Origin of the sequence: Arthrobacter sp. JUb115 (genome assembly GCF_004365035.1) — a bacterium.
Lineage (GTDB): Bacteria > Actinomycetota > Actinomycetes > Actinomycetales > Micrococcaceae > Glutamicibacter.
The window spans coordinates 57,424-115,094 of record NZ_SOBS01000007.1; the positions used below are offsets into that span (position 1 = coordinate 57,424).

A 57,671-nucleotide genomic window follows, 5' to 3' on the forward strand; every position below is an offset into this window, starting at 1 on the left:
CGAGTAGAAACGAGGCGGCATCCCAACGATCGATGGCGCAGCCGTTATGCCGGGAAAAGCTCGTATTCACCGTCTCGCCGTGCAGGGTTCCGCTTATTTCGGCCCGTTGCGGTCCACCGTATATTTCGGTGCAGATTTCCTGGGGATCAACTTCTCCGGCAATGGCACCGGGTTCAAGCTCGAGCTGCAAGCAAGCTTTGGATGCGTTCGGCAATGTGCTGGATTCAGCGGCTTGTTCGCCGGTGCATTCCAGGGAGTACTGCTGTGAAATTTCGCTGCCGTCATCGCGAATGGTGATTTCCAATTGGGTCTGCGGCCCCTGTCCGATGCTGGTGGCGCAGGAAGCCAGCGAGAGGCTCACGCAGCCGAGCGCGATACCGGCCGGAATCAGGCGAAGGCCCCGTGCAGTAACCATGGATCAATCTTGCCTGCGGCCGCGAATAAGTTCTAGTCTTCCGGGAAGATTGGCAGGTTGTTGGCGACTTCCAGCAATTGATTGCGCAGCGAGTCGGCACGCTGGGCAAATTCCTTTTGCAATCTCACGTACGCGGCCTTGCCCTCGGGAGTTTCAATGCGGATGGGTTCATGGCCCCAATCGCCCAGATCATAGGGGGACGCCTGCATATCCATGGTGCGAATGTCCCAGGCGAGCTCGAAGCAGTCCATGACCAAGTCGCTTGGCACCGCAGGGGAGAGCTTATAGGCCCACTTGTACAGATCCATGTTGGCGTGCAGGCAACCGGGCTGTTCCAGGTCGCGCTGGGTTTCCCTGGTCGGCTGCAGCTCGTTGAGCTCGATCGCCTGGGGAGTGTAGAAGCGGAATGCATCGAAGTGGGTGCAACGGATCTTGTGTGTTTCCACCACTTCGTCGGTTCCCTGCGCACCCAAGCGCAGCGGGAGGTATTCATGGCGGATGCCGTTGGCCTCGGATTTGTAGGCCATCGCCCATTCATGCAGGCCGAAGCAGGAGAAGTTTCCTGGCCGCTGCGCGGTGCCGGCCAGAATGATGCGGGCAAACTCGATGGCCCGGGCACGCGCCTTGCCGAATGCCTCCGCATCGAAGTGGTATCCCGTACCGTGGCCGGTTTGGACTCTGCGGTAGAACTTCCACTCGCCGCGTTCTTGGGCCGCGTCTCCGGCTAGAACCACGTTCATCCCTGGATGCCAGCGGTAGAGCTGGCCCGGCTTTTGCGTGTAATAGGTGAACAGGAAGTCCTCGATGGGATGCTTCTTGCCCTTCATCCGCCGTTCCACGAAAGGTTCGCCAAAGGCCCGAGCCCGTGCTTCATGCTCAGCGGCATGCGGCATCCACTGCGAGGGTTCCAAAATGGCGGCGGTCAGAGGCATACTTCTAATTATTCAATTCATGGGCCGATGAAACCAGTTTGGTACGCCAACTCACACTTCTCGCAAAGGGGTACGCCATGGAAATCCTGCCTCCCTGGGAACCGCCAATGAGCGGCTCCGACCAGCAGCATCTGTTCGGGATGCTTGACAGGCTGCGCGCCACTTTCAGATACAAGGCCGACGGGCTGGACATCGAACAGCTGGCAACCAAGTTGCCCAGCAGCCAGCTCAGCCTGGGCGGATTGCTCCAGCATCTTGCCCTTGTCGAAGATGAGAAATTCACCTACTTCATTGCCGGGCAACGACCTGAAGTCCTCCTTGGGTTCACTGCCAACGGGCGCGAGCACTTCGTGGTTGATCTGGAAGAGGATCCGGAGAATCTTTATCAACGCTACGACCGGGCCGTGGCCAAAAGCCGAGGAATCCAGCAGTCCGTTATCGAGGAAAGGAATCTGGACACGGGCTCGGGGTTGGCCTTCGAAGGCAAGCATGCGTCGATACGCAGAATCATCTGCGACCTGATTGAAGAGTATGGGCGGCATGCAGGGCATGCGGATCTCTTGCGTGAAGCCATCGACGGGCGGGTGGGCGAGGATCCTCCCTTCGACTATCTTCCTGCATGGTATGCCTAGCTTTCTGGTTGCATTGGCAGCCGCTTCGGGCAACAGCCGGTCCGTTAGTTGTCCGCAATCAAGCTCTGTCCAGAAGTTCTTGTTCCTGCTCCAAGTCTGCCGGGATAGCGTGCTGCAGGAAACCGAGGGATTCATTGCGGCGCCGGACCAGACATTGCGACGGAATCCAGCAATTTCCCATCCTCGGGAACCGGCCTGCCTGAAGCCTCTAGGATGGGGCCATGAACACTGAGCGCTCCAGCCAACTTCCGGCATCTGCATCCGTTGTCTTTGACTGGTTCTCGCGACCCGGGGCCATGCAGCGGCTCTTGCCACCGTGGCTTCCGCTGAAGGTCATTGAAGAAGCCGGTTCGCTGAAGGACGGGACGGCCGTGCTGGGCCTTCCCGGCGGAGTGCTGTGGAATGCCAAGCACCAGCCTGAGGGGTTCGCGGAGAACCGCAGTTTCGTCGACCAGCTTGAACCCGAAGGGGTTCGCGGCCTTCCTGCCCGGGTGGTGCAGTGGCGGCATGAGCATTACTTCGAGCCCGCGGGCGCGCAGTGCACGACCGTGGGTGACTGCATCCAGTCGAATATGCCAGGACGGCAGATCGAATCGATGCTTGCATACCGCCACCGCCAGCTGGCAGACGATTTTGCCGCACACCAGCGGGCGGCGCAGGCCGGGTTGAAGCCGCTGGTGATAGCGCTGACCGGTTCAAGCGGATTAGTCGGACAGGCTTTGTGCGCCTTCTTGTCCACCGGCGGGCACCGGGTCGTCAAGCTCGTGCGGCACGAGCCGGAATCGGCAAGCGAACGGCGCTGGAATCCGCTGGATCCTGACCCGGGCCTGCTCGATGGCTGCGACGCGGTCATCCATTTGGCCGGAGCCAGCATCTTCGGCCGGTTCAGCCAAGCGCATCGGCAGGCAATTCTCTCCAGCCGCATCGAACCGACCCGATCCCTTGCCCTGCTGGCGTCACGTTCAGGTGTCCGGACCTTCATCAGCGCTTCGGCCATCGGATTCTACGGTGCTTCAGCCGGACCGCACCCATTGGACGAGACCGATTCCCCGCGGGCCGGGACTCCGGATTTCCTGGCTGACGTGGTGGACCGCTGGGAACGTGCGGCGAATGCGGGGGACAGCGGCATGCGCCGGGTGCAGATCAGGACCGGTATCGTGCTGAGCCCCAAAGGCGGGATGCTCGCCGTTTTGCGTCCTGTATTCTCCGCAGGCCTGGGCGGTCCCCTGGCAGGGGGAAAGCAGATGCTTTCGTGGATCGGGCTTGATGACCTGCTGGACATCTACCATCGCGCGCTATGGGATTCGCAATTGGCAGGTCCGGTCAATGCGGTGGCACCGCAGCCGGTAAGCAACGCCGAATTCACCCGGGCCTTGGCGCGCGCAGTGCGGCGGCCTGCCATCATTCCGGTTCCTGCCGCGGCTCCCAAATTGCTGCTGGGAGCCGAAGGATCCCACCTTCTGGCCATGGCTGATCAGAAAATTGTCCCGCGCAAATTGCTCGATGCCGGTCATCAGTTCCGCAATGAGCGCATTGAGCTGGAACTGGCTCATAGCCTGGGCAGTCGTTAGGAATCGGCGACGCCCGCTGGTGATTCGGAGGCAAAGCAATTATTGTTAGCTTGGCTAGATAAAAGCTAATCTAGGTAATTGCTTGCGACTGCTTGCTCCGGGGGATTTTGCCCATGGCGGCAGTTGCCCGAGAAGAAAGCGTGGAGGATCCCGATGGGAAACATGCAGGTAGCGCCGTTTGATGCAGTTGTGCTGATGTCCTTTGGCGGGCCGGAAAAGCCCGAAGATGTCCTGCCTTTCCTGCAAAACGTTACCCGGGGACGAGGGATTCCGGACGAGCGCCTTGAAGAGGTGGGCGAGCACTACTACATGTTCGGCGGAAAATCTCCGATCAATGAGCAGAACCAGGCTTTGCAGCAAGCCGTTCAAGAGGAATTTGCAGCCCGCGGCATCGATACGCCGCTGCTTTGGGGGAATCGGAATTGGGAACCGTACCTCACCGAAGTGGTCGGAAACCATGCGCGCAGGCACGGCTCGAGAAGGTTCCTGGCCATCGATACGTCGGCCTACTCCTCATATTCCTCGTGCCGGCAATACCGGGAGGATTTCGCCGGAACTGTGGCGGCACTGCAAGAAGAGGGCCTCGAGGTGGTGATCGATAAAGTCCGGCAGTACTACAATCATCCGGGATTCGCTCGTGCGCAGTTGGACTGCGTGCGGAAGGGATTGAAGGAATTCAAGCAGCTCGTCGGCGGCCTGGACCGCAACCGGCACAAGATCCTATATGTCACCCATTCGATCCCTACTGCGATGCAAGAATCATCGCAGAAGTTCACCGCCGGCTACCAGCGGCAGCATGAGGAGCTCATAGCCTGGATTGGCGGGGAACTAGCTGGTGAGGAGCAGCTGGATGCCGAACTGGTGTACTGCTCCCGTTCTGGATCCATGCACACTCCCTGGCTGGAACCGGATATCAATGACCGCATGCGCGAGCTTGCGGAAACTGGAACTGAGGGCGTTCTGGTTGTACCCCTCGGATTCGTTTCGGACCACATGGAGGTCAAATTCGATCTGGATACCGAGGCGGCAGATACCGCGCGCGAGTTGGGGATGGCGTTTCTCCGTGCCGGCAGTGTTGGCACCTCACCGTCGTTTGTCAGCGGCTTGGTCGATCTGGTCCTGGAACGGGCAGCGCAAGTGCGTGGCGAGCAGCCGGAGTCATCGACCATCGCCGGAAGCAAAGCGCTGGGCCCGGGCAGTGGCGCCTGCTCCCTGAATTGCTGTGAAGGCGCTACTAGTAGAAATACTGTTCCGAATTGGCGCGCCGGCGTGCCTGCAAGCTAGGCCGGCAGCCGGCTGGTGGCTGATCCCGGGAATCCTTTTTCGGCCGGCCATCACGGTTGGCCGACGAACCAGCTAAGCTGGGCCGATTGCGGCTAGATGCCGGAATCCGTGCGATCCGGATGCGGGAACCGGATGGAGCTTTGGGGACTTCGATGAATGAGTCCTGTCCACCGGTCCGTATTCACTGCGCGCGTGGCCAGCGGACACTTGCGGCAAGGAGCAGTGGCGTCCTAAGTGCTTTCATCGTCAAAAGGGGCTGGGCCGGAGGGTGCTGGCGGTGATGATGAACTCTTGGTCTCGGGTCCCCTTGAGCGGGCAGAATCCGGGAATCCTTGGGCAGGCGGCTCTTCGAGTTGATCTCGCAGCGCTTCGCTGATGATCCTTCGAGGATCATATTGCCGCGGATCGAACTTCTTCAGATCCATGTCCGCGAAATCCTCGCCAAGCTCCTCGCGGAGTTGTTCCTGGGCACCAGAGGCGAGTCTGCGCAACTCGAGAGTCAGCGTGGCTAGTTTCCTTGCGTAGTCCGGCAATTTTTCAGGTCCGAGCAGCACGGCCGCCAAAATGGCCAGCACGATGAATTCATTGCCATTGATGCCTGCAATGCTCACTGTGAATCACCTCGCTGCAAGGGACGCGGTCAAACGGAATTGGCAGGTGCAGCCCAACCGGAATACGAAGGCCAACAGCCGCGGGCAAACGGAGATTCGCCTGGCAGCCATCGCGGCATGGCAGGATGTTCCGGTGGCGCTGCCCGCCCTTGGGGCCGGCTCAGCCGCAGAGTTTCTGGTCTGCTTTGCGGCTGTTCACCTTGACGGGCTGCTTTTCTGGCCGCTCCAGGTTTTGGTAATCCTGGCCCAGAATCAATTCGATGCTTTCGACATCGGCGACTGTTGCCTTGATATCGAGATCGACTGCCTTGGCGAATGCGTCGGCTGTTTTCCTGGCTGCATCAGTATCCGGAATCAGCAGCCGTGTCTGCGCCTGCAAGGACGCCGCGGTAGTGATTGAAGTGACGGTGAAGCCTTGCTCCGTGGCTTCGTTGGCGAATTTGCCGGCCAGTCCGCTCACTCGCGCTGCGTTGGCTATGCTGACAGGTAGCTGCCGGGCGGAGGCTTTCGCCGTGGCAGTTTCTCCTGCATCGGATTCGGAGCCGGATTCGGACTCGGAATCCGGATTCACCTGGATGTCTTGCTTGATGCGTTCAAAGATGAGGGTCGCGTCCGGAGCCGGGACCACCCGGTTGGCGTTTGATGGTGCAGGCTGGGTCGGCATGGTCATGAAGGTGATCCTGTCCGTGGGAACGTCCTTGACCCGCGCAGCCAATCCTGCAAGTTCCGGTAGCGAACTCAGTTCCGGGTCGACGGTCATCGAGGAGGTAATCGCGTCAAGGAAAGAGTAGAGCCGGTCCGGGCGTGCGAGAACTTCCTTGCTGGTGGCACGCTGGACTATTGCGGACATGACCTTCTGCTGGTTTCCGAGCCGAGCGAGGTCGCTTCCATCGCCAACGGCATGGCGGGTCCTGGCCAGGGCAAGCGCATCGGTTCCGTCCAGCTCCTGCAGCCCGGCTGGAAGATCCAGGTTTGCTTTCGGATCGGTCATTGGCTGGGCCAGGCACACGCTGACCCCGTCGAGTGCGTCGATGATTGAAATGAATCCCTCGAAATCCACCTCAATGAAGTGGTTCAGGTGAACTCCGGTGAGCGCTTCCACCGCGGCGACAGAGCACGCGGGACCGTAATTCAGCGCAGAATTGATCATGCCGTATCCTCCGGCATAAGCGCCGGACCCGGTATCCGCGCAGGCCGGGCGCTGCAAGACGGTATCGCGTGGGATCTGGACCGCCTCGATGCGCTCGTTGCCTGGCGACAAGTGGACAAGCAGCATGGAATCGCTGCGCCGGGAGCCGTTATCCGTGCCGAAGCCGGTGGAGCTGAAATCCCGGCTATCGGAACCGAGCACCAGCAGATTCAGGCCTTCGCTGGAGTCCGGGACATCCGCTTCAGAAGCCCTGAGCGCCGAGACGGAAATATTCCCCTGCAGGCGCAGGAAGGCAATGCTGGTCGGCACAACTATTGCCAGCACCAGCGCCGCTGCAATGATGGCAGCTACCCGGCGCCGCGGCCGTTTGGAACTACGCCTGGCAGAGTACGGTGTTCGTTGGGAATTCACGATCTTGCTCTCCTTGGTAGGACCATGGCCGGATTACCCATCAAGCTGACCACGTGGAACGCCGCTGGAACCAATAGCATGGTTGATTAGAGCCATGCATGCAGCGCATGAAAGGCCGATTTCGCGCGCAGGTTCAGGAGAGCGGAAACCGCCTGGAGATCTCTGTCTCAGAGGTATTCGAGGAATTCGCCCAGCGCCGGATTGCGGTATTCTTCGCGGCGGTAGATGACGCCCAGGGGCCTGCTGGCTGGCAAGCTCAGCGGGACCTGCTTGCCGCCGAAGATCACGGCGGTGCTGGCCATGATCCGTGGAACCAAGGTGATGCCGCCGGCGGCGATGCCCAGATGGACCAATGCGTCGCGTTGCGTTGTGGTGATGAGCCGCGGAGCGGTGGCCTTCAAGCTCCGGTAAACTTCGTCGGTGATCTTGCGAATCGAGGTGCCCTGGGGGAGGGTGGCCAGAGTCAGGGAATTGAGCAATTCTGTGCTTAGCCCAGTGTCCGGGTCCACCTCGGTATCCTCGGATACGACCGCCGAGAATTGCTGATCGCGCAGGGATTTGCCGATGAGGTCCGCGGGGATGCGCTCGTTCACGCCAAAAGCCACATCGGCACGATTCAGGCGAAGCGCATCGGCAAGCTGCTCATCGTCCTCCACGCTCAGGATCTCTATCCGGACACCGGGGTGCTGGCGATGGAAGGGGCCGATGTACTCGGGCATGATTCCTCCAACCAGGGAGGGCAACCCCGCGATGCGCAGGGATCCGGTGGCCAATGCACGCGTGGAGGAGGCGATGGTTCCGATCGCGGCGACTTCACGCAGTGCCCGGCGGCCGGCAGGAATGATGCTCCGGCCAACCTCGGTCAGCACCATGTCCCTTCCAGCGGCCCGGAACACGGGCATGCCAAGAGTGCGCTCCAACGCGCTAATGCGCCGGGACAAGGAGGGCTGGGAGATGCCAAGGATATCCGCGGCGGCGGTGAAGGAACCATAGTCCACAATCATGACAACCGCTTCGAGCTGGGCCAGGGAGATGCTGTTGTCCAGAGGTTCTCTTTCCATGCGCTGGAGCCTTCCTTTGCGTCGGGAGAAGACGGTCGAATTCGCGGTGTGGCCCAGTGGCGGGTCCATCCGGTCCAGGGGAAGCACGCGCTGTGCACGTCTTGCCCTGCCTCCAGTTTTTCACGGGAAACTGTGCTTGCTGAACCGGCGCCCTGTGCAGATGGTCAATGGCTGCCGGGAAGAAGCAACTGGGTGCTCGAATAGCTGCATGCGGCAGCCTCCGGCCGGCTGCCAACAGGGTCAGCCCGGGTTAAACACCGGACTCCGTGCCACCCGCTTGGAAATGTCCGGGTGGCACGGAGCCTGGCTGACGACGGACCTTTGGTCCTGGGGCGTTAGCCCATGTGGATGACACCAAGGAGCATGCCCGAAGCGAGCATGACCAAGGAGACCACCAACGCACGCCACAGCACCTTCTTGTGGTGATCGCCCAAGTCCACACGAGAGAGCGACACCAGCAGCAAGATGGCTGGAACGAGCGGAGACTGCATGTGCACTGGCTGTCCGGTGATGGAGGCGCGAGCCATATCCACCGCTGGTACACCGAAATGCGCGCCGGCTTCGGCGAGAACTGGCAAGACGCCGAAGTAGAAGGCGTCATTGCTCATCAGGAAGGTAGCTGGAATCGAAATCAGCCCGGTCAGTACTGCCATGTATGGACCCATGGAGGTAGGAATGACATCCACCAGCCACTGGCTCATGGCATCAACCATGCCGGTGCCGGAGAGCACGCCGGTGAGCACTGCCGCGGCGAGCACCATGGAGACCACGGCAATGATTTCGCTGGAGTGCGCGGCGATCATCTTCACCTGGTCGGAGACCTTGGGGAAGTTGACGATCAAGGCGATCGCGGTACCCACCATGAACAGGTAGGGCAACGGAGTGACATCGACTACCAGCAGCACCATGATGGCGACGGTCAGCGCCAGGTTGAAGTAGAAGGTCTTGGGGCGCAGGGTCTCGCGATCCGGATCCAGGACGGTGCCGTCCAAGGTGGAAGCTTCGGTGCCATCGCCCTTGCGAGCCACGGATTCCAGTACGGCCAGGTTGCCTCCGGCAGGGGAAGTGCCAGCAGGGCTCTTTCCTCCGGTAGGGGTGGAAACGTTGCCGCCACCGAGTTCGGTGCCCCAGATTTCCGGACGCTCGCGCTGCAAGCGGCGGCGTTCGGATACGCCCATCTGCCATGCGAACAGGGCAATGACAATGAGGGAAATTCCCAGCGCAGGGAGCATCGGCACGAAGATTTCCGAGGCGTCAACACCTAGTGCCGCTGCCGCGCGGGCCGTTGGGCCGCCCCAGGGAACGATGTTCAGCGTGCCATTGGTCAGGCCTGCAACGCAGGTCAGGACCACTGGGCTCATGCCCAGGCGCTGGTAGATCGGCAGCAGTGCCGCGGTAACCACAATGAAGGTGGTCGAGCCATCGCCATCGAGGGAAATTACGCCGGTGAGCAGCGAAGTGCCCATGACGACCTTGGCGGGGTCGTTGCCCACTAGCTTCTGGATGCCGGAGACCAATCGGTCGAACAAGCCGACGTCGATCATGATGCCGAAGTACATGATGGCGAACATCAGCAGGGCTGCGGTACTGGACATGTCCTTGACCGCGTCCATGACCATGTCGCCAAGGCCGAATCCGGCACCGGTGAACAAGCCGAAGATGGTTGGAACCAGAATCAATGCCAGCAGCGGCGTCATGCGTTTTGTCATGATCAGCACCATGAAGGTGGCGACCATGAGGAATCCGAGTACAACGAGCATTGACCCGACCTCCATTTCAGTGTGAGTGAATCCTTAGTCCCCACAAGCTAGGAGGGGCACCCATTCAAGGTACGTGTCGGTGCTCACTTTGCGCGTCTTGTGCTTATTGTTGAAGGCTTAAGTTCTTTGCCAACTTTTTGCTCATTAAAATCACGAGAGTGGAAAGATGGGTTTATGCTGGGTGGCATGTTCCGTTCTGGCGCCGGCACCCGGCATTTCGCATCACGCATCATGCGGCTTCAATTCCTGGTCGTAGGTGTTCTGATTGTTCTCGTTACCGCCGGAACGCTTTTCGCCAGCTATGACCGCGTCTATTCAAAAGCCGAAGATACCTCGCTGACCATAGCTCGTTCGGTGGCCGTCTTGCCGGAAGTAGTTGAGCAGGTCTCGCACTATGCAAAGCTGGACGAGCTGGATGCCAAGGCGCTCGCCGATGGAAAACTGCAGCAACTGGCAAACGCTGTCATTGGGCAAGAGCAAGCGTATTTCGTGGTGATTACCGAGGACCGCGGACTGCGCTTGAGCCATCCGAACCCCGAGGAACTGGGCCAAATGGTTTCTACTGACCCGGTGGCGCTGGAAGGCATTGAAGCGGTCTCCCGGGAACACGGAACCCTTGGTGAATCGGTGCGCGCCAAGGTCCCGGTCTACAGTACCGCGGGTGCGGTCATCGGAGAGGTTTCCGTGGGCGTGACCACTGACTCCTTGACCGGGGCGCTGCTTGAGTCCTTCGCCTGGATTGTATTGCTTGCGGCGATTTGCGCAGCCTTGGCAGTGCTTGCCGGACGAGTCACCGTACGCCGTTTGAAGCGCCAGACCCTTGGGCTGGAACCGGCCGAAATTGCCCAGCTTGTCAGGGACCAGCAGGCCGTGCTCTACGGTGTTACCGAAGGTGTCATGGGCATTGGCGCCGATAGCCGAATTACCGTGCGCAACAGGGCCGCCAGGCAATTGCTGGGACTGCCGCACCGCACCGAATTGGAGGACGTGGTCGGCCGCCACTTTGAATCCGCTGGTTTGGATCACCGGCTGGTCAGGGCGATCAAGGAATGCGACCCGGCACCGGTGCGCTTTGCGGCCAATGGCAACTCGCTCATAGCCCGCGTGACCAAGGTCGACCGTGACGGAGTGGACCTCGGACTGGTCGTGCTGCTCCATGATGTCACCACCCTTGAAGCGTTGGGAACCAAACTCGATGCAGTCCAGGACATGGCCGATGCGCTGCGCGCCCAGCGCCATGAATTCGCCAACCGGATGCACGCAGTCCTCGGGCTGATCAACTTGGGCAAGATCGAACAGGCAGAAGACTACCTGCGTGAGGTGATGGAATCCGGGCCGAAGATCGCTCGGGTTCCCGGGCTGGAGGCCATCCAGGACGCTTACCTCTCGGCTTTTATTTCGGCGAAGGCGGTGCGCGCCCACGAACAAGGCATAGAACTGAGAGTGTCTGCCCAATCCATGCTTTTCGGACACATCGCCTCGGCCCACGATGCCCAAGACGCCACCGCAGTCCTGGGGAATCTGCTGGATAACGCCTTCACGGCAGCTCTTTGCACAGATGCAGAACCCTGGGTAGAAATCGACTTGCTCTCCGAAGGGAACACCTTGCACATCGCCGTGGCCGATTCTGGACCCGGCATTACCACCGACGAGGATATCTTCGCCCGGGACGTCAGCACCGGGTCCCATCTGGGTGGCGATCATGGCCATGGCGTCGGATTGCCGCTGATCAGACGGCTCGCCCAAGCCCGCAGCGGGGACGTCTGGATAGCGGACCGCGGGACGGATGGTTCCGGGGCAGTTATCGCAGCAAGATTGCCGGCGGTACTGGTGGAGCCAGCCAATACGGAAAACGACGAGATTGAAGGAGCGCAACATTGAGCGAGAATTCCAGCGGCAACTACCGGGTGCTAATTGTCGATGACGATTTCCGGGTAGGAGAGCTGCACGCTGAGATGGTCAACGCCATCCCCGGGTTCCAGGCCCTGGAGCCTGTGCAGGATCCGCGTGTTGTGCCCAAAATGGTGCAGAGCCTGAAACCTGATTTGGTATTGCTGGATCTCTACCTGCCGCATGTCAGTGGAATCGAGCTGTTGAGAGAACTCGATGTTGATGCGATCATGATTTCCGCGGCGATTGAACCGAAGAATATTGACAAAGCGCTGCGCTCGGGCGCACTGGCGTTCATCATCAAGCCCTTTGAGGCCAAGACCCTGGCCGCCAAGCTCAAAGGCTGGGCTCGCTATCGTCGCCAATTGACCGGGACCGCGGAGTTCAACCAGCAGGGCGTGGACCGGTTGTACCGGGCGCTTCAAGGGGGCGAAGAAACCAACGCATCGGTGGGTGCCGCCCCCACCGAGCAGGCAGTTCTTTCCTGCGTCAAGGATGCTACCGAACCCATGAGCGTCGCCGAGGTCGCGGAGGCAATTGGGGTTGCCCGTGCGACAGCGCAACGGTATTTGGCGGCGCTGGTGGCCAATGAATCCCTGGAGCTGCAGCTTGGATACGGAACTCGTGGCCGTCCCGAGCACCGTTACGTGGCACGCTAGCGGCTTGGCCTCCTAGGTTGCGTCCCAGACCTTTCGGTAGAACGACGCCTTCCGCTCATCGGGTTCGATTCCGTACCCGGCGTAGACATGTTGTTCGAAACCAGGCCCGTAATTCCACTCGGTGCTCCATGCGGCAACGGCGAGATCCGCCCAGCGGTCTCCAAGACCCAATTTCCCCATATCCACATGCGCGCTGAAATCATGGCTATCGGTGATGATCGTGTTGGGCAGGCAAGCATCGCCATGGCAGGCCACAAGATCAAGCTCCGGGATTTCAGCCAGCAAAGCAGCTTGCTCCTGGTCAGGCAGGTGCTGGATGCGGGATTCCAGATCCCAGCTGAAGGGGCACTGGTCGACCGGCAGCCGATCGTGCAGGTGGCGCAGACCGGCGCCCACTGCATACGCGGATCGCGCCGGATCGCTTTTGCCAAGCTCGCTGACTGCACTGTGCCCGGGCAATGCTGCCGTGACGAGCAGCTGGCCGTCAGCATATTGACCGCAGCTGAGCACTTCGGGGACTCTGATGAATTCTCCCGCCCACCGCATGCGCAGGGCTTCAGCCAGGAGATCGCCGTCCTCTTCGGGAGGGCATCCCGGCGACCACTTGGCGAAGCGCATCGGCTCGCCCTGCCCAAGCCGGTATGTTATCCCGCCAAATGCGTTCTGCCAGATACCCTCGATTTCCGCCTGGCCGGCTGCAGTGCGCACAGCTGGAGGAACTGGGTGGCCAGCCGACGGCGGGCCAGAAATGACTTGAGGTGAACTCATTTTTCTAGTCTGCCAGTAATGGGCGTGCTTTGGAGTTCAGGATCTCTGGATTCGTGGTGTGGACAGGACACGAACGATTTCTCTTGGTGTTCATCTGGGCTCAAGGAAATGGCTGATCAAGTCGTGAACACTGAATCACATGAATAATATTTCGCGACGCAAATTGCTCACCGGCGCCATTGGCGCAGGTGCTTTGACCTTGGTTGGGCCCACTGGAACAGCGCTGGCTTCCAGCAGTCCCCGACTCGTGCGTTCCCGCCTGGGATTGACCAGCGGATTTTCCATGGGGGATGTCTCTGCCAGCAATGCCGTACTCTGGGCTCGCAGCTCCGGGGAAGGCCGCTTGCGCGCGCAGCTGCGTGCGGTGGACGAAGCGGGGGAAATCATCCGCGGCCGTGGATCCTTCGCCAAGACTTTGCGCGGTGCCTACGCCCGCGAGGCCACTGACTTCACTGCAAAGATCAATGCCGAGCATCTGCCTGCCGGTACCCGTTTCGCGGTCAGCATCGGTTTCGAGGACGATAACGGCACCCTTGGCGAGACTCAGAACGGCTGGTTCAGCACCGCACCGGCGTTGACCGGTCGCCGCAACCACGACGCCTCCCGTGCCCAGAGTTTTGTGTGGTCCGGCGACACCGCTGGCCAGGGCTGGGGCATCAACGAAGAAATCGGTGGCATGCGCGCCTACGCGGCCATGCATGCAACCAAGCCGGACTTCTTCGTGCACAGCGGCGACACCATCTACGCCGACGGCCCGATTGCCGCAGAAGTTGTGGAACCGGACGGCCAGATCTGGCGCAACTTGGTCACCGAGGAAGTCTCCAAGGTGGCCGAAACCCTGGCCGAGTACCGTGGGCGGCACCGCTACAACCTGATGGACCGCAACGTGCGTGCCATGTATTCCGAGGTTCCGGTGATTGCCCAGTGGGATGACCACGAGACCCATAATAACTGGTGGCCGGGTGAGGTCATCGAAGATGAGCGCTACACGGTGCGCGATATCAACACCCTTGCCGCCCGCGGCCGCCAGGCCTGGCAGGAATACCAGCCGATCGCCGACCCGCGCGCCATGCGCGCAGGCACCGGATTCGAGGCAGCACGCATCTACCGCAAAATCTCGCGTGGTCCAGCAATGGACCTGTTCGCATTGGACATGCGCAGCTACAAGTCCGAGAACACCGCCGGAATGGAAGAGAAGTCCACTTCAATTCTCGGCGAAGAGCAGCTGAATTGGCTAGTCGATTCCTTGGCCAAGTCCAAGGCAACCTGGAAAGTCATTCTCAACGACCTGCCGCTGGGCATCATTGTTCCGGACGGCAAGGCGCAGGAATCAATTTCCAACGCAGACCACGGCGCACCACTAGGCCGCGAGCTGGAACTTGCCCGCCTGCTCAAGGCCATTAAGGACCGCGGCATCAAGAATGTCGTCTTCCTGACCGCGGATGTGCACTATTGCGCGGCGCACCACTACTCTCCAGAGCGTGCAGCCTTCAGCGAGTTCAATGAGTTCTGGGAATTCGTGGCCGGTCCAGTCAATGCCGGTTCCTTCGGGCCGAACCAAATGGATGGCACTTTCGGACCACGCGTGGACTTCTCGCTGGCTGGCAGCACCAACCAGTCGCCGCGCGATGGCAAGGGCCAGTTCTTCGGCCACGTCGACCTCGATGAGCAGGGCCTGTTCACCGTCACGCTGCGCAATGGCTTGGGCGAAATCGTCTACACCAAGACGCTGGAACCGAATAAATAGCAGTTAATTGGGAGAACGCCTGCGAAACAGTAATTGTTTCGCAGGCGTTCTCCTTTTCAGCTTGTCGGCGCTTAGCGGCCGGTGCCGCCGTAGACGGTGGCTTCCACGTCGGTATCCAGATCGAACGCGGTGTGGATAGCGCGTACTGCATCGTTGAGCTTGTCGGCGTCGGTGACCACGGAGATGCGGATCTCTGAAGTGGAGATCATGTCCACGTTCACGCCCGCGCGGTGCAATGCCTCGAAGAAGGTGAAGGAGACTCCTGGATTCGAGCGCATTCCGGCACCGATCAGCGAGAGCTTGCCAACCTCGTCATTGTGCTCGATTTCCTCGAAACCGATCTCCGGCTTCGCGGTGTTCAGTGCTTCAAGCACATGCTTGGTCTCGGTCATCGGCAGGGTGAAGGAGATATCGGTGGCACCCGAACCGCGGGTCGAGATGTTCTGCACAATCATGTCGATATTGGCCTGCGCAGCGGCGATAACCCCGAAAATCTGTGCTGCTTTGCCGGGGATGTCCGGAACGCCAATGATGGTGACCTTGGCTTCGGAGTGGTCGTGGGCGACACCTGAGATGATTGGCTGTTCCAAGGGTTCTCCCTCTTGAATTTTGATTTTGTCTTCGGGATCCGGGAGCACCCAGGTGCCCTCGTTGGTGCTGAATGAAGAGCGCACGTGCAGCGGCACGCCGAACCGGCGGGCGTATTCCACGCAACGCAGGTGCAAGATCTTCGAGCCGCTGGCGGCCATTTCCAGCATTTCTTCACTGGTGATCTTCTCGATCTTCTTGGCCGAGGCGACCACGCGCGGGTCGGCGGTGTAGATGCCGTCCACGTCGGTGTAGATTTCGCAGACATCGGCGCCCAGCGCTGCGGCCAGCGCGACGGCGGTGGTGTCCGAGCCGCCACGGCCCATGGTGGTGATGTTCTTGGATTCCTTGCTCATGCCCTGGAAACCGGCGACGATGGCGATGAATCCGCGGTCGATGGCACGGCGTACGCGCTGCGGGGAGACCTCCATGATGCGGGCTTTGCCGTGGGTGGAGTCGGTGATCAAGCCTGCCTGCGAGCCGGTGAATGAAGCAGCCTGCTCGCCGAGCTGGTTGATCGCCATCGCCAGCAGCGACATCGAGATGCGTTCGCCAGCGGAGAGCAGCATGTCCATCTCGCGGGCTGGTGCATCATCGGTAAGCTGGCCTGCCAGGTCCAGCAAGTCATCGGTGGTGTCGCCCATTGCGGAAACAACGACAACGACGTCATGGCCCTTGGATTTAGTATCAATAATTCGGCGCGCTACACGCTTGATGCCTTCGGCATCTGAAACGGAAGAACCGCCAAACTTTTGAACAATTAGGCCCATGGGCACTCACTCCACCTGTTGAAAGCTGTGCCTCGCCGCCGGTGGTTTTTGATGGAACTGTGGCGCGAGACATCTACCAGATAAATATTGTGACAGCTACGGGGCGACATGTCCTAGTTGTGAAGGTAACCATTGGTCATATTGCCTAGGAACCTCAATGCAGGTTGTTGAAAAACACTGGCTACCCCTTGAATTCAGCCAAAATTTGTCGCCAAAAGCCCTTCCATCCAGACACCTGTTCAGGTGTTCCAGCCTTAGTAATGTTTATGGCAACCGAGGATTTTCCACCTTTGAGGCCAATGTCTACCTGTGTCTTGGTTCCGTCGCTGAAATCAGCTCGCCAATAGCGCCATCGCTCTGAGCCGCTGGTGCGTGCAGGTTCGGAAAGCTGGTGGCCGTTGAACTCCTGGCGCCCCTGGACGCAGGCGATCCAGCGTTCCAGCGCGGTATCCAAATCAGCATCGATCGTGCTGCTCACCGAACTTTGGAAGGTGCCGTCTTGGGATTGGCCGGGCAGGCGTCGGCCAATGTGCTGCTCATAGGCTACAGCCACGGATTGAGCCCACCAGCCCGGAGTATCGACGGTTGGGGGCATGTGGGTGAAAGCCAGTTCGGCTATCTGCTTGTGCGTAAGTTGATCGGCTCCGCCAGCGCGCAGTTTGGCGCACCACTGATCCCATTCAATGCCGGTGGCCTTGGCGATGGCCGGGAGGTTGCTGCTTTTTGTTGCCATGAGGACAGTCTAGGGCGGACTTGGAGCTGTCGGTACTCCGAAGCGATGCGCCGGGCCCGCAGGAGCCTGCCGCTTTTCTGCGGGTCCTGCATCAGCGGAAGCAGCCTCTGAATCCATTCGTTCTGCGTCATGTCGCGCAGGCCCGCGGCATCCATGATGCCTGCCCATTCCTTCCACTCTTGAACCAGTGCGGATTTCGATTTTCCCTAATCTGCCCAGTGAAGTGCCCATGTACCGAAACCTGGCAAGCTCCAACAACAAGGTGGCCGCGGCGCCGCTGTCTGGCGCCGGGGAATGGGCCGTGAGCGAGGGCGCTGTGCGAAGCCGTGAACTGCCGGTGCATGTAGTGGGCTTTAAAAGCCCCTGGCCGGTCTTCTCGGTAATTCCGAGAAGACCGGCCTGGGATTGGACCGCTCTAGAGGGACTTGATTTCCAAATTCAATCGGCTCAGGAGGTCGATGAGTGCCGACAGATCCTCATTGTCCCAATTGGTCATGCGCGAGCGGAGCTCTGTACGCCACCCTTGGAAGCATTCATGCCACCTTTCAACCGCAAGCTCGGTAGGCAGGATGTGGAACACCCTCCGGTCTTCCGGGTCGACTTCACGCTTGACCAGCGCCAGCTGTTCCAGCTTGGTGATCATGCGCGATAGCGCAGCTTTATCGACCAGCAAGTGTTCGCAGATTTCAGACTGGGTGATGCGTTGGCTGCGCAGAATCATCCCGAGCACGGGCAGGTATCCCGGGGTGAGCCGGCTGTCGAGCCGAGTGGCCAGTTCCCGCTTGGCACGCGCCGTCAGCGCGATCAGTGAAAATAACTCCTGTTCGGCTGAGGCATAGAGATCGGGACGTTGAGCGGCGGGAACGTCTTCGGCTTTGCTTGAAACCTGCACCGGATCTCCTAGTTGCCAGCTGGCGTTTCTGCCTTGGCTGCGTCCTGGTCCTCAGCAGCCAGCTCCTGCATGCGTTCACTTGCAGTCTGGGTCTTCAGCGACTGGTTGGGGATCAGGCAGACAGCCACGACGATGAGCAGCGACAGCGGAGCGGCAATGGTGAACAGCGAAGGCACTGCGTCGCCGTAGATGGACTCGAAGATCACGCGGACCGGTTCAGGCATCGCTGCAACTGAAGGCAGGGTGCCCGATCCCAATGCTGCGGTCAGCTCCTTGGCTTGGTCGCCCAGGGAAGCCAGGGCTGCGGCCAAATCGGATTGCCGGTCGGCGATCATGTTCGGCACAGTGGTCGCCAGTATGGCGCCCAGGCCTGCGGTACCCGCAGTGCCGCCCAAGGTGCGGAAGAAGTTCACGGCCGAGGAGGCTACACCCAGTTCCTTGACGTGGACCGAGTTCTGCACGACCAGCACCATGTTCTGCATGACAAGGCCCATGCCGGCGCCGAGGATGAACATGTAGGCGGCGACCAACGCGTAGTTGGTGTCGTAGTGGATGGTTCCCAGCAGGAACAGCCCAACGACGATCAGCACCGAACCGGTGACAACCAGTGCCTTCCACTTGCCGGTGCGCGAGATCATCGCACCGCCGATGGTGGAGATGACCAGCAGGCCGCCCATCAGCGGGAAGGTCATCAGGCCGGCCATGGTGGCTGATGCGCCACGGGCCATGATCATGTACTGGCTGAGGAACACCGAGGTGCCGAACATCGAAACGCCAACGGCCAGCGATGCGATGACCGCGAAGGTGAAGGTGCGGTTCTTGAACAGGCCCAGGCTCAGCAGCGGCTCGGAGGACTTGGCTTCGACCAGAATGAACAGCGCCAGCAGGATTACCGCACCGGCAATCATCAGGTAGCTGGTCGTCGAGGCCCACTCGAACTGCGAGCCGCCCAGCGACATCCAGATCAGCAGCAGCGAGACGCCGGAGGAAAGCAGGACGATGCCCCAGTAGTCGATCTTGACCTTGCGCTTGGCCATGGCCGGAAGGTGCAAGGTGCGCTGGATCAGGATGACCGCAGCGATGGCGAAAGGCAGGGCGATGAAGAAGTTCCAGCGCCAGTTGATGGTGTCAGTAACGAAGCCGCCGATCAGCGGGCCGCCCACGGTGCCAACGGCCATGACCGCGCCGAACAGGCCCATGTACTTGCCGCGTTCGCGGGGGGAGAGGAAATCGGCCATGACGATCTGCGCCAAGGCGCCTACGCCGCCACCGGCCAGGCCCTGGACGACGCGCATGGTGATCAGGAAGCTGGTGTCCTGCGAGAAACCTGCGGCGGCCGAGGCCAGCACGAAGATGCCGAGCGAGATCTGCAGCAGCAGTTTGCGGTTGCCCAGGTCGGCGAGCTTGCCCCAGATCGGAGTGGAGATGGTGGTCGCCAACAAGGTGGCGGTGACCACCCAGGTGTAGGCGGTCTGGCTGCCGTTGAGATCGGAGACGATCACTGGCAGCGAGCTGGAAACGACGGTGCTGGCCAAGATGGAGACGAACATGCCCATCAAAATGCCCGTGAGGGCAGTGAGGATTTCGCGGTGAGTCATCTTGGGCTTGGCGACCGGTGCGGTTGCGGTCATGGAAGCTCCAAAAATTTAGGGTCAGGCATAGAGGGCCTGAATGGTTGATTGATATCAACTATACGGCGATAGTTGACTATTATCAACTAAGCGTGTTTCACCCCACATCACCGTGCTGGCATAGAAAAACGCCCTGCGCTCAAGCCGGCGAACCGGAAGAGTGCAGAGCGTTCCAAGGCAACCAGAACTACTGGCTGCGACGGCTATCCATCTCGGGGACTACCGGATGCGAAGGCCCTTCGCCAGCGTTGCTGGAAGAAACCGGCGCACCGCCAACGTGCAGCAGGCGAGGTTCGGATAGCTGGGCTTTCGGCTTCTCTGCAGCTTCTCCGGACTGATCTTGCGGCGCCTGCTCCTCGGATCCCTGCTTCTGGGCCTTGGCGCGGGCCGGACCCGGCGCGGTGCGGCCGGCAGCGCGACGTCCCTCGAAGGCGCGGGCCAGGGTCACTTCATCGGCGTATTCCAGATCGCCGCCCACCGGCAGGCCGGAGGCCAACCGGGTGATGTGGATGCCCAAAGGGGCTAGCGCGCGCACCAGGTACACGGCGGTGGCTTCGCCTTCGAGATTCGGGTCGGTGGCCAGGATCAGTTCGGTGATCGAGTCATCGGCCAAGCGGGTTACCAGCTCGCGGATGTGCAGCTGTTCCGGGCCAATGCCTGCCAGCGGATTAATGGAACCGCCGAGCACGTGGTACTTGCCGGAGAACGCCCGGGTGCGCTCAATGGCCAGGACGTCCTTGGACTCCTCCACGATGCAGATCTTGGTGCCATCGCGGCGTTCATCGCGGCAAATGGCGCAGGTTTCCTGCTCCGAGATGTTGAAGCAGATCTCGCAGAACTTCACCTTTTCCTTGACCAGCTGGATCGAGGCGGCGAGCCGGGTCATGTCCTCGGCATCGGCGTCAAGAATGTGGAAAGCAATGCGCTGAGCCGACTTCGGGCCGATGCCAGGCAAGCGACCGAGCTCGTCGATCAGTTCCTGTACAGCACCTTCGTACACGTGCGCCTACTTTCTAGCTTGCTTCAATACCGTGAAATCGTTCCGTGGTACACCCTAGTGTCTCACTCCGACAGTTCGCCGTGGTGCCGGCTACAAGCTTCGTTTGATTTCCACTACATTCCCGTTGACGTCGCGCTGCTCGATGACCATGCCGCCGAGCAGGCGTTCCACGGCTGGAACACCGATCAGTGCCGAATCCTCGACCTCGATATCATCGTCGCTCGGGACAAATTCCTCGGGCTCTTGCACCGGAGCAGGCGCGGGAGCCGAAGCAGGACCGCCCCAGCCGCTCGCCGCCTGGGCAGGCGCCGGCGCACTGGGTGCGTTCTTCGCCTGGTCCATCAGCTGCTGGTATCGGCTCATGCGGCCTGAGGCCGCCGGTGCGGAATCCGCAGGATCCGGTGCCGGTTCAGCCTGTGGAGCGCCCCATCCCGGAGCGGATTCAGGGGCCGGCTGCGGGGCTGCCGGGGGTTGCACCGGTGCGGCCGGTTCCTGGCGAGGCTGTTCCTGGTGCTGGGGGCGGACCTGCGGCTGCGTTTGGGCAGCCCGCGGCGCCGGGGCTTCCGGAACCGATGGAGCTGATGGCGCCACAGCTTGTGGAGCCTGCTGCCCGGATTCGCCAACCGCTAGATTCCCGAAGGAATCGGTGGTGCTTTCCGGGTGCAACGGGGTCGAAGAAACCGGACGTGCAATGTTCGGAACACCGCCCTCAGCCTGGCGCGCTGTCATTCCGGCAGTCATCCGGGGCTTAGGAGCCACCGGAGGTCCACCGAAACTCCGTGGTGCACTAGCCGCCGGCGCTGGCGCTGGCGCTGGCGCTGCCGGGGTCGGCTGCGGAGCCACGGCCGGGACCGGAGCCTGTTGCTGCGGCTGAACCTGCTGCGCTTCCGGAACAGAACCAGCTGGCACGTAGTACGGGTCATCCGGGAACGGTGGCTCGTCGAAGTAGGGTTCATCCGCGGGAGGCGGGACGTCATCGTAGGAGTTGTCGTACCCGTCATGGGCGCGTGGTGCAGGCGCGACTGGTGCCGAGCTTGGCACAGCGGATACCGGGCGCTGCTGCGGTGCCGGAGCGGCAGCTTGGGCCCGTGCCGCAGCGCGCGCAGCCGCCCCAGCAGAACTTACAGCCTTGGTGAACTTAGTTGGTGCTGGGGTTGGCGCCGGGATTGGCCGGCGCTCACCTTTTGGGGAACCACCACCGTTGGGGTTGGAGCCGCCTTCGGTGAGGATCACTTCGATCGGTGCACCGGTGACCTGGGATAGAACCCCGGTCAGCGTATTCATCAGATCCGGCCGGTTGCGCAGATTCACGATTGGGCCAGTATTGCTGAACGCCAAGGTGAGGGTGCGGCCATCGAAGCCTGCCACAGAGCCATAGGTGGCAACCATGGAATGCAGGACGCGCGAGCTGCCTTGCAACTGCTGCAAGATCGTTGGCCACGCTTGCTGGAACATCGCCACCGGTGAGCCGGTGTCCTGTGGTGCTGGCTGGCTCTGCGGCATCCCGCTAGGGGCACCATGTTGAGGTTGCTGAGCACCCTGTTGTTGTTGTTGCTGTTGCGGTGCTTGAGCGCGTCGGGCCTGTTCTTGCGCGGCTCGCTGTTGTGCTTCGCGTTCAGCTTGTTCGCGTTGGGACTGTTCTTGTGCGGCTCGCTGTTGTGCTTCGCGTTCAGCTTGTTCGCGTTGGGACTGTTCTTGTGCGGCGCGCTGTTGTGCTTCGCGTTCAGCTTGTTCGCGTTGGGACTGTTCTTGTGCGGCGCGCTGTTGTGCTTCGCGTTCAGCTTGTTCGCGTTGGGCTTGTTCTTGCGCCTGGTGGGCAGCGTGGCGCTGAGCATCCACGCCAGCCTGGCTAGCTTCTGGTGCCTGTTGCGGCTGTGCCGACTGCGGTGCTTGTGGTGTTCGGTTGGCAGCCGCACGACGTGCGAATTCGGCCATGGCAGGATTTTGCTTCACGTCATCAATGGAGACCCCGGTGCCGAATGACAGGTCTTCACCGCTGGAAGGATCAGGGACCAAGCTGAATGGTGCCACGCCTTCCGGACGAGCTGCCGGAATACTCGGACCAGGCTGCACCTCGGTGGTCACCGAGTAGTTTTCGCCCTTTGGACCCCAAGTTGCACCCCAGTCAGCGGCTTCACCAGTGTTCAGCGACGCTGCCGCGCCTGGATCCAGCGGAGCATTTGGATCATCATCGTGTGGCTGTGGCTGTGGCTGTGATGGCGCGGACTGCTGGGGATGCGTTTCCTGCTCGGCAGGCACTGGCTGCGGAGTCTCTTGAGGCTGCTCGGTGCGCTGAGCTTGAACTGGTTCTGCGTGCTGCGCGGGCTGCTGTATTTGCGCTGGAGCCTCGGGAGCCTGCTGTTGCGGCTGGGCATGATTTGGCTGAACCTGTGGGGCCTGTTCGCCAGCCACTGGTTCGCCCTGCGCTTCAGCCGGTTCGGGTGCACCCTCACGACGGGATTTGGCGGCGGCCAGGGCTTCGCGTACTGCGGCAGCACCCTGACGCGCGGCGCCCGGGTTAGGAGTGGCGTTCATTGAGGCACCAGCACTTGCAGCGTCGTTCTCATCAAGCGCAGGCAGCGCTCCACCGGTCATCGCATGGCGCTCCAACCGATCCAGCCGAGCGGCAAAAGCGCTGTCGGAATTCTGCGAACCGGGCAGCATCAAGCGCGCGGCCAGCAATTCCAGGTGCAGACGAGGCGAAGTTGCGCCGGTCATCTCGCTCAGGGCCTTGTTGGTGACATCGGCCCATCGCGATAGTTCGTCTGCACCGACCAAGCCAGCTTGCAAGCGAAGGGATTCAAGCTGGTCTTCTGGTACGCCGCGCAAGATCTTCTCCAGGCCTTCTGGCATGGCCTTGGCGATGATCAGATCGCGGAAGCGCTCCAGCACATCTTCAACGAAGCGCCGGGGATCCAGACCGGTCTGGATGATGCGGTCAATCGCACCGAACAGACCAGCGCCATCGGATTCGTGCAGCGACAAGGTGACCTCATCGAGCAGTGTCGAGTGGGTGTAGCCCAGCAGTGCAATGGCCGTCTCGTAATCCAGGTTGCCATCGCGGGCACCAGCGATCAGCTGATCCAGCACCGAAAGTGTGTCGCGGACCGACCCGCCGCCAGCACGGATCACCAGTGGCAGTACGCCTTCGGCTACCGCGACGCTTTCGCGTTCGCAGAGCACTTGCAGGTACGCCAGCAATGCCTCTGGCGGAACCAGACGGAATGGGTAGTGGTGGGTACGCGAGCGGATGGTGCCGATGACCTTTTCCGGCTCGGTAGTCGCGAAGATGAATTTGATGTGCGCCGGTGGCTCTTCAACGATCTTCAGCAAGGCATTGAAGCCTGCCGCCGTGACCATGTGGGCCTCATCGATGATGAAGATCTTGTAGCGGTCGCGAGTTGGCGCGAAGGTTGCGCGCTCGCGCAGATCGCGGGCATCATCTACGCCGCCATGGCTGGCCGCGTCAATCTCGATGACGTCCAGCGAACCCGGGCCACCATTGGCAAGGTCCACGCAGCTTGGGCAGGTGCCGCAAGGAACGGGCGTAGGGCCCTGCTCGCAGTTCAAGCAACGGGCCAAAATGCGGGCAGAAGTCGTCTTGCCGCAACCGCGCGGACCGGAGAATAGATAGGCGTGGTTGACGCGGTTCTTCTCCAGCGCCGTCATCAAGGGCGCGGTAACGTGCTCCTGGCCGATAACGTCGCCAAACGTATCGGGACGATATCTGCGATATAGCGCTGTACTCACACCGGTTCCCTATCAGTTGCCTGATGCTTTAGGCATCAGCTGTTGGACAATATTCAATGGTTCGACGGTCCACGGTTCACGTGGCAGATTCGCCGGATCGAAAGCTTCCAGGGCTGCCTGCAAACTTGTGCTGGGCAAGCCCAATGACTCTAGCAAAATCGCCACAACGTTGGCTGGATGCACACCTTGTTCGGTGATCTCTTCGAGTGTTACTGCACCGTCGCGTTTAGCCAAGCGCTGGCCCTTGGTGTTCAGTGCCAGCGGTACGTGCGCGTAGGCCGGGACCGTGTAGCCCAGTAGCGTTGCCAGGTAGGCCTGCCGCGGCGCAGAAGAGAGCAAATCATCTCCGCGCACGACCTGGTCGATGCCTGAGAACGCATCGTCGACGACAACCGCAAGGTTGTAGGCGGGAGCTCCATCGTTGCGGATCAGGACGAAGTCATCTACCGCACCGGTGTAATCGCCGAATAGTTCGTCATGAACAGAAAATTCGTTCACTTCTGAACGCAGTCGCAAGGCGGCTGGACGGTTCTGTGCTTTAGCCGAGCGTTCGCTGGCGCTCAGATCGCGGCAGGTTCCCGGGTAGGCGCCGGGCGCAGCATGCGGAGCACTTGCGGCTTCGGCGATGTCCTTGCGCGAGCAGAAGCATTCATAGACCAAGCCGCGGGCCTTGAGCCGCTCAACGGCCTGGAGATAAATCGGAAGGCGGTCGGACTGTCGGAGAATTTCGCCGTCGAAATCAAGGCCCAAGGACGATAATTCAGCAATTTGGATGGCTTCGGCGCCGGAACGAACACGATCCAAGTCTTCAATGCGCAGTAGGAATTTGCGTTGCGAGGAGCGGGCGAAAAGCCAAGCGAGGATGGCCGTGCGCAAATTGCCAAGGTGGAGTGGCCCCGAAGGGCTAGGGGCGAAACGGCCAGCGCCCACGTGGACTCCATTCGGCTTGCGTAAGAAAGTAAAAGACCCCTCATGCACCTGCCAGAGCCCATCTACCCTTGCTACCTTCCGGTCCTGGGGGAGTTCAACAGGATGACACCACACGAGGGGTCACCAAAAATACTACCCGAGGTTGGCGCTTGGATGAAAATCGGCAGGCGTGCGCTTGCTCTCAGCTTGCAAATCATGGCTCGGAGATCTTGACCAAAAATGCTGTTCGTCCTCAGCCGGTCGCTTCTTCAGGCGGTTCTAGCCACCCAAGTACGCGTCGAACGCGGTCATTGAGCTGGACGGTAGGCAACATGGGCGTCTGCTCCTTCTCGAAGTCGAAGTTCTGGACGCTGGTGACGCTGCCGGGAAGCTCAACACAAATCATGCCGTTGGGGGAGCGCCAGTTCACTGAACCGTCCGGAAGATAGGTGGCTTGCCATCCCAGCACGTGCTTGAACATCTGATGCCGCTTGCACAATAAATGCGTATTGCTGCGCGTGGTGTGCCCGCCTTTTGCCCATGCATCGATGTGGTCAATCTCGGATGCTTCGGCGGGCCGATTGCACCCGGGGAAGCGGCAGACGATATCCCGATTTCGCAGCAGATCACGCAGCGCCTTGGACGGACGGTACTTTTCGCGGCCCACGTCTATAGCTGCCCCTGACCAAGGATCGGTGAGCACCTTGATGAAAGACGGGGCGTCTTTTGCGATTAGCAGCGCTGTCCCTACTGGGATCGGCCCGTAGCCCTCAAGGTCAGCTAGTGCGCGTTTAGGGTTGGCCAGCATTTCCAGCGCAGGAATCGTGACAGCTACACGAGCTTTGAGCGGGGTCCCTTCGGTTGCGGGCCAACCATCGAGCAACGCATCGCAAACAATGTCCAGCCGTCGTTGCTGTTCGGTCCGATTATCAGCTGGATCAACATTGCGTACGGCATGCCAATTGACGGTATTGATAATGCCCAACGCCTTTTCCACCGGCAGATGCAGCTGAATCACGCTCATTCCATTGGCCTCGTGCCAATAGGTGATCTTGCGGTCCTCCGCACCTTTCTTGTGGCGTTCTTCAATGGGCTTTGGATGCAATCGCTCACGCATTTTCCTGGCACGTAGGGCTATCGCGGAGTCAGCGGCCTGCCGCGCTATCGGCAGCAAGGTTCGTTGCATTAGTGCCACGTCCTCGGGTGCCAGATCCTGAGAGTGCTTGACGATCTCCTGCGCGGATCTGGTCGTGATCTCACCGACGCTCAGGGCGTCCAAAGTGTCTGCGCAAAGATGGCGCAGTCCTTCGGCGAAGAACAACTTGTCCTGGACTTTCTTTTCCGAGGAGCGCATTGCCACCGATGCCTCGGCAACAAAGGAAGAACGGATCAGCGACTCGTCGGAGCGATTGACACCGTAGAAGTAGGCAGAATGAGTTTCAGCTGTTTCTTCCGTTGTGCCGGGGTCATCCAGCAGCGGCTCTTGGGTTCCGTGGCTGATCGTCTCGGCGACCGAATACTCGTAGCTATCGGCCAACACCGCTGCCTCGGCAGCATCCAGCATGCTGTGCAGCCGGGCAATGGTCTTCAGCCGCTCCAGGCCCTGGGCGGATGCAGTGACCGGCGACTGGTCATAAAGGTTTATGGCGGTAGCGGCGATCTGGGTAAAGAGATTGTCTTTGTCCAGGTTCGCGGCCCAAAGACCATCGATTCCGGGGATACTCCTTGTCCCGGGCGGGCTGATAGGCAGTCGGCGAGGGTCGTCTTGGCTGTGAAATACCTCTCTTTTACTCATGTTTACAGTATTGATCTGTTCAAACGGCAGCCTTTGGAGAAAAGATCGGGATGGTGAAAAGGTGCAAAATTACCGAATTTCAGGGGTTTGACGCCTCAAGAATGAGCTGGGAAGCAACGTGGAAACGTCCGATTCGTGATTGAGCGAGAATTTAGATATGCTTGATCCTGCTCCACGGAGCAAACTGAGGAGGATTCGCCTAGCGGCCTATGGCGCACGCCTGGAACGCGTGTTGGGTTAACGCCCTCAGGGGTTCAAATCCCCTATCCTCCGCCGAATGTAATGTCCCGGCTCATCGTGAAAACGATGAGCCGGGACATTATTTTTTTGCGCTTACCGGCATTGCCAGAACCTGGCGGGTAGTATCCGTGGCAACTGTTCAGCAATCTTTCGGCAAGGTAAGACTATGGCAAGTGTATTGAGCGAAATCGCCGTCGACTGCGCGAACCCGATGCTGGTGGCGAGGTTCTGGTGCGAAGCGCTGAATTATGACGTATTGGAAGAAGAAGCCGGCTTGGTCAGTATTGGGTCCAAATCCCAAGGCCCGGGCGGGCTGAAATTGACGTTCGCGCAAGTGCCCGAAACCAAGAGCATCAAGAATCGCCTCCATCTGGACCTGCGTCCTCAAAACGCCCAGCAGCAAGAAGAAGCTGATCGCCTGATCTCTTTGGGGGCCAGCTACGCCGATGTGGGCCAGCGGGAGGGCGAGAGCTGGATCGTGATGGCTGATCCTGAAGGCAACGAATTCTGCGTGCTTTCCGGCGTCGAATAAGCGAGGCGCTTTAAATGCCTATTGGCGCCGGGCCGGTAATCTCTCACCAGCTCGACGCCAACAGGTTTTGCGTGTGCAGCTCCTGATCCCTGCAGAAGCTCACGGCCTAGGCGCTTTTGCGCCCCTTGGCCAGCTCTGGGTAGTGGATGGCCGCGGTCTGCGGGTGGGCTCGCAGCCATCCCTTGAGCACGTTGGCACCGTAGGAAGCCAGCATTGGGTTTTCCGGATCATCGGAGACGCCGCGAGCTTCGGCAGCCAGCTCGGCTGGCAGTTCGACCTTGTCGATCACTGCATCCAGTCGAGGGGAGTAGAAGAACGGCACCGAGTAGCGGTCAACGCCAGCTGGTGGCGCAATGACGCGGTGGATGGTGGCCATCAGGTAGCCGTTGGTCGCGACTTCGAGCATCTCCCCGAGGTTCACTACCAATGCACTCGGGGTCGGCGGCACCTCGATCCACTCTTCCTGGCCGTAGGGTTGCACCTGCAGCCCTCCAACCTGGTCCTGCAGCAGCAGGGTGACGAAGCCGTAGTCGGCGTGCAGGCCAACGCCCTGGTTGCCCGACTCTGGTACGACGTCGCCCGAAACGTAGTGCACCAACTTGCCCATCCATGACGGGGTGTTGGCGAATGGCTCGTCGAAGTGGCCTTCGGGCAAGCCCAGCCCCACAGCGATGGCCGAAAGCAGCTCGTGGCCGGTTTTGTTCATCAGCTCGGCCCACGCCATGGCGCGCTCTTCGAGCTGGGGGAAATCGGCAGGGAACTGGTTCGGGCCCTGCAGGTTCAAGTACGGCTTGTCCTCGGGAACGACCGCCAACGTCTCGCGTTCCGGTCCGTAGTCGATCTGTTCGCGGGCATCGGCGCGGCCGCGGGTGATTTCGGTGCCCATCCGGGTGTAGCCGCGGAACTGGGCGCTATTGCGGTTATCGAGCTTGATTTTCTGCTCAACGGGCTTCTGGAAGAATTCTGCGATGGTGTCGAGCAGTTCCTGGTCCTGCCCGGCATATGCGCTGTATCCGACGATCTGGAAGAAGCCGACGCGGTGTGCGGCGTCGCGAATCGCGGCAACGAAATCCTTGTTGAAGGAGCCGTCAGCATTGCGTGCGGTAGAAATATCGAGCAGTGGGATCTCGGTGACTACGTTGTTCATAAACCCAGAGTGCACCTTATGACGCGATTGTTACCAGCTAAAGTTACGCCCGGTTCCTCCAAGTTTCCCTTGGCGTAACAATCCTTGCTTTTTCGCATTGCGTGTCTGATTATTCGCATTCGCGTGTAGCATTCGCCCGGCAACTGCGCGGCGAGTCCGGCTGCCACCCGGCTCAATCGGCGCCGTCTCGGGAAGTGGCCTTCCTGCGGCCTGCCAACTAGCGCCTGATCTGCAGGTCTGTGGGTCTGGAGAGTTTGTCCGTATGCTTGAATAGTGATTTTTCGAGCGGTAGGTGAAGGCCGTCCATACCCGGACCACGGCTATTCTTCGGCGCGTGATTGGAGCGGACTTCCCCCGCAGCAAGTGAAACTAGCTGACTTGGTCACCACCAAAGCCACCTTGGATCTTGAAACATTGCTCTCTGAGGATTCCACCTTCTATGGCGACTTGTTCCCGCATGTAGTGCGCTATCGGGGCGTGTTGTATCTGGAGGATGGGATGCACCGCGCGCTGCGCTCGGCGCTTCATCATCGCTCGGTAATACACGCACGCATATTGGATCTGGACGCTAGTTAGATAAGCTAGCGCCACGAGGATGACGATGACGTCGCCTTCAGGCCAGCAGCTGCCGAAGGCTGACCAGAGCAAGGTGGAATGATGCGTGATCGCGATGACCCGGGGCAATGGCACGGTGCGCATATTGTCGACGAGCAAGAATTAAGTTTCAGCTCGGACGGCCAGGCTAAGCGGCGTGCCCGCAAACGCCAGAACATTGTTTTCTCCGTGATGGCCCTGCTGGTGATCGCGGTTTTGGCCGGCGCCGTACTCGTTTTCAATGGAACGCTGAAGTTGGGTGGCGAGCCTGCCGCCGTTGCGAGCCCGAAGCCAAGCGAGACGAAAATCGAAAACCCCAAGTGCCCGGCCATCGATTTCAAGTACCAAAAACCTTCAGATGTCGAAATACGCGTGCTGAACACGACCGATATTTCGGGTCTTGCGGGTGACACTGCCGAGGCACTGGAAAAGCGCGGCTTCAAGATTTCGTCGCTGACTTCCGGGTGGAAGTCGCTCTCCGAAACCGCTGGCGCGGTCATTGCCGGGCCTGATGGCTATGCCCAGGCTTTCACCGTGCAGCGCCAGATCCCCGGCATCGTTTTCATCTACGACGAAAAGAAGTGGGGCAGCCGGGTGGACCTGGCGCTGGGGGAGAAGTTCGACGGCCTGGAAAAAGAACGCAAGCTCGATACTTCTGAAGGCAAGCTGGTCTGCAGCAAATAGCTGGCTACGGGGCCTGCACATCTCCGGAATGCACTTGGGCCAGCGCATTTGCGAAGACCTCGGCTGGCTGGGCGCCGGAAATGCCGTACTTTCCATCAATGATGAAGAAAGGAACACCGCTGATGCCCAGCTCGCGTGCCTGGACGATATCTGCGTTGACTTCCTCAACGTAGGATCCGGACGAGAGCTTCGCACGCAGTTCCCCGGTATCCAGCCCCAGCGTTCCGGCCAGTTCGAGCAGCGTTTCTAGGTCTCCGGTGTTCAGGCCCTTCTCGAAGTGGGCAGAAAGCAGCGCTTCCTTCATCTCGTTTCCGGCACCATGCTTCTTGGCGTATTCCAGTACGCGTAGTGCAGTGAAGGAATTAGCGACCTTCAAGTTGGCGAAGTCGTAGTTCAATCCTTCGGCAGCAGCCTGGGCGGTGACATGGTCAAGCATTTGGGCGACCTGTTCCTGGCCCAGTCCCTTCATCTTGGAGAGGTATTCGGCCTCGCTGCCGTCATAGTTCTCAGGCAGGCTCGGGTCCAGCTGGTACGAGTGCCAGTAGACATCCACGTTCTGGGAGTATTCGAACGCCTCGACACCCCGCTCAAAGCGGCGCTTGCCGATGAAGCACCAAGGGCAGGCAATATCGGAGAAGATATCCACGCGGATGCGCTTGTCTTCCGGGGACTGGACAGCAGTATTTTCGCTCATGCTTGAGGTAACAACTTTTGCTCACCGGGCATTCCTTATTCGCAGCTGCTGATTTCGGGGGAGATAATGGCAGGGCTCCTACGGAAACCGGATGGTGCTGATGGCGAGAGAAAGCAGGGCAAGTGGCGAAGAACCTTCGATGGCGCGGAATCCTCTTCGCCGGAACGATTACGGCGATGGCAGGCTTTGTTGATGGCGTCGGATTCGTGCACTTCGGCGGCTACTTCCTCTCCTTCATGTCGGGAAACTCCACGCGTTCCTCCGTGGCGCTGATGACAGGGGACCTTGCCGGATGGGCGATGGCGATGTCCTTGGTGGGCTGCTTTGTCGCAGGTGTCATCCTCGCAACGCTGGTTACCTTCCGGCTCGATAGGCTGCGCCGGCCAGTGGCCATGTATTCCAGTGCGGCACTGCTGCTCTCCGCGGCCATCTCCGGGAATTTCTTGCCGCAGCTGACGGCTCTGCTGCTGGCCGCCGCGATGGGCCTGGTCAATGTTTCCTACACTCGTTCGGGAGAGGTTTCCCTGGGCCTGACGTATATGACCGGCACGTTGGTCAAGCTCGGGCAGGCACTCGGTGGAGCAATCATCGGGTTGGCCACCGGATCGGACCGCGGCGGCTACCGGATGCTATGGATGCGCTACGCAGTGCTTTGGCTGATGATCACCATGGGTTCCCTGGGTGGCGTCTTGGCCTACCTGCGGCTGGGGCTCGGCAGCTTGTGGATCGTCGCAGGCGGCATGCTCGCGTGGGCCAGCCTGGCGTTGTTCCAGGAGCTGCGCACACCCCATGGCCTGGAGCCGCCCTCGGGGCCTCAGGCCGGAACCTCCACCGGGATCAAGTAGAAAGACATAGAAAATATGCCTGGTTTCGCTTTATGCGAAACCAGGCATATTTTATTGCGCGGTGGCTAACTCAGCAAGGAGTCGCTGTCCTGCTTGATTGGCGCCGCTGGGCGTACCAGCAGCTTGAAGAGCACGGCCAGAAGCACGAGCCATGCGATTCCGGTGTACAGGGCTACACGCGTCGTCGGGCTCAGGGCCAAGAGCACGACAACGAAGACCATGAAGGCCAAGGCGATCCATACGGCAACGGTGCCGCCGGGCACAGCGTATTCGCGGGCAACGGCCGGTCCGCGGCCCGCTGCGGCTTCCTTGCGTCGCATGGCCAGGTACGAAGTCAGAATCATGATCCACACCCAAACGGTGGCGAAGGTAGCGATGGAAGCGATGATGGTGAACAGCGACTCCGGGAGCAGGGCGTTGAGCACCACGCCTACCAGCAGCACAATGGCCATGATGACCACGGTCATCCACGGCACGCCGTTACGCGAGATGCGGCCAAAGGACTTCGGAGCATGGCCGATCTCGGACATGGCGTAGAGCATACGGCCAGCCCCAAAAGTATCGGCGTTGATCGCCGAAACGGCTGCGGTGATCACCACGGCGTTGAGCACGTGGGCGGCGGCCGGGATGCCCAGACCGTCGAAAATCTGCACGAATGGCGAAGCTGAGCCGTCGATCTGGCGCCAGTCAAAGAGCATCATGACTACGGCCAGCGAAGCTACGTAGAAGAGCAGGATGCGCCATGGCACGGTATTGATGGCGGCTGGAACCGACTTGGCAGGATCAGCTGCTTCACCAGCGGTGATGCCGATGGTTTCGATGCCGCCGAAGGCGAACATCACGACGGAGAACGAGAGCAGCAGGCCCACGAAGCCGTTGGGGAACAGGGTGCCAGCGCTCATCAGGGTAGCGATGCCGGTTGCGGTTTCGGTCTCAGGGGCGTTGAAGCCGAAGATGATCAGGGCGGCGCCGCCAATGATCATGGCGATAATTGCGGTCACCTTGATGATAGCCAGCCAGAATTCGGTTTCACCGAAGACCTTGACCTTCATCAGGTTGATCGAAGCGATCAGCAGGACGACCGCCAGCACCCAGATCCACTGCGCCACCTGCGGGAACCAGAAGCCCATGTAGATGCCGAACGCGGTCACATCGGCGATCGCGACAATGGCCATTTCAAAGGCAAAAGTCCAGCCGGTGACGAAGCCGGCGAAGCGGCCCAGGTAGCGCGAAGCGTAGTGAGCGAAGGATCCGGAAACCGGATGCTTGACAGCCATCTCGCCCATGGCACGCATGACGATGAAGACGGCAGCGCCGCCAATCATGTATGCGAAGAGGACGGCAGGGCCAGCAGCCTGGATAGCAGAAGAGGAGCCGTAGAAAAGGCCCGTTCCGATAGCTGAGCCGAGGGCCATGAAGCGGATGTGGCGGGCAGTCAGCCCGCGGGCGAGAGACGCCTTTATTTCGTTCACGATAGTAATGCTCGGATCCTATAAGGGGTGCGTTCGATGGGGACGGGCCCGCGCCAAAGGCAGGGCACAGCCGTGAAAATCTTATGCGCTCCAGGCATCCATGGCGCGCTTAAGTGTTGCAGATCTATCGTGAGCTTGGCCACCAGCGGTTGCTGTTGGCCACCTGCCGGGTGGGAGAATGGGCTTATGAAACTAGGATTCGTCCGCCACGGACAGACGCAATGGAACCTCGAAGGCCGCTTGCAGGGTTCCAGCGACATCCCCCTGAACGATACCGGGCGAGCCCAAGCCCGCGAGGCTGTCTCGGTGCTGGACGGCGGCCAATGGGACGCTATCGTTTCCTCGCCGCTCTCGCGGGCACGCGAGACGGCACAGATCATTGCCGACGGGCTGGGACTGGAACTTGGTCCTAGCTACGACCTGCTGATCGAGCGCGACTACGCCCAGGGCGAGGGCATGGTTGAGGCCGAAGCGCTGGCGCTATGGCCGGACAAGAACGGTGGTGGAATTGAACCACTGGAATCTGTAGTTGACCGTGGCCTGCGCGCAATCAACCAGATTGCAGCAGACTACCCGGGCAAGAACGTCGCGGTAATCTGCCACGGCACCATTATCCGCTACACGCTCTCGCACTTCGCCGGCTACAAGCTGGACACCATCCGCAATGGCTCGGTTGCCATCATCGGCAATGAGCCCGGCGATTGGCAGCTGGAACTGGTCAATGACCAGGTGCCCAGCAAGGTCGCGGGCTAAGCCGCACTAGATGCCGGAAGGAACAATCCGGCGGATGCTGGAGGCCACCAGCGAATCACGCTGCCGGTTCTTGACGACCGCAAGCCATGAGCCCAACGCCATGTAGGCCTTGGAGCGGATCTTTGGCGAGGAGAGGAACACGTCGTGCAGCGCGCCGGGCAGGCGCACCAAATGCAGTTCCCGGCCTAGGTCGATGCTGCGCTGGGCGACGACCTGCACATTCAAGGCCACGTCGGCGCGGGTGGCGGTGTCGTGCCAGCGAGGCAGCAAATAGTCTTCCGCCGAAAGCATCACCAGGGTGGGCATCTGGAGATCCAGCCCCTTCTTCACCTTGGCTTGCGCATTGAAGACGGCAGAGATGAAACCCGCGGTGAGCTTGAAGCCGTTGACCGGGCGCCAACCCAGATCGTAATCCCATTCGCCGGAAAACTGGCTGGAGACCGTGCGGGTGTAGAACCCTGGATCCACCGTCGGCAAGAAGCGGTGGGGGTTGCGGCTGCTGGCCGCCTGGACGATCCTCGCCAAGGCGGTGCGCCCGATCTCGCTGGCCTGGAATTCCAGCCACGGGCTGTTCAGCGCCAGCGCATCAACTTTCTGCGGGTTGGCTGCCGCATACAGAGAAGCGCTGAGCCCGCCAGTGGAGTGGGCGAGCAGGACAAAGCGGGTTCCCGGATGCGCGCTGGAAATGATGCGATGTGCCGCGTCGAATTCCTCGAAGTACTCCTCCAGATCGGTGGTGAAGCCCGGGCTTCTGTGCTCGGCGATTTCGGTGGCCTGGTCTACCGGCAAGTTCCGTCCATAATGGCGCAGGTCCAGTGCGTAGAAATCCGCTCCTGCTTCGCTGAGGAACTCGGCGAGCTCTTTTTGGAAGAAGTAGTCCGACCAGCCATGCACATAAAGCACCGCGATCCCGCGCAATGGCGGCGGCAGGCGCAGCGTTCTGCGCGGACGGTGCCTGATCAACGTCGCGGTCGAACCGTCCGACATCGGCAGCGGCCGTTGCGAGAAATCCTCGCCCAGCAGATCGGGCTGCCACAGGTCCTCGGCCGGGTTCTTGAACTGGAAAGCCATGGCTACAGCCTAGCCACCGCACACGCAAAACGGCATCCACCCGCTGGACTGGTTACCAACGGATGAATGCCGCTTTGCGTGGCCGACGTTCAGGGACGACTGTTTTCTATCGGCCGGGTCTCGGGTACTGCCTAACCTGCCATTTCCAGGGTGCGGGCTGGCGCATCCAGGTAGCGCAGGTAGGCGTTCTTGGTCAGGAAGGTCGGGAAGTCATCGCGCAGGGCGCAAGCTTCGAAGATTTCCACGGCTTCCTCGAAGCGATCACCCTCGAAGCGCTCCAACCCCTCCATGGTCTCCTCGGCCAGTTCCTGGACCCAGCGACGGGTGATGATCTCGCCCTCATCGGTGATCGCCGACTGGTGGATCCACTGCCACAGCTGCGAACGGGAGATCTCGGCGGTAGCAGCATCTTCCATCAGGTTGCGCAGCGCCACAGCACCGTTGCCGCGCAGCCAGGACTCGATGTAGCGGATGCCGATCTCGATGTTGTCGCGGATGCCGCGTTCGGTGATCTTGCCGGTGACACTCTCGATGTTCAGCAGGGCCGGGCCGGAAACCTCGACATCTTCGCGGGTGCGCTGCAACTGGTTGGGGTTCTCGCCGAGCACCTCGTCGTACACCTCCCGGGCAACCGAAACCAGGTCGGGATGGGCAACCCAGGAGCCGTCGAAGCCATCAGCTGCTTCGCGGGCCTTGTCCTCGCGGACCTTGCCGAAAGCCAGCTCGTTGATCGAGGCGTCCTTGCGGTTGGGAACGAATGCGCTCATCCCGCCGATGGCCGAAGCCCCGCGGCGGTGGCAGGCACGCACCAGCTGCTCGGTGTAGGCCCGCATGAACGGGGCGGTCATGGTCACGGTGTCGCGATCCGGGAAGACGAAGCGCGGTCCGCGGGAACGGAAGTTCTTGATAATCGAGAAGATGTAATCCCAGCGGCCAGCATTGAGCCCCGAGGAATGCTCGCGCAGCTCGTAGAGGATCTCTTCCATCTCGAATGCGGCGGTGATGGTCTCGATCAGCACGGTGGCACGGATAGTGCCGCGCTCGATATCCATCAGATCCTGGGCCTTGTTGAACACGTCGTTCCACAACCGTGCTTCCAGATGGTTCTCCAGCTTCGGCAGGTAGTAGTACGGGCCGCGTCCGGCTGCCAGCAGGCGCTTGGCGTTGTGGAAGAAGTGCAGTCCGAAGTCCACCAGCGCACCGGACATCGGGGTGCCGGCAACCAGCAGGTGCTTCTCCGGCAGGTGCCAGCCGCGGGGACGAACCACGATGGTTGGCAGCTGCTGCAGATCGTAGCTGTTCAGCTTGTACTCGCGGCCATCCGGTGCGGTGAAGTCCAGATCCTGATCCAGCACCCGGATCAGGTTGACCTGGTTCTTGATGACGTTCTGCCAGGTTGGCGAGGAAGCGTCCTCCATGTCGGCCAGCCAGACCTTGGCCCCGGAGTTCAGCGCATTGATAGCCATCTTGCGTTCGATCGGGCCGGTGATTTCCACTCGGCGATCTTCCAGCCCCGGTGCGATCGGGGCGACCTGCCATGAATCGTCTTCGCGAATAGCGCGGGTCTCGTCCAGGAACTTCGGATCGCGGCCATTGGCAATGCGCGCCCGGTTGACCTGGCGGCGCTGCATCAACTCGGCACGGCGCGGTTCGAATGCGGTGTGCAGGGCCGAAAGGAAGTCCAGGGCCTCGCTGGTCAGGATCTGCTCCTGGTAGCGAACGGGGGTAGCGGTAATGGTGATATTGTTCAGGGTGATGGGGGAGTTCATGGCAGCGTCCTTAAAAATCTTGGAAATGGTGCTGGTGCTAGCCGGCGCCTTTGCCGGCTAGCACCATCGACCCATCAGGGTCTAATGGAATTGGCCTTCTTCGGTGGATCCCACCAAGGCCAGGGTTGAGGCGTTAGGGTTCAGCGCCGTGGAGATCGCATCGAAGTAGCCGGTGCCGACTTCGCGCTGGTGCCTGGTGGCGGTGTAGCCGGCGGCCTCGGAAGCGAATTCGCGTTCCTGCAATTCGACGTAGGCGCTCATGCCGTCCTTCGCGTAGCCGGAAGCCAGGTCGAACATCGAGTGGTTCAATGCGTGGAATCCGGCCAGGGTGATGAACTGGAAGCTGAAGCCCATGGCGCCCAGTTCGCGCTGGAACTTGGCGATGGTCGCATCGTCCAGGTGCTTCTTCCAGTTGAACGACGGCGAGCAGTTGTAGGAAAGCATCTGGTCCGGGAAGTCCTTCTTGACCGCTTCTGCGAACTTGCGGGCCAGCTCCAGGTCAGGGGTGCCGGTTTCCATCCAGATCAGGTCCGAGTACGGTGCGTAGGCCTTGGCCCGGGCGATGCATGGCTCGATGCCGTTGGTGACCTTGTAGAAGCCTTCCGGGGTGCGCTCGCCGGTGATGAACTGCTGATCGCGTTCATCGACATCCGAGGTGATCAGCGTTGCCGCTTCAGCGTCGGTGCGGGCGATAACTACGGAAGGGGTGCCAGCCACGTCGGCGGCCAGGCGGGCCGCGTTCAGGGTGCGGATGTGCTGCTGGGTCGGGATCAGCACCTTGCCGCCGAGGTGGCCGCACTTCTTTTCGCTGGCCAGCTGGTCTTCCCAGTGGACGCCCGATGCGCCAGCGGTGATCATGGACTTCATCAGTTCGTAGGCGTTCAGCGGGCCGCCGAAGCCGGCTTCTGCATCAGCGACGATGGGGACCATCCAGTCTTCGACGGTCTGGATGCCTTCGGAGAACTCGATCTGGTCTGCACGCTGCAATGCGTTGTTGATGCGGCGCACGACCTGGGGAACCGAATTGGCCGGGTACAGCGACTGGTCCGGGTAGGTCTGGCCTGAAAGGTTGGCATCCGCTGCTACCTGCCAGCCCGAAAGATAGATGGCCCGAAGGCCGGCCTTGACTTGCTGCACTGCCTGGTTGCCGGTCAGTGCGCCCAACGCGTTGGTGTAGCCGCCGGTGGGGGTTTCCTCGGTGAGCTGCTTCCACAGCTTCTCGGATCCGCGTTTGGCCAGGGTGTGCTCTTCCTGGACCCGGCCCTGGAGCTTCACGACGTCGGCAGCGCTGTAGTCGCGGGTTACGCCGTTCCAGCGGGGGTTGTTTTCCCAGTCGCTCTCGATGGCTGCGATGCGGTTGTCGATCGAGGTTTCGTTGGTGTTTTCAGTAGTCATTGCTTCGGCTCCTTCGCACAAGCTGCGGGTTCATGTCGATCGGAAGGTGATCTTGTGAACTTCTTCGTGACAACTACTTTTCCGCAGGTGCGAGGGCTTCAACAGAGGTTTTTTGAATTAAGATTTTCACTTCTTCACAAAAATGGAAATTTATCGCTTCTTGCGCTGAATGTGAGTCAAGGCATGGAAATCTGCCGATATTGAATCAATCCCTAGCGAAGAAGAGTAAAATTTAACAGCAAGCCTAGATAAGGGCGAAGCCAAAGCAGACCGATTCCGGGGTCTGCGAGAATCGGCGAATCACTGATGATCTGGGATTTTATGGAAACCGCAGGTGCTGATTCGCCACGGCAGGCGTTGTGTATCGGGCCAGGAAACGTGAAGTATCAGAGTCTGGACTGGTAGCTGGCTTTTGCCAGATGGGGGCCTGGACTTGTCGCTATGGCCGATATTCTTGGCCGGCAGTGCAGTTTCTGAGTGCGAAGATTTATGGATCTTGCGACCATGGCTGATTGAGCCGGAACGGGCTAGGGCTGGTCGAAAGAAACCACAGCCATGAAACCGCGGCCGGAGATGCGTGGTTCACCGGCGTCAGAGCCAACGACGGTGTCACGCAGGTTCAGCGACTGTTCGCTGTCGCCGAGCAAGAGCTTGGCGGAGCCCTGGACCAAAAGGCCCAGTTGCCCATCAAAGAGGTATTGCTCGCGCTTTTTGGACAGCTCGACAATGCGAACGGTGGGTCGTACCTGCTCTGGAATGGCGGCCACGTGCACGATGAGCAGTTCTTCGGCGGGCTGGCTCGCCTGGACAGAATTTCTCGTTTCGAATTTCAACGGGCGCAGCGGTTCCAATCCGTGCTCTTGCCCGTCTACATCCAGCTGCACGAAATCGCCGGCGATCAACGTGAAGACTTGAGCCGAAGGCGACGGAGTGAAGGCTGCAGATTTCTCGATAGAGCGAATCGACAGTTGCCAGGTTGATTCCCGCAGTTCGCTGGACCGCAACGTTCCGTCCTGCGCCAGAATGCCGCTCGCAATGAGCCGGACCTGCCCTAGCTCCCATTGCTTCTTGGTGCTTTGCGCCAATTCGAGAATGGAACCCGGTGCAAAAGATGCTTGTGCTTCGCTCATGGGACGAGTCTACTTGCCGATGACCAAGCGAAGTTGTTCAACCAGCTGGGATGTGGGCAGCGAGGCATCAAGAGTTATCCAACCGTGCACTTGCGCAAGGCGCAGATACTCATTTCGACTGTCCCTGAGATACTCCATGCTTTCGTCGTCTTTGCCACGGGAATTGATCCGCTCAAAGGCAAGGATGGGGTCGATGTCGAGCAGGACAATTCTCGCGTGCTCGGTACTTTTCGCCGCAAGCCAGGGGAGAAGCAGTCCCGGAGGATGGCCACGTAAGCGCCGCAGCACTAATTGGCAATACAGGTGCCGGTCCATCACGCTGAGTCCGGGAGAGCGGGCCGCGAAAAGCATATTGCGGGCAACATTGAAGCTGCGAATGGAAGTTTCGAAGAAATCCTGGGTGAAAGTCGGGAACGTGATTCCCAGGGCGCGAGAGAATTTGGTAAGCCAGCTCCGCGCGGCGACGTTTGCGAGCCTACGAGCCTGAATGCGATCGTTGCGCAGCTGCTGTACTAAAGCTTCAATAGTGGTGCTTTTGCCTGCGCCATCGGTGCCGACGATGACCAAAGTCCGGGGTGGATCGTGGGCATGGCGCGGGGCCGGTAGGGGGCGGGTGGAGACTGCGTGCATGGTGCTCCTTGCGGGATCTCTTTGTAGTTTCAACGTTTGCGCTTCGCTGAAGATTCCGCAGAAAGGCTGTGCATTTGTTGAGAGTAGCTCGCCGGGGAAGCAAGGAAAGAACCGTGAATATTTGCTTCCGCGTCCCTGCTGGGCGATTGAATTACGGGTTGAATCCGGAAGATCTAGAAATTTTCACGATCCTTGGCATAACCTTGTCATGTGACTGCAACCACATGGAATCGCTCAGTGAACTCAGCCGGCAATGGCGCTGGCAGCGAAGATACAGAACTCGACGCCATTGCTCTCGGCCGCAGAATCCGCTTTCTGCGCAAGGGCAAGCAACTGACCTTGGATGATGTCTCGGCGCTCGTTGACACCGCGCCGAGCCAGTTGTCGCTGATTGAAAACGGCAAGCGCGAACCGAAGCTATCGCTGCTTAAGTCCCTGGCTGGAGCCATGGGGGTTGGAGTCGACGATCTGCTGGGCACCGAACCGCCATCGCGCCGTGCTGCTTTGGAGATCGAATTGGAACGTGCCCAACGCGGTCCACTGTACGAGTCCTTGGGATTGCCTACCGTTCGTGTTGGCACGCGTCTGCCCATGGACGTCCTGGAATCCCTGGTGGGACTGCAGCATGAATTGGAACGCCGCCTGAACGAGCAGGCCGCGACCCCTGAAGAAGCCCGTCGGGCCAATACCGCGTTGCGCCATGAGATGCGCCAACGCAACAACTACTACAAGGATATCGAGCAGGAAGCCGCCAAAGTCCTCTCTGCAGTTGGCCACGATTCAGGGCCGCTCTCGCATCATCGTGCAGCAGATATCGCCGAGCATCTGGGATTCAGCCTGCGCTTTGTGGGCAATCTTCCGCATTCCACGCGTTCGGTGACTGACCAGAAGAACAAGCGTATCTATCTGACGCAGGCGAACCGCTCGGAACATGATCCTCGTTCGGTGTTGCTGCAGGCGCTAGGGCATCACGTATTGGGTCATAGGACTCCAACCGATTATTTCGATTTTCTCTCGCAGAGGGTCGCGACCAACTACTTTGCCGCGGCGTTGATGATGCCGGAAAAGTCCACGGTGGACTACTTGCGGCGAGCTAAGAACAACCGTGAGTTGGCCATCGAGGATCTGCGCGATGCTTTCGCCGTGTCCTATGAGTCCGCAGCCCACCGGTTCACCAACCTTGCCACCGAGCATCTGGGGATGACCTGCCACTTCCAGAAGGTCCACGAATCGGGCATCTTGCACAAGGCTTATGAGAATGACCGAGTGAACTTTCCAGCCGATCACACCGGTGCCATTGAAGGCCAGACCATTTGCCGGTATTGGACAAGTCGCGTGGTCTTCGAGCAGATGGATAAGTTCCGTTCCTTCGAGCAGTACACCGATACCGTCAATGGGACCTTCTGGTGCACGGCGCGCACCGAGCGCCATTCCTCGGGGCTGTACTCCTTGTCCATTGGCGTGCCTTTTGAGCATGTGAAGTGGTTCCGCGGGCGGGATACCAAGGAGCGCTGCCAATCCACCTGCCCGGACGAGAACTGCTGCCGCCGTCCACCTGCTGACCTATCCAGCCAGTGGTTCGGCAATGCGTGGCCGGCTACGCGCGCCAATACCCACTTGCTGGCGGCCATGCCAACCGGAGCCTTTCCCGGGGTAGACGAAACCGAGGTCTACCGATTCCTGGAAAAGCAGGTGGACTAGGACCGTTGGACTATGCGATGTGCTTGGAGATGAAGGCAAGAGCAGTTTCCGCCAGCCACGCGCCATCCTGGGCAACGGTGCGGCCGGAGCGGGCTACCTTGAAGGAATGGTTGCCACCTTCGAACCAGGAAAGTTCGCTGTCCTGGTTCAGCTTGCTGGTGACTTCTTCCATCTTTTCGGGGTTGGCAAAGGGATCGCGGGTGCCTTCGAGGAAAAGCATCGGCACCGCAATCGGGTAGAGATGCTCATCGCGTAGCTTCTCTTCCTTCTTAGGCGCGTGCAACGGGTACCCCAGGAAGATCAACCCTGCCGATGGCATGCCCTCGGCAACTGACAGGGAAGCGATGCGCCCGCCAAAGGACTTTCCCGCTGTGAAGATTGGCAGGCCTTCAGCCAAGTGTTCTTCAACCCAACGGCGGACCTGGTGCCACACTGCGACCGCCGCTGGCGCTTTGTCGGGAAACTTCTTTCCAGCGTCCATGTAGGGGAAATTAAAACGCAGGACGCTGGCACCCAGATTCGCAGCGGCTAGCGCAAAGCCGGCCATGAAGTCATGATCCTTTCCAGCACCTGAACCGTGTGCGAGCACGATGACGGCCTTCGCCGCCTTTGCGCGGTCCCAGAGCGCGCTGAGTTCCAGGTCTTCGTATGGAATGGAGAGTTCTTGGGTCATAGGTACCACCCTAGGGGCTGAGGGCCCATCAACTGATCATGAAAGGAAATGAACTACATTTCCCAGTCCTTGCGGAGTGCCGTATCGGTGTCATCGCCATTTCTGGCCAGTACCGTCAGCTTTTCAACTTTTTCGCCGGTTGCCGCACGCTCGTTGATCTTGAGCATCATATTTCCCGAGACGAAGATCGATGCGGGCATGTCGTATTCGCCGTCGATCCATGGACCGTCTGCGAGGGTGACGACGAGTTCGCCAAGCGCAGGCGACTCGACTTTCTCAACGTAGGCGTGGGGGTCAGCGGGCAGGCATGTGCGGTAGATTTCCAGCTCAGTGATTTCAGCGCCGCATAGGGATTTGTAGGTATCGTTCATGGCGGACAGCCACTGCGTGTACTTTTCCGAGGCCCAGGCTTTGCGGTCCTCGGGATCGGCACCAGTACGAGCCCGGGTGAAAGTTCCTGAGTTATTGCCGTCTTCAGTAGCGAAGGTGACGGATTCCAATTCCGGCGAGGCCTCGCCTACGCTTTCGAACATGATTCGGCCCATCATGCGCAGCTCATCCTCGTTGGTTTCGTAGCTTTCCCGCATCTGGGTTCCAAACTTCATGCTGTTATCCAAGAAGATATTGATGGCACCAGGTGCTGGAGATTCCCAAGAAGTCATTAGGTTGTAGGGATACAAGAAGCCTTTGGTGGACTTGATGCCAGAGTTTTCTTTCCACATCTCAATTTTGGAATCTGCCCAGGCCTGTCCCGAATTGGCGTTGGCGTCCAACTCCGCGGGTCCAGGCTCGGGGGCGGTTTCACCGGGTTCACCGGTTTCGGCCGCGGGCTGTGCCGCCGGAGTGGAGCCAGCGACGGAAGCCGCCGTCGAATCGGCTGGCGCTGCTTGTTCGGGAGCTGCATTGCACCCTGCTAGAAGCAAAGCCAACGATGACAGGGCAATGACCGAACGGGTGCGCAAGAATAACTCCTCATTATCGATGAATGGTCAGTCTATACAGGCCAGGCAGCGAAGGGAGAGCTGTTACGAGAATTTGGCAAAGGTCCGGATCGCACCGGGACGGAAATCCGACGCTTCCGTGAGCCCCATGGATTCGTAGAAGGCACGTTGCCCGGGTTCATCATCGGTGATCAGGACCAGCTGACGCACATGCTCATATTTCACTAGTACGGCAGAGAACAAAGCACGGCCTACGCCGGTGCGATGCGTAGATGGACGCACCAGGATGTCCTGGACGTAGCAGATGGTGGCATTATCCGAGACCACGCGCACAAGGCCGATTAACTGGTGGTCTACGTCGTAGGCGTAGATTACGCATGCTGAATTCTTCAGGCCTTCAAATAGTACGTCTGGGTTGTCTGTATAGGCGCTCCAGCCCACCGCGTTGTAGAGCGAGAGTATTTGTTCCTCGGAAGGCACCTTAGTGGTGGAGAGTTCCATCGAGTCCTTTTACTGTTGCGGGGAAACCGAAAGGATCTCTGCGTTGCCCAGCAACGGGTGCTTCACCAGTTCTGTTTCCAATGCGTGGATGATGGCTTGGGCGGAGTCGCCGTTGTAAACGAACACCGGGCCATCATGCCGGTAGTAGACATCCTCATGCCATCCGATTTCGCCGTCACCCAATGCATGCTGCAGGGCCCTGACTGTTGGCTCCAGATCCGATTCCGATTCGGCCCCAAGCCTGGTTCGAAGCAAAACGTACTCACTGCCGCCTACTTCGGTGCGTTGTCCATCAATAATCAGCCAGGAACCATGCTCAAGTCCTCCATCGATGAGCGAAGAGAGCAATTCGGAAAACAGCTTCTTCGGTTCGGGGGTGGCCACTTCAAGGTCAATGTCGCTGGAGATCGGCTCCTCGGCCGCGTCCAATGTGGTCTTGGCGCTGATGATGGTTCCGGAAGACTTGTATTTGGGCAACAATGTATCGAGCAGGCCCGCTTCATGATCTTTGCGCAGGCGTTCGGTCATCGGCTGGGCAAAATGGATCTGCACCCGGTGAGTCGAAGCCTCCGATGATTTCCTGGCGAACAGCGACATGTCCTCAGTCCTCGTGTGGGTCGGAAATGCAAAAGACGATTCCGTAAGGATCGCGCATAATGGTCCAGCCAAAACTGGGATCTTCGGTGTGGTCCTCAACGCGTGTTGCGCCAGCGGCTGTGCAACGGGCGACTTCCTGCTCGCGGCTGGTGCTTGCTTCCAAGTCGAGATGAACCCGGTTCTTGCCGGCAGTGATCTCATCAACTTTTTGGAACCCCAACCTCGCGCTGAAGCCAGGGACGCTGATCATGGTGAACCCCGGGTACTGGCCCAGATATTTCCCGCCCAGAACAGCCCTCCACCAAGCCGAGGCAGCTTTCTCGTCAAGGGCATCAAGGGTGATCATTCCAATGTTCGCCATGCAGTCAAAGGTACCGGGAGTCTTCCTGCTTAGCTAGAGGTTGACTGCATTTCTGCAGCTGACTAGCGCACTTTCTAAGTGAAGAAAAGGGGCTTGCTTGGCCGGGACGGAAGTCCCGAGCAAGCAAGCCCCTTTATGGGCTATGCCGGCCTAGCTATCGAAGTAGTTTGGCGCGTGCTCGTTGTGAGCAGGTGGAGTCGGCATCTCGACTTTCTTCTGCACCTTCAGCATGCCAGCGGCGTAGTCCACCGAAACGGTGTCACCAGCGGCAAGCGAATCACTGATCAGCAGGTCGGCAATGGCATCCTGTACCTTGCGCTGTACCAGCCGGCGCAGCGGGCGGGCACCGAACTCGGGGTCGTAGCCTTCGTTTGCCAGCCACTGCACGGCAGCGTCGCTCACCTCCAGCTTCAGCTCCTGGTCCACCAAGCGAGCTTCGGTCTCGGCGATGACCAGCTTGACGATCTGGCCAATCTCGGACTGCGAGAGCTTGGAGAACAGCAGTACCTCGTCCAGACGGTTCAGGAACTCTGGGCGCATGAACTCGCGTACCTTGCCCATGACCTTGGCCCGGATTTCTCCAGCCTCGCTGGTGGCATTGGCGGAGGTGAAACCGAAGTTTCCGGCCTTGTTGGCCAAGTACTCGCCGCCGAGGTTGCTGGTCATCAGGATCAGCGTGTTGGAGAAATCGACAGTGCGCCCGGCTGAGTCGGTCAACCGGCCGTCATCGAGTACCTGCAGCAGCACGTTGAACACGTCCGGGTGGGCCTTCTCGATTTCATCGAGCAGCACGACCGAATACGGGTTGCGGCGGATCTTCTCGGTCAGCTGGCCGGGCTCGTCATGGCCGATGTACCCCGGAGGTGCTCCGATCAGGCGCGCCACGGTGTGCTTCTCACCGTATTCGCTCATATCGACGCGAACCAGCGATTCGGCCGAACCGAAGAGGTTTGCAGCCAGGGCCTTGGCCAGTTCGGTCTTTCCGACGCCGGTGGGACCCAGGAAAAGGAACGAGCCGATGGGGCGACCTGCTGGCGACATTCCGGTACGGTTGCGACGCACGGCGCGTGCCACAGCGGCAACGGCATCGTGCTGGCCGATGACCGAAGCATGCAGGGAATCTTCCAGCGAAGCCAAGCGTGCCTTGTCATCTCCCGAGATGCGCGAGGTGGGGATGCCGGTGGATCGGGAGATCACTTCCGAAATCTGCTTCTCATCCACTACCCGGGTGACCCCTGCATCGCCGGCCTCCTCAGCAGCCTTGATGCGCGCGGTCATCTCCACGATGTGGTCACGCCATGCGCCAGCTTCTTCGAATCGTTCCTCGCCGATAGCGCGTGACTTCTCGCGCTCGGCGTCTACCAATTCGGCACGCAGGGACTGCACATCCTCGGCATCTCCGGCAGCGATGGACCGCCGGGCACCGGCGATATCGATCAAGTCGATGGCCTTGTCAGGAAGCTGGCGGTCGTTCAGGTAGCGGGCAGAGAGCGTCACCGCGGCCTTGAGCGCTTCGGGGGTGTACTGCACCTGGTGGTGATCCTCGTAGGATTCGCGCAGGCCGTCCAAAATGGCCAGTGCAGTTTCCTCCGACGGCTCGGCGACAGTAACCTTGCCGAAGCGCCGAGCCAGCGCGCTGTCCTTCTCCACCTTGCGGAACTCATCGAGCGTAGTGGCGCCGATCATGTGCAGCTCGCCACGCGCCAAACGCGGCTTGAGGATATTTGCGGCGTCCATATTGCCGGACTCGCCAGAGCCTGCACCGACCAGCAGATGCATCTCATCGATGAATATCAGCACCTGCCCCTCGGCTGCGGCTACCTCGTCGAGCAGGCCGGTGAGCCGCTGCTCGAAATCTCCGCGGTAGCGGGTTCCGGCGAGCATGCCCGGAAGATCAATGGAGATCAAGGCCGCATTGCGCAGTTGGGCTGGTACCTGGTCATCGATGATGGCGCGGGCCAGGCCTTCGGCAATGGCGGTCTTGCCCACGCCGGCCTCGCCAATCAGCACAGGGTTGTTCTTGGTGCGACGGGCCAGGATTTCAATAACCTGATCCAGTTCCTCCTTGCGTCCGATCACCGGATCAATCTGGCCGTCGGAGGCCAGCAGGGTCAGATCGGTTCCGTAGCGTTCGAGCATGGACACGTCGGACTCGGAATCGGACTGGTTCTGGGCATCGTTTTGGCCACGCTGGGCCTGCTCCATGGCGGCTTGCTGCAAGGACTGGCCGGTGATGCCGTGCTGCGCCAGGAGCTGGCTGACCGGAGATTCCGGGTTGAAAACGAAGGCCAGGAAAAGATGATCAGGGTCGATGTAGGTCGAACCGTAGTTACGAGCAACCTGATAGGCGTCAAAGAGGCTGCGCTGAGCTGCCGACGATAGGTGGGATGGTTTCTCGCCCTTCTCCTGGGACTTGGGCATGCGCGCGATGGCATCTGCACTCAAAGCCTCGATGTCGATACCCATGGCGGTCAGGTGCTCGCCGACTGGTTCGGTGCGCAGCAGGGCCATCAGGAGGTGCAGCGAATCAATCTCGTCGTGGCCATGCTCCTGGGAAATCGCTGCCGCGGTGGCTACCGCTTCGTGGGTGCGGGCGGAAAGCAGGCGCGTGAGGTCGATGGGACGTGCTGCCTGGGCACGTGAAGACAGGAATCGAGAGAGGAATTCCTCAAACGAGCCATCTGACGGTGCGCCGAAAAATGCTGGCAAGTGAGCCTCCTAATAGAAACTTGAGCGGTCTATGCTCATGTTCAACGCATATGGCGCGCAGATATTCCCGAACCAGCCGGGCAAGGTGTCAAAGAGGTTGACTTCACACTAATAGCTGGAAAGCAGGCGCTAGTCTTTCGGGATTTCGATAAGGCCCATACGCGCGGCCGCAACCAGGGCCTGGACCCGATCGCGAACATTCAGCTTAACGAAAATCTTCGCCATATGGGTTTTAACCGTGGTTTCGGAAATAGTCAGAGTTCTTGAAATCTCGGTATTGTTTAGCCCGCGTGCGAGCAGTTTTAGAATCTCGAATTCCCGATTGGTAATTCCCAAGTCATAGGCCAGTTCTTGAATGTCTTGGGAATTATCCCGGTAAGCTTCGCGAACCGCAGAAACTAGATCAGAAGAAACCGACGGGGAAATGGCTGCAGTTCCTTGGTGAACGGCATGGATCGCATGAATAATTTCATCTGGTTCAGAGTCTTTTACCAAGTATCCGCTGGCCCCAGCGGTCAGTACCGGAACCAGATAGTCGTCCGAAGAAAAGGCGGTAATGGCAAGCACTGAGGGGCTGTCTTCGGCAGATTTGATTGCTTTAGTAGCGCTAACCCCGTCCATTATCGGCATCTGCAAATCCATGAGCACAACGTCCACTTGATTGCCGCTGCAATACTCGACGGCGGCCTGTCCATTTTCAACAGAATTAACCGTTACAATTCCGGGGTCTGTTGCTAGGATTGTGCCCAACGCATGCCGAATTAGAGGTTCATCATCGACAATAAGGACCTTTATTTGTTCCATCTGATTCCTCTGATTCGATGTGGGTGGCCTCATGTTGGCCTGTTCACCTGAAAGTATATAAGTTGATCTGATGTGGAGTTTGTTATGAAGGGTTTGAAAATGCTGGCCGTAGCAGCATTAGTTCTGGCACCATTGACCGCCGTGGCAGCTCCTGCATCTGCTGCGAGCTCTCCAGCCTCCAGCAGTGGCAACGTTGCTACTCCTGCTGGCTTTGGCTCAGCCTTCTCGGAGTGGTTCTGCAAACGCTACGGCGTCGCCTGCCCATAACGCGGTTTATTTGACTTGATCATCTGAGCCGGGAATTATTCGGCATATGAATGGACGACTAAAGGACACCCTGACCAAGCTCTTCGCTGGTCGGGGTGTCATTGTTTGGACTGGTATTGCGGTTCTGATCGCTGTTTCCAGTAGTGAGTTCGTGACTCTGCTGGAAGACGGATTTAGTGGTTCGTCGGATATTTCGGTTCGAGGCGCGTTGCTCGGCGTAGGACTGTGCGCAATTCTTGCGCTTGGTCTTCGCTGGGTTGCCGTATCCGTCGGATTGTTTGTGGCAGTTGCCTATTTCTTCCTCACGGACGGCGCCTTGTTCTTCTGGACTGTCGTTTCATTCATGATTTTTTCGGCGCTGGCAGCTACGGCCAGTGCCATGAGTGTTAGGGCCTTATTCCTAACCTTGTCCGCAGCGTGGATGGTGCAGTTCGGCATCCAGTCCGGGCAAGACGCGGTTCTGCTTGTCGGGATTGCCCCGTTGACGGCGATGGCGTTCTTCTTAACGAGGAATATTTACTTGCTGCGCGAGAAGAACGAGCTCGCTCTTCGGCAAATGCATACGGTCAAAGAGCAGACTCGTCTTGCTGTCGACCGGGAGCGAAAGAACATTGCCCGGGATCTGCACGATATTGTCGCGCATGACATCACGGTCGTGGCCATGCAGTCGAAGGCCGCGAAATTCGCAAACGATGGGCAGAAGGCCCTCGAAGCTCTGGATGTCATCGCCAAACTGAGTACTGAGACTTTGCACGATTTACGCCTGATGCTCAATGTCCTGAGGGCTGATGGGACCATGGCAGATCCCTCGTCCCAGGGCATTGATAAGCCGGCCGCTACTACTGTTTACGCGCTTCAGGGTGCAGAACTTTTCGTTCAGAGGCTAAAAGAGGCAAATTTCGAGGTGAGCTCCACCACTGACGAGAAAATTTCCGAATTGCCCCGTTCTGCACAGACTGCGATTTATCGGGTCATGCAAGAAGGTACAACAAATGTGATAAAGCACGGTGCCTTGGGCGGGAAGTGCACCTTCGAACTCACGGTCCAAGGGGCAGAGGGCATCCTGGAAATTACTAATCAGATAGGGAATTTCGACAAGAAGGCGAGTGGGTTGCCCGAAGGCGGGACAGGCCTGATTGGCATGGGTGACAGGATGCGTGCATTTGGTGGAAAGTTTGCAACCAGTTCCGAAAACGGTGTTTGGGCACTGCGCGCAAGCATCCCGTTCTGACCCCTGCCCTCCTACTAAAGTATGATTTCGGATTTTCGCAGGACGCGATAAGTTAGTCATGTATCGGTGAAGACCGATCACCGGGAAGGTACTTGGTGGTGTTTTGCGAGTGGCATCACTAAGGATCCGAGGGTGATTAAAAGGTACGTTGCATTGCGTAAACGGACTGATCTTTCATCGGCGCTGTGCCCCCATCGCACGCCGTTGTCTGTCAGTAATGCAACGTACCTTTTATAACTTAAACCCAGCCCGTGTTTCTGCGTTCTGCCTCACACCTCAGGCCGGAATGGGCCTGCGTGGCGGGGTGTTGCGCCTATGGAGAGCATTTCCTGTCTGGGAAGCGAGAGCGCATGAGTACCCAGGCGGATACGGTTGTTTGGCAACAATAAGGCCTGGCCGTGGAGCCTAAGGGCGGCTTTGATAGCAAGACGGCAGATGCTGCGATCAACGCAGAAGCAACCGCAGATTCTTTGGCCGTGAAGGCCGGCGAACCAAGCGGGGCCCATGGTTCGATCGCCTGCCGTGGTACGACGCCGAGCTGGCCACGCGCAGCGCCTAATCGATGAATCAACGGCAAAGGGTGCGAGAACTCGAATTAGCTCTCGCACCCTTTGCCGTTGCTGGTGGTCTAAACCTCGGAGGCCTCTGCCTCTTGGGTGTCTTTCAAAACGTGATCAGAAACCTTGGCCAGCGCTCGTTCCAGTGAAGAACGCAAGACCACAGGAATCGTGATCTCGTCATTAATCTCGACAAGGCCTTCGCGTTCGAAGACGCGCAGCAGGGACTCGACCTGGGGGACAACCTCCTCAAGGCTGGCAATCAGGTGATGCTGCTCGGCGGGAAGGTCATCTTCGGTCGGAACTTGCAACGCGAACTCGGCACGTGGCGGTGTCGATGATGCGGCATTGCTCAACACGCCGGCCAACATCTCGGCGATCTGCGCCTTGCCCGGCTGCTCCAAGGTGTTGATCAGGATGTGCGAGTAGAGAACCTCTGCAATCAGCTCCTTGACCAAGCGGGCGCCTTGTCCGCTGGATGCCAGCAGCGCATCGCTGAGCGACTCGGTTGGGGTTGCGTTCGGTTCCTGGTAGCGCAGCATGGCCGTGCCGATCAGGGCGTCCCAGTATGCCGATAGGCGTGGAATGTCGGCCAGCGAAGAAACGGCAGTGCCGTCTTCCGGCTCCCACTGGGCATCTTCTGGAACGCCGGCGGATTCATCGACCTTGACGAACAGGCCCAGCGCGCTGGCCGCATCCTGCAGCGTATCGCCGGTGAGTACGCCAGCTGGGGTGGTCGGCTTGCCTTCGCCAACCCAGCTGATCAACTCGCGAGCCGCAAAAACGAAGGGCATCGCTTCGAGGCTGCCGTTGGCCTCATCATCTTCGAGATAGGGCGCCACGATGGGTGAATCGCCAGCCATGCGGGAGAGGAACTCGAAAGTCTGCTTGAAGTCATCCACGCTTCCGCCGAAATTAGCGGTCGTGCCCAGGAAAGTCAGGTAATGCTTGAGGATCGCAGCGCTGGCTTCCGAAACTTCCTTGCCCAGCGACGTCAAGTGGCCCAACTGTTCACCCAGAATCGTCGGATCCAGGGTTTTGACGTCAACGCTCTGGCGCAACTGGGCATGCACGGTCAGCAGGGTAGTGAGCCCTTCGAGCGCTGCGCGGGTCTCGCTAGCTGCCTGGCCCTCTTCGTGGAAGTGGCGGAAGAGCGAGGACTTGAACGGCTGAAGAGCTTGGCGCACTTCGGATTCAAAAGGCACGCTGCTGGCGCCGGAACGGCGGGCTGGATGACCCTGGGCAGGCTTCTTCTTGGCTGGTTTACGTGAGGCCATGAGTGTGGTGCAGTTCCTTAGAAATGGCTGATCGGCGGGATTGGTAATTCGCTTCTCTCCAGTCTACGCAGGACGCGCTGGGGGCGAAGTTCCCGATGGGCGATAGTGATGCAGCCTCTGGGGAAAGTGCCCGTACGGGAGGAAGTACTTGTTGAAAGTTCGGAATAGGCAATCATTTACCGCAAGAAACACGAACCTCCTGCCGGTGTGGTGGCGCTCACCGTCGAATCGTCAGGACGCGTTGATTTTCCCTGAGGATCGCGCGACAGTGAAGACATGCGGGCTCGTGTGGAGAGGCCGTCGAAATGCTAGGAGAGTGGATCATGGCTGGAGTAGGCGTGCCAGATCATGTCGTTGTTGTAGGCGCTGGCTTTGTTGGCCTGTCGACCGCTTGGTACCTGCAGGAAGCGGGCATTAAGGTCACCGTCGTGGATCGCGGCGGCGTCGCGTCCGGTTCCTCTTGGGGTAACGCCGGCTGGTTGACCCCGGCCCTGACCCTGCCCATCGCGGAGCCTGCAATTTTCAAGAACGGCCTGAAGATGATGCTCGACCCGGCATCCCCGCTGTACATTCCGCTGAAGGCCGATGCCAAGTTGCTCCGCTTCCTGATCGGTTTTGCCTGGCACTCGACCCCGAAGAAGTGGGAAGAAGCCATGCGGGTCTACTCGGAAATCGGCGCAACCGGTTTGGATGCCTTCGACGAAATCGCGCAGGCGACTTCGGCAGGGCCGGGCGTGCAGGAGCCGACCAAGCCGGCAAATCCATTCTTGACCGGATTCACCTCGCTCAGCGACCGCGATGCGCTGCTGCATGAATTCGAGATGATCGAGAAGACCGGCGGCGAAGTTGATTACGAATTGCTCACCGGCGACGAGTTGCGCGGCATCGAGCCGACCCTGTCCAATAAGGTCGCTGCGGGCGTAGCCATCAAGAACCAGCGCTACATCAACCCGCCGAAGTTCATGGATTCACTGGCCGAATCCGTCATCGCCCGCGGCGGCGACATCATCGGAGCCTTCAACGTCACCGATGTGCGCGACAATCGCGGCTCGGTCACCGTCATCGGTTCCGAAGGCCGTTCAATCACCGCGGATCACGTGGTGCTGGCTACCGGTGCTTGGATGACCGACATGGCCAGCAAGTTCGGTGTGAACGTTGTGGTTCAGGCAGGCCGCGGCTACTCGTTCACCGTGGAGCCGGAACACATGCCAACGCACCCGATCTACTTCCCGACCCAGCGCGTTGCCTGCACCCCGCTGGGCGATCGTTTCCGCATCGCCGGCACCATGGAATTCCGCGACGCCAACCACAAGCTGGAGCCGAAGCGCATTGAGGCCATCGTTGCCGCTGCGACCCCGGTCTACCAGGGGATTAACTGGGAGAACCGCAAAGAAGAATGGGTGGGTGGACGCCCATGCACCGCGGACGGCATGCCACTCATTGGCCAGACCGGATCCTCGCGCGTGTCGGTTGGCGGCGGCCACGGCATGTGGGGCGTTGCGCTGGGACCGCTGACTGGCAAGATCCTGGCTGCCCAGATTGCTGGCCAGCAGGTTCCAGGCATCGCCCGGCACTTCAACCCCTTGCGCAAGGGGTTCTAAGCGTTTCGGTCCACACCCGGAACGAAATAAAACAACCGGCTTGCGGTGCATCATGGCGATGCGCTGCAAGCCGGTTTTCCTTTAAGGCTGTCTTTTACGCGCTTTAGGCATGGCGGGTTGATGTCCCGGCAAGGATCGCGCGGTAGCCTTCGGCAAATCCTGGATACTGCAGTTCAAGCCCGCTGGCTAGCAGCTTGGAATTATCGAGCCGGCGGTCGGCAGCACGTCGTGCCGGGGCTTGTCCTGCCTCTTCCGGCGCAGGCAAACCAAGTTCCTTGGCCAAAAACTGGTAGACCTCGCCTAGCTGGGCTGGGGTGCTGTCACTGGCCAGGTAGAGGCCAGCGGCTTGCTCTCCCAGCGCCGCAACGTGAACGATGGCCGCGGCCAGGTCATCGCGGTGGATGCGGTTGGTCCAATGCGAGCCCGCGGGAATCTGTGCGGCTCCGGCAGTGACGTGATCGATGAGCCGGGTGCGGCCCGGGCCGTAGATTCCCGACGCCCGCAGGATTGTTACCGGCAGGCCGCTGCCGGCGAGCGCTGCCTCGGTGTGCGCAAGGACCTGCGCGGTGGGGCTAGCTGGGGCAAGCGGTGCTGATTCGTCGACGAGTTCTCCGTTGGCGCCGCCCATCACTGCGGTGGAGGAGATGTAGATAAGCCGGCGAAGATTGGGGCATTGGGCTGTCAGCCGTGAAGCCAGTTCTTTGGCGACCTGCAGATAGCCGCGCGTGTAGCCATCGGCATCGCGGGTGGCTGGCACGGGAGTGAGCACGACGATTTCGGTCTGCGGATCGATGCTTGGCCACTGGGCGGCATCGAGCAGGTCTACGCTGTGGCCGGTAAATCCTGCGGGCAGCTTCTGGCTGTTGCGCCGCCAGCCGGTGACGCGATGGCCCTCCTGTTGGAGCCGCAGTCCTGCCTCGGTGGCGACATCTCCGCAGCTGACCAGTAATACTTTCACGAGACTCCTTTGGCGCAATATGTCCTCGGAGGCGAATCCCCCTACCCATAGACTAGAACCTTTAGGCCAGCGTGGCATGCGCGCGGAGGAAGGGGGCCAGGTGCAGTCTTCGGTGCGTTGCGTCCTGTTCTGCGTGGTTGCATTGCTCTCCATGCTCGGCGAGGGCATGGCGGTCTTTGCCTTGACCCTGGAATCCGCGGATCAGTTGGGGTCCTGGGGCGTAACCGCGTTGTTCCTCGCCGGCTTGGTTCCGCCGATCCTTGCCGCTCCGGCTATAGGGCGTTGGGTGGACGGGTCAGCCCTTGTCCGGGTGTGGATCCTGTACCTGTGCGTGCATGTGGCGATTTTCGCGGTGATGGCCATTGCCTCCAATATCTTCGCGAGCCTCGCCTTGATGCCTGTGGCCAGTATTTGCGCGGTGGTTAACGGAGCGGTCATTTTCAAGATCATTCCGCGCATCCGCGGAGGCTTCAGCATTGCTCGTGCCAGCAGCTTCCTTGTCGTAGCGACGTCCCTGGCGGGAATCATCGCGCCGACGATAGCTTCACTCGTCTTCGCGAAAGCGGGGATCGGCGCGGTGCTTTGGTACGCGGCGGCAGGATTCCTGGCACTGGCCCTGGCGGCCATCTTCCTGTCCCGCTCGCAAGCCGCCAACGGGAAAGGAGCAGACGCAGGGAACGAGCCGGATCCGGGTGGACCGGTATCGCCCGGTGGAGCTGCATTGACGCGCAATCCACAATTGCGGATCTTGCTGCTCCCGGTGGCAGCGATCGTGCTGTTTACCGCAGCAGAAGGCGTTTCGGGGGTGTTCTACCTGCGCGGGATCACCGATAACGACACTGGATACGCGGTATTGCTCGGTGCCTGGTCCGTGGGCGCAGTGTTCGGTTCCCTGCTGGGAGGCAATCGCCGCTTCGGTACCCGAAGCGCCTTGCCGATTCTGCTCGGCGGAGGGCTGGTGGGCGCCGCGATCCTCACGGAAGGGCTCTGGGCCAACGCGGCTGGCCTGGCCTTGGTGTTCCTTGCCGGCGGGCTGGGCAATGCACTGCACAATACCGGAGTGCGAACAGCCATTTACGAATACGTGCCGGAATCCCGCCATGGTGCTGCTTGGGCGCAGCTGCGGATGCTCATCAACATCATGGTCGCATTGGGCTATCTCATCGGCACCCCGGGATTGCTGATTGGCCCGGCCAGGGCAATTATCGTGATCTCCGGTGCCGCGACGCTGCTGGTTATCGTTGTATCCGCCGCGCTGTACAGCTGGAAAGCACAGGCCAGGGTCCATGGGAGGACCTCTGCCACGGAGTCCCGGGGCTAGCGCGCTCGCCGGAAACATGAAGGTTGCTGGATAACACGCTACAATTCAAGTATTCGAATATTTGTACTAGAAAGTGGTGGGGTGTGGCTGAAGAACAGGAGCTGATGCCTCCGGGAGCAACCCAAGGGCCGGTCCAAGCGGTATCCGCGATGGGTTTCCCCTCGCCAGCACGCGATTATTTTGACGGCGGACTGGACCTGAACCGGTTGCTGGTCCGTGACCGTGTCTCCACTTTCATCATGCGCGTCTCGGGCCACGCCATGCGGTCAGCTGGTATCTTCGACGGCGATGAAGTGATCGTGGACCGATCGCTGGCCGTGCGCCACGGCTCTGTGGTCATCGTCAACCTCAACGGGCAGATGCTGGTGCGCCGCTGGCAGATTGACGGCCACGAGGTTGGGCTGCTCAGCGATGAATCGCCCCTGCCCGTAGTACTGGCCGAAGGCGATGAGGTCAGTGTCTTCGGCGTCATTACCAGGTGCCTGCATCATGTCCGCTGACCACGTATCCCTGGTGGACGTCAACAATTTCTACGTCTCCTGCGAGCGGGCCTTCGACTATTCGCTGCGCAATCGTCCCGTGGTGGTGCTGTCGAACAATGACGGCTGCGTGGTGGCCCGTTCCCAGGAAGCCAAGGATCTGGGCATTCCTACTGGAGAACCCTTCTTCAAGGTCCAACGCTATATGGACTCCCACAACCTTGCGGTGCGGTCGAGCAACTATGAACTGTACGGGGATATTTCTGCCCGTGTCATGGAATTGCTCGGACGCTTCGGGACCTGGCACGAGGTGTATTCCATCGATGAATCTTTCGTCGGCCTGGAAGGCAACCTGGAGCAGGTGCGCAGCACCGCGGCCCAGATCCGTGCCGCCATTGACAAGACTATCGGGGTGCCAGTCTGCGTGGGTGTCTCATCCACCAAGACCCTGGCGAAGCTGTCCAACCATATTGCCAAGCACAATCCGGGACTGGGCGGAGTCTGCGTCCAGCAGCTCATGGATCCCGAGGTCCTGGGCAGTATCCTGAACCGGGTTCCAGTCACCGATGTCTGGGGTGTGGGCCGCAAAACCGGTGCCAAGCTGGCAGCCATGGGCATTGAATCCATCGCGGACCTGCAAGCAGCTGACCCATTGGCGATCCGCAAGAAGTTTTCTGTCGTCTTGCAGCGCACGGTCTTCGAACTCAACGGGCAACGTTGCATTGGTCCGGTGGAGGAACGCGCGGATCGCGGCCAGGTCATGTTCACCCGTTCCTTCTCCACGCCGGTGCGCACCTATGAAGCGATGGAAGAAGTCATGTCCATCTATGCGCAGAAGGCTGCCGGCCGCTTGGCGCGCGAAGGCCTGTACGCTTCATTGCTTACCGTCACCGCGGGCACCAGCCGCTTCGCCCGGGGAGAAGCCTCATTCCCCAGTGCCCAGGTGCGCCTGCCGCGTCCGACGCGGGATCCCATCGTGCTCAGCAAGCTGGCAATTGCCGCCATGCGGGATCTGATGAAACCGGGAATGGACTATGTTCGCGGGGGAGTGATCCTCTCCGGGCTCAGCGATTCTCCGGGCGAGCCACAGCTGGACCTCTTTGGCCAGAGTCCCGATCCGGCTGCCGAGGAACAAGAGAACGTCTCTTCGGTAGTCCAGGATATCTCCCTTCGATTCGGTGCCAAATCCATTGGCCTGGGGCATGCCGGGATGGCCAAAATCCCTGAATGGTCAATGAAACGAGAGCATATTTCGCAGCGCTACACCACCGACTGGGATGAACTGCTGGTGGTGCGTGCCTAGCGTTCTGCCCATGGCAAAAGGTTCTCGGCTCTTCGGCAACTTCGCAGTTTACGGTGGGAGGATGATTTCATGACTACCCGTGCCAAGCAGCTCATGTCAGTCGGAATCCTGATGACGGTGATGCTCGCTAGCTGCAGTGCGCCGAATGCCCAAGAACCAGCTTCGAGCACGTCCGCGGGCAGCTCCAGCAGCCCGAGCAGTACGAGGACTCCTGCGCAGCAGGCAACTCCCAGCCCGTCCGGCAACTCCGGGGCAGAAGAAAGCCCATCGCCTAGCCGCAGCCAGGAACCCTCGCTGCGCCAGCAAGCAGAAGCGCTGGCCGACGAGCTGAGCGCCAGCGAACAGGCAGCGAGCCTCGTGATGGCCGGTGTCGCGGCAACAGGAGCAACCGCTGCGGAAATTTCTGCGATGAAGAAGCAGGGAATTTCCAATGTCTTCCTGCGTGGCCGTTCGCAACTGCCGGTGAAGCAGACCG

49 protein-coding genes, 1 tRNA gene, 1 other RNA gene and 1 pseudogene (2 of these 52 only partly in view) are annotated in these 57,671 nt (G+C 59.9%); 19 read left to right on the plus strand and 33 right to left on the minus strand.

Translation table 11 applies throughout. The features are described 5' to 3' along the window. Window positions 1-415, minus strand: the 5' portion of a protein-coding gene (locus EDF61_RS12955; protein WP_105657982.1) for a hypothetical protein. The gene continues 17 nt to the left of window position 1, outside the view; the window shows 415 of its 432 coding nt (coding positions 1-415); the start codon lies at window positions 413-415; the stop codon falls past the left edge of the window. A gap of 32 nt (window positions 416-447) precedes the next feature. Next, window positions 448-1,347 carry a 3-methyladenine DNA glycosylase gene (locus EDF61_RS12960; protein ID WP_105657983.1) on the minus strand — a complete coding sequence of 300 codons (900 nt, stop codon included), beginning with the start codon at window positions 1,345-1,347 and terminating at the stop codon, window positions 448-450. Between the two features lie 77 nt (window positions 1,348-1,424). Here EDF61_RS12960 and EDF61_RS12965 point away from each other — a divergent pair, with 77 nt between their 5' ends. The 3 genes from EDF61_RS12965 (at window position 1,425) to EDF61_RS12975 (ending at window position 4,834) form a co-directional block, all read left to right on the plus strand. After that, window positions 1,425-1,979 carry a DinB family protein gene (locus tag EDF61_RS12965; protein WP_133834339.1) on the plus strand — a complete coding sequence of 185 codons (555 nt, stop codon included), beginning with the start codon at window positions 1,425-1,427 and terminating at the stop codon, window positions 1,977-1,979. A gap of 221 nt (window positions 1,980-2,200) precedes the next feature. Further along, window positions 2,201-3,550 (plus strand): TIGR01777 family oxidoreductase, encoded by a 1,350-nt coding sequence (locus tag EDF61_RS12970; RefSeq protein WP_105657985.1) that lies wholly within the window; start codon window positions 2,201-2,203, stop codon window positions 3,548-3,550. A gap of 153 nt (window positions 3,551-3,703) precedes the next feature. Continuing rightward, the gene (locus tag EDF61_RS12975; RefSeq protein ID WP_133834340.1) at window positions 3,704-4,834 is read left to right on the plus strand and encodes a ferrochelatase; all 1,131 of its coding nucleotides are present in this window, start codon (window positions 3,704-3,706) and stop codon (window positions 4,832-4,834) included. Between the two features lie 230 nt (window positions 4,835-5,064). Here EDF61_RS12975 and EDF61_RS12980 read toward each other — a convergent pair whose 3' ends face one another. From EDF61_RS12980 to EDF61_RS12995, 4 genes are all read right to left on the minus strand, one after another. Continuing rightward, entirely contained in the window at window positions 5,065-5,445 is a 381-nt protein-coding gene (locus tag EDF61_RS12980) for a twin-arginine translocase TatA/TatE family subunit (protein WP_353653990.1), read from the minus strand. Window positions 5,446-5,605: 160 nt separating this feature from the next. After that, window positions 5,606-7,006: an LCP family protein gene (locus EDF61_RS12985; protein ID WP_133834341.1), complete on the minus strand. Its 1,401-nt coding sequence runs from the start codon at window positions 7,004-7,006 to the stop codon at window positions 5,606-5,608. A gap of 167 nt (window positions 7,007-7,173) precedes the next feature. Further along, entirely contained in the window at window positions 7,174-8,067 is an 894-nt protein-coding gene (locus tag EDF61_RS12990) for a LysR family transcriptional regulator (RefSeq protein ID WP_105657988.1), read from the minus strand. 335 nt (window positions 8,068-8,402) lie between these two features. Then, a complete protein-coding gene (locus EDF61_RS12995) occupies window positions 8,403-9,827 on the minus strand; it encodes a CitMHS family transporter (protein ID WP_105657989.1) in 1,425 nt (474 codons plus the stop codon). 186 nt (window positions 9,828-10,013) lie between these two features. Between EDF61_RS12995 and EDF61_RS13000 the strand changes: the two genes are divergently transcribed. Together EDF61_RS13000 and EDF61_RS13005 are read left to right on the plus strand one after the other, a co-directional pair. Beyond that, window positions 10,014-11,708 carry a sensor histidine kinase gene (locus EDF61_RS13000; protein ID WP_133834342.1) on the plus strand — a complete coding sequence of 565 codons (1,695 nt, stop codon included), beginning with the start codon at window positions 10,014-10,016 and terminating at the stop codon, window positions 11,706-11,708. Then, the gene (locus EDF61_RS13005) at window positions 11,705-12,376 is read left to right on the plus strand and encodes a response regulator (RefSeq protein ID WP_105657990.1); all 672 of its coding nucleotides are present in this window, start codon (window positions 11,705-11,707) and stop codon (window positions 12,374-12,376) included. Before EDF61_RS13000 ends, EDF61_RS13005 begins: the two co-directional genes overlap by 4 nt. A gap of 12 nt (window positions 12,377-12,388) precedes the next feature. Here EDF61_RS13005 and EDF61_RS13010 read toward each other — a convergent pair whose 3' ends face one another. Beyond that, entirely contained in the window at window positions 12,389-13,084 is a 696-nt protein-coding gene (locus EDF61_RS13010) for an aminoglycoside 3'-phosphotransferase (protein WP_286172250.1), read from the minus strand. Window positions 13,085-13,283: 199 nt separating this feature from the next. Between EDF61_RS13010 and EDF61_RS13015 the strand changes: the two genes are divergently transcribed. Continuing rightward, the gene (locus EDF61_RS13015; protein WP_133834344.1) at window positions 13,284-14,891 is read left to right on the plus strand and encodes an alkaline phosphatase D family protein; all 1,608 of its coding nucleotides are present in this window, start codon (window positions 13,284-13,286) and stop codon (window positions 14,889-14,891) included. A gap of 71 nt (window positions 14,892-14,962) precedes the next feature. Here EDF61_RS13015 and EDF61_RS13020 read toward each other — a convergent pair whose 3' ends face one another. The 9 genes and pseudogenes from EDF61_RS13020 to EDF61_RS13060 all read right to left on the minus strand — a co-directional run bounded on the left by EDF61_RS13020 (window position 14,963) and on the right by EDF61_RS13060 (window position 26,959). After that, window positions 14,963-16,249: an aspartate kinase gene (locus EDF61_RS13020; RefSeq protein ID WP_105657993.1), complete on the minus strand. Its 1,287-nt coding sequence runs from the start codon at window positions 16,247-16,249 to the stop codon at window positions 14,963-14,965. A gap of 181 nt (window positions 16,250-16,430) precedes the next feature. Beyond that, window positions 16,431-16,982 (minus strand): hypothetical protein, encoded by a 552-nt coding sequence (locus tag EDF61_RS13025; RefSeq protein WP_133834345.1) that lies wholly within the window; start codon window positions 16,980-16,982, stop codon window positions 16,431-16,433. 415 nt (window positions 16,983-17,397) lie between these two features. Continuing rightward, complete coding sequence (locus EDF61_RS13030; RefSeq protein WP_105657995.1) at window positions 17,398-17,874, minus strand: MarR family winged helix-turn-helix transcriptional regulator; 477 nt, start codon at window positions 17,872-17,874, stop codon at window positions 17,398-17,400. Window positions 17,875-17,882: 8 nt separating this feature from the next. Continuing rightward, window positions 17,883-19,505, minus strand: coding sequence for an MFS transporter (locus tag EDF61_RS13035; RefSeq protein ID WP_105657996.1), 1,623 nt, complete (start codon window positions 19,503-19,505; stop codon window positions 17,883-17,885). Window positions 19,506-19,914: 409 nt separating this feature from the next. Further along, window positions 19,915-20,505: pseudogene (recR, locus tag EDF61_RS13040) on the minus strand (recombination mediator RecR); the annotation flags it as partial. A 90-nt stretch (window positions 20,506-20,595) separates the two neighbouring features. Further along, on the minus strand, window positions 20,596-24,255 hold the full coding sequence (locus EDF61_RS13045; RefSeq protein WP_133834346.1) for a DNA polymerase III subunit gamma and tau: 3,660 nt from the start codon (window positions 24,253-24,255) through the stop codon (window positions 20,596-20,598). Window positions 24,256-24,267: 12 nt separating this feature from the next. After that, window positions 24,268-25,185: a tRNA glutamyl-Q(34) synthetase GluQRS gene (gene gluQRS, locus EDF61_RS13050; RefSeq protein WP_133834347.1), complete on the minus strand. Its 918-nt coding sequence runs from the start codon at window positions 25,183-25,185 to the stop codon at window positions 24,268-24,270. 28 nt (window positions 25,186-25,213) lie between these two features. Next, an RNA gene (gene ffs, locus EDF61_RS13055) (signal recognition particle sRNA small type) lies at window positions 25,214-25,310 on the minus strand. A 107-nt stretch (window positions 25,311-25,417) separates the two neighbouring features. Continuing rightward, a complete protein-coding gene (locus EDF61_RS13060; RefSeq protein WP_105658000.1) occupies window positions 25,418-26,959 on the minus strand; it encodes an HNH endonuclease signature motif containing protein in 1,542 nt (513 codons plus the stop codon). Between the two features lie 188 nt (window positions 26,960-27,147). On the opposite strand from EDF61_RS13060, the gene EDF61_RS13065 reads away from it, so the two are divergent. Beyond that, window positions 27,148-27,232, plus strand: a tRNA-Ser gene (locus EDF61_RS13065). A gap of 133 nt (window positions 27,233-27,365) precedes the next feature. Then, on the plus strand, window positions 27,366-27,731 hold the full coding sequence (locus EDF61_RS13070; RefSeq protein WP_133834348.1) for a VOC family protein: 366 nt from the start codon (window positions 27,366-27,368) through the stop codon (window positions 27,729-27,731). A gap of 106 nt (window positions 27,732-27,837) precedes the next feature. On the opposite strand, the gene EDF61_RS13075 is transcribed toward EDF61_RS13070, so the two are convergent. Continuing rightward, window positions 27,838-28,878 (minus strand): isopenicillin N synthase family dioxygenase, encoded by a 1,041-nt coding sequence (locus EDF61_RS13075; RefSeq protein ID WP_133834349.1) that lies wholly within the window; start codon window positions 28,876-28,878, stop codon window positions 27,838-27,840. 273 nt (window positions 28,879-29,151) lie between these two features. On the opposite strand from EDF61_RS13075, the gene EDF61_RS13080 reads away from it, so the two are divergent. Both EDF61_RS13080 and EDF61_RS13085 read left to right on the plus strand, forming a co-directional pair. Continuing rightward, window positions 29,152-29,454: a type II toxin-antitoxin system VapB family antitoxin gene (locus EDF61_RS13080; RefSeq protein ID WP_105659188.1), complete on the plus strand. Its 303-nt coding sequence runs from the start codon at window positions 29,152-29,154 to the stop codon at window positions 29,452-29,454. Window positions 29,455-29,535: 81 nt separating this feature from the next. Then, entirely contained in the window at window positions 29,536-30,156 is a 621-nt protein-coding gene (locus EDF61_RS13085) for a LytR C-terminal domain-containing protein (protein WP_166650803.1), read from the plus strand. A 4-nt stretch (window positions 30,157-30,160) separates the two neighbouring features. Here EDF61_RS13085 and EDF61_RS13090 read toward each other — a convergent pair whose 3' ends face one another. After that, window positions 30,161-30,850 carry a DsbA family oxidoreductase gene (locus EDF61_RS13090; protein WP_133834350.1) on the minus strand — a complete coding sequence of 230 codons (690 nt, stop codon included), beginning with the start codon at window positions 30,848-30,850 and terminating at the stop codon, window positions 30,161-30,163. A 122-nt stretch (window positions 30,851-30,972) separates the two neighbouring features. On the opposite strand from EDF61_RS13090, the gene EDF61_RS13095 reads away from it, so the two are divergent. After that, a complete protein-coding gene (locus EDF61_RS13095) occupies window positions 30,973-31,695 on the plus strand; it encodes a YoaK family protein (RefSeq protein WP_105659185.1) in 723 nt (240 codons plus the stop codon). Window positions 31,696-31,760: 65 nt separating this feature from the next. Here EDF61_RS13095 and EDF61_RS13100 read toward each other — a convergent pair whose 3' ends face one another. Then, the gene (locus tag EDF61_RS13100) at window positions 31,761-33,167 is read right to left on the minus strand and encodes an amino acid permease (RefSeq protein WP_105659184.1); all 1,407 of its coding nucleotides are present in this window, start codon (window positions 33,165-33,167) and stop codon (window positions 31,761-31,763) included. Between the two features lie 186 nt (window positions 33,168-33,353). Between EDF61_RS13100 and EDF61_RS13105 the strand changes: the two genes are divergently transcribed. Next, window positions 33,354-33,920 carry a histidine phosphatase family protein gene (locus tag EDF61_RS13105; RefSeq protein WP_105659183.1) on the plus strand — a complete coding sequence of 189 codons (567 nt, stop codon included), beginning with the start codon at window positions 33,354-33,356 and terminating at the stop codon, window positions 33,918-33,920. Between the two features lie 6 nt (window positions 33,921-33,926). Here EDF61_RS13105 and EDF61_RS13110 read toward each other — a convergent pair whose 3' ends face one another. The 5 genes from EDF61_RS13110 to EDF61_RS13130 all read right to left on the minus strand — a co-directional run bounded on the left by EDF61_RS13110 (window position 33,927) and on the right by EDF61_RS13130 (window position 39,915). Then, complete coding sequence (locus tag EDF61_RS13110) at window positions 33,927-34,991, minus strand: alpha/beta hydrolase (RefSeq protein WP_133834351.1); 1,065 nt, start codon at window positions 34,989-34,991, stop codon at window positions 33,927-33,929. Between the two features lie 131 nt (window positions 34,992-35,122). Further along, window positions 35,123-36,760 (minus strand): malate synthase A, encoded by a 1,638-nt coding sequence (gene aceB / locus EDF61_RS13115; protein WP_133834352.1) that lies wholly within the window; start codon window positions 36,758-36,760, stop codon window positions 35,123-35,125. Window positions 36,761-36,841: 81 nt separating this feature from the next. Then, the gene (gene aceA / locus EDF61_RS13120) at window positions 36,842-38,155 is read right to left on the minus strand and encodes an isocitrate lyase (protein ID WP_105659180.1); all 1,314 of its coding nucleotides are present in this window, start codon (window positions 38,153-38,155) and stop codon (window positions 36,842-36,844) included. 527 nt (window positions 38,156-38,682) lie between these two features. After that, complete coding sequence (locus EDF61_RS13125; protein WP_105659179.1) at window positions 38,683-39,285, minus strand: HutD family protein; 603 nt, start codon at window positions 39,283-39,285, stop codon at window positions 38,683-38,685. 9 nt (window positions 39,286-39,294) lie between these two features. After that, window positions 39,295-39,915 (minus strand): nucleoside/nucleotide kinase family protein, encoded by a 621-nt coding sequence (locus EDF61_RS13130; protein WP_133834353.1) that lies wholly within the window; start codon window positions 39,913-39,915, stop codon window positions 39,295-39,297. A 210-nt stretch (window positions 39,916-40,125) separates the two neighbouring features. Between EDF61_RS13130 and EDF61_RS13135 the strand changes: the two genes are divergently transcribed. Beyond that, complete coding sequence (locus tag EDF61_RS13135) at window positions 40,126-41,616, plus strand: helix-turn-helix transcriptional regulator (RefSeq protein WP_105658616.1); 1,491 nt, start codon at window positions 40,126-40,128, stop codon at window positions 41,614-41,616. Window positions 41,617-41,626: 10 nt separating this feature from the next. On the opposite strand, the gene EDF61_RS13140 is transcribed toward EDF61_RS13135, so the two are convergent. The 7 genes from EDF61_RS13140 to EDF61_RS13170 all read right to left on the minus strand — a co-directional run bounded on the left by EDF61_RS13140 (window position 41,627) and on the right by EDF61_RS13170 (window position 48,202). Further along, window positions 41,627-42,289: an alpha/beta hydrolase family protein gene (locus tag EDF61_RS13140; protein WP_133834354.1), complete on the minus strand. Its 663-nt coding sequence runs from the start codon at window positions 42,287-42,289 to the stop codon at window positions 41,627-41,629. A gap of 53 nt (window positions 42,290-42,342) precedes the next feature. After that, window positions 42,343-43,062, minus strand: a complete 720-nt coding sequence (locus tag EDF61_RS13145; RefSeq protein WP_286134682.1) for a hypothetical protein — start codon at window positions 43,060-43,062, stop codon at window positions 42,343-42,345. 252 nt (window positions 43,063-43,314) lie between these two features. Then, window positions 43,315-43,731 carry a GNAT family N-acetyltransferase gene (locus tag EDF61_RS13150; RefSeq protein ID WP_105658613.1) on the minus strand — a complete coding sequence of 139 codons (417 nt, stop codon included), beginning with the start codon at window positions 43,729-43,731 and terminating at the stop codon, window positions 43,315-43,317. A gap of 9 nt (window positions 43,732-43,740) precedes the next feature. Beyond that, window positions 43,741-44,328, minus strand: a complete 588-nt coding sequence (locus EDF61_RS13155; RefSeq protein ID WP_133834355.1) for a hypothetical protein — start codon at window positions 44,326-44,328, stop codon at window positions 43,741-43,743. Window positions 44,329-44,332: 4 nt separating this feature from the next. Next, window positions 44,333-44,689: a VOC family protein gene (locus tag EDF61_RS13160; RefSeq protein WP_133834356.1), complete on the minus strand. Its 357-nt coding sequence runs from the start codon at window positions 44,687-44,689 to the stop codon at window positions 44,333-44,335. A 150-nt stretch (window positions 44,690-44,839) separates the two neighbouring features. Further along, a complete protein-coding gene (locus EDF61_RS13165; protein ID WP_105658610.1) occupies window positions 44,840-47,398 on the minus strand; it encodes an ATP-dependent Clp protease ATP-binding subunit in 2,559 nt (852 codons plus the stop codon). Window positions 47,399-47,527: 129 nt separating this feature from the next. Next, the gene (locus tag EDF61_RS13170; RefSeq protein WP_105658609.1) at window positions 47,528-48,202 is read right to left on the minus strand and encodes a response regulator; all 675 of its coding nucleotides are present in this window, start codon (window positions 48,200-48,202) and stop codon (window positions 47,528-47,530) included. A 313-nt stretch (window positions 48,203-48,515) separates the two neighbouring features. Between EDF61_RS13170 and EDF61_RS13175 the strand changes: the two genes are divergently transcribed. Beyond that, window positions 48,516-49,700 (plus strand): sensor histidine kinase, encoded by a 1,185-nt coding sequence (locus EDF61_RS13175; protein ID WP_133834357.1) that lies wholly within the window; start codon window positions 48,516-48,518, stop codon window positions 49,698-49,700. 628 nt (window positions 49,701-50,328) lie between these two features. On the opposite strand, the gene EDF61_RS13180 is transcribed toward EDF61_RS13175, so the two are convergent. After that, window positions 50,329-51,534 carry a hypothetical protein gene (locus EDF61_RS13180; protein ID WP_133834358.1) on the minus strand — a complete coding sequence of 402 codons (1,206 nt, stop codon included), beginning with the start codon at window positions 51,532-51,534 and terminating at the stop codon, window positions 50,329-50,331. A 323-nt stretch (window positions 51,535-51,857) separates the two neighbouring features. Between EDF61_RS13180 and EDF61_RS13185 the strand changes: the two genes are divergently transcribed. Next, a complete protein-coding gene (locus EDF61_RS13185; RefSeq protein WP_133834359.1) occupies window positions 51,858-53,135 on the plus strand; it encodes an NAD(P)/FAD-dependent oxidoreductase in 1,278 nt (425 codons plus the stop codon). A 103-nt stretch (window positions 53,136-53,238) separates the two neighbouring features. On the opposite strand, the gene EDF61_RS13190 is transcribed toward EDF61_RS13185, so the two are convergent. Continuing rightward, the gene (locus EDF61_RS13190; protein WP_166650804.1) at window positions 53,239-54,093 is read right to left on the minus strand and encodes an NAD-dependent epimerase/dehydratase family protein; all 855 of its coding nucleotides are present in this window, start codon (window positions 54,091-54,093) and stop codon (window positions 53,239-53,241) included. Window positions 54,094-54,169: 76 nt separating this feature from the next. Between EDF61_RS13190 and EDF61_RS13195 the strand changes: the two genes are divergently transcribed. The 4 genes from EDF61_RS13195 to EDF61_RS13210 all read left to right on the plus strand — a co-directional run. Next, window positions 54,170-55,414, plus strand: a complete 1,245-nt coding sequence (locus tag EDF61_RS13195; protein ID WP_166650805.1) for an MFS transporter — start codon at window positions 54,170-54,172, stop codon at window positions 55,412-55,414. A gap of 83 nt (window positions 55,415-55,497) precedes the next feature. Beyond that, window positions 55,498-55,914, plus strand: a complete 417-nt coding sequence (locus EDF61_RS13200; RefSeq protein WP_105658603.1) for a LexA family protein — start codon at window positions 55,498-55,500, stop codon at window positions 55,912-55,914. After that, window positions 55,904-57,196: a Y-family DNA polymerase gene (locus EDF61_RS13205; protein WP_105658602.1), complete on the plus strand. Its 1,293-nt coding sequence runs from the start codon at window positions 55,904-55,906 to the stop codon at window positions 57,194-57,196. Before EDF61_RS13200 ends, EDF61_RS13205 begins: the two co-directional genes overlap by 11 nt. Before the next feature lie 69 nt (window positions 57,197-57,265). Continuing rightward, window positions 57,266-57,671, plus strand: the beginning of a protein-coding gene (locus EDF61_RS13210; RefSeq protein WP_133834362.1) for a glycoside hydrolase family 3 N-terminal domain-containing protein. It continues 860 nt past the right edge of the window; the window shows 406 of its 1,266 coding nt (coding positions 1-406); it begins with the start codon at window positions 57,266-57,268; its stop codon lies beyond the right edge, outside the window.

Excerpts from the sequence above, each read along its gene's own strand:
- EDF61_RS13105 (WP_105659183.1), top strand. The coding sequence starts at position 33,354 with ATGAAACTAGGATTCGTCCGCCACGGACAGACGCAATGGAACCTCGAA.
- EDF61_RS13015 (WP_133834344.1), top strand. The coding sequence starts at position 13,284 with ATGAATAATATTTCGCGACGCAAATTGCTCACCGGCGCCATTGGCGCA.
- EDF61_RS12960 (WP_105657983.1), bottom strand. The coding sequence starts at position 1,347 with ATGCCTCTGACCGCCGCCATTTTGGAACCCTCGCAGTGGATGCCGCAT.
- EDF61_RS13140 (WP_133834354.1), bottom strand. The coding sequence starts at position 42,289 with ATGACCCAAGAACTCTCCATTCCATACGAAGACCTGGAACTCAGCGCG.
- EDF61_RS13090 (WP_133834350.1), bottom strand. The coding sequence starts at position 30,850 with ATGAGCGAAAATACTGCTGTCCAGTCCCCGGAAGACAAGCGCATCCGC.
- EDF61_RS13000 (WP_133834342.1), top strand. The coding sequence starts at position 10,014 with ATGTTCCGTTCTGGCGCCGGCACCCGGCATTTCGCATCACGCATCATG.
- EDF61_RS13185 (WP_133834359.1), top strand. The coding sequence starts at position 51,858 with ATGGCTGGAGTAGGCGTGCCAGATCATGTCGTTGTTGTAGGCGCTGGC.
- EDF61_RS13085 (WP_166650803.1), top strand. The coding sequence starts at position 29,536 with ATGCGTGATCGCGATGACCCGGGGCAATGGCACGGTGCGCATATTGTC.
- EDF61_RS13180 (WP_133834358.1), bottom strand. The coding sequence starts at position 51,534 with ATGGCCTCACGTAAACCAGCCAAGAAGAAGCCTGCCCAGGGTCATCCA.
- EDF61_RS13195 (WP_166650805.1), top strand. The coding sequence starts at position 54,170 with ATGCGCGCGGAGGAAGGGGGCCAGGTGCAGTCTTCGGTGCGTTGCGTC.
- EDF61_RS12965 (WP_133834339.1), top strand. The coding sequence starts at position 1,425 with ATGGAAATCCTGCCTCCCTGGGAACCGCCAATGAGCGGCTCCGACCAG.
- EDF61_RS13060 (WP_105658000.1), bottom strand. The coding sequence starts at position 26,959 with ATGAGTAAAAGAGAGGTATTTCACAGCCAAGACGACCCTCGCCGACTG.
- EDF61_RS13130 (WP_133834353.1), bottom strand. The coding sequence starts at position 39,915 with ATGCACGCAGTCTCCACCCGCCCCCTACCGGCCCCGCGCCATGCCCAC.
- EDF61_RS13205 (WP_105658602.1), top strand. The coding sequence starts at position 55,904 with ATGTCCGCTGACCACGTATCCCTGGTGGACGTCAACAATTTCTACGTC.
- EDF61_RS13160 (WP_133834356.1), bottom strand. The coding sequence starts at position 44,689 with ATGGCGAACATTGGAATGATCACCCTTGATGCCCTTGACGAGAAAGCT.
- EDF61_RS13125 (WP_105659179.1), bottom strand. The coding sequence starts at position 39,285 with ATGAGCGAAGCACAAGCATCTTTTGCACCGGGTTCCATTCTCGAATTG.
- EDF61_RS13110 (WP_133834351.1), bottom strand. The coding sequence starts at position 34,991 with ATGGCTTTCCAGTTCAAGAACCCGGCCGAGGACCTGTGGCAGCCCGAT.
- EDF61_RS13150 (WP_105658613.1), bottom strand. The coding sequence starts at position 43,731 with ATGGAACTCTCCACCACTAAGGTGCCTTCCGAGGAACAAATACTCTCG.
- EDF61_RS13155 (WP_133834355.1), bottom strand. The coding sequence starts at position 44,328 with ATGTCGCTGTTCGCCAGGAAATCATCGGAGGCTTCGACTCACCGGGTG.
- EDF61_RS13070 (WP_133834348.1), top strand. The coding sequence starts at position 27,366 with ATGGCAAGTGTATTGAGCGAAATCGCCGTCGACTGCGCGAACCCGATG.
- EDF61_RS13175 (WP_133834357.1), top strand. The coding sequence starts at position 48,516 with ATGAATGGACGACTAAAGGACACCCTGACCAAGCTCTTCGCTGGTCGG.
- EDF61_RS12995 (WP_105657989.1), bottom strand. The coding sequence starts at position 9,827 with ATGCTCGTTGTACTCGGATTCCTCATGGTCGCCACCTTCATGGTGCTG.
- EDF61_RS13025 (WP_133834345.1), bottom strand. The coding sequence starts at position 16,982 with ATGGCAACAAAAAGCAGCAACCTCCCGGCCATCGCCAAGGCCACCGGC.
- EDF61_RS13170 (WP_105658609.1), bottom strand. The coding sequence starts at position 48,202 with ATGGAACAAATAAAGGTCCTTATTGTCGATGATGAACCTCTAATTCGG.
- EDF61_RS12990 (WP_105657988.1), bottom strand. The coding sequence starts at position 8,067 with ATGGAAAGAGAACCTCTGGACAACAGCATCTCCCTGGCCCAGCTCGAA.
- EDF61_RS13035 (WP_105657996.1), bottom strand. The coding sequence starts at position 19,505 with ATGACCGCAACCGCACCGGTCGCCAAGCCCAAGATGACTCACCGCGAA.
- EDF61_RS12970 (WP_105657985.1), top strand. The coding sequence starts at position 2,201 with ATGAACACTGAGCGCTCCAGCCAACTTCCGGCATCTGCATCCGTTGTC.
- EDF61_RS13075 (WP_133834349.1), bottom strand. The coding sequence starts at position 28,878 with ATGAACAACGTAGTCACCGAGATCCCACTGCTCGATATTTCTACCGCA.
- EDF61_RS13020 (WP_105657993.1), bottom strand. The coding sequence starts at position 16,249 with ATGGGCCTAATTGTTCAAAAGTTTGGCGGTTCTTCCGTTTCAGATGCC.
- EDF61_RS12975 (WP_133834340.1), top strand. The coding sequence starts at position 3,704 with ATGGGAAACATGCAGGTAGCGCCGTTTGATGCAGTTGTGCTGATGTCC.
- aceA (WP_105659180.1), bottom strand. The coding sequence starts at position 38,155 with ATGACTACTGAAAACACCAACGAAACCTCGATCGACAACCGCATCGCA.
- aceB (WP_133834352.1), bottom strand. The coding sequence starts at position 36,760 with ATGAACTCCCCCATCACCCTGAACAATATCACCATTACCGCTACCCCC.